Genomic DNA, 57,671 nt, shown 5'->3' on the forward strand with positions numbered 1-57,671 from the left:
GTATTCAGAATTATCGAGCTGAATTCCATAGCCAGCAGCCACTTCAAAGAAGGTCGCAAAACTCCAACCCACTTTTGGAGTGACTGTTTTTGGAGATAGAGAAAATTGTGTAAATATGAAATGATAACTATCAAAAGTGCTCCGATTCTCATCCGTAATATAATACGTATAGGTTAGTTCTGGAATAACAATTGTCTTTTTAGAAAGACACCCAATATTACTGCTCAGACCAATTGAAGAAAAGCTTTTGTCGAAAAAATACTTTCCACCAATTTTAAAAAAATTACTATTGAAATAAACATAACCCACATCAATCGCAGCATTTTTCTGAAATGATTGGGCATTCATATTTGAAAAAAATAGAAAAAAAACAAAGAGGATCAGTTTGCGCATAGCTTCTACTAAAATGATTAACCACTTCAAAAATAGATATAAAATTTTAAATTTTAAGGAAATTCAAATCGCATAAAATAAAAAACTAGTGGCTAAAAGTAGAATAAATTTTAAAAGCAATACCTTTTGAAGCGATATTAACTCAAATTTATAAAAAGGATTCAAATCCGTAGTACAAGGACTCAATATTTTAAAACCACAAAGAACCGAAAGAAAATTCCCTAAAAACATAAAACAAATCAAATCCTAAAGCGTACAATAAAAATAATTTTTTGATTCATAAAAAGGAAGCAAAACAACTCAATAAAAATCATTAAAAAACACTTTACAGGTGATTTTAAAACGTAACAAATGCCAATTAAATTAACAGTCGTTCAAACTATGAAGAAACATCATTTAGGACTGGATTAAAGAACTTATTCAGAAAGCCTTTTTTCTTTGCTTTTGTCTCATTCTTAATTGAATGCTTTCTGAATTCTGCAAGTTTTGCAGTTAATTCTTTGTTAAGACTTTTTAAGTTTTTCGTCATGATTTATATTATTATTTTTAATCAATAACCTTTTTTAAATCAAGTTATTGTATTACTTTTGCAGACCAAATTTCCAGGTCAATTAACCGAGTACAAAGGTATTAAAAATAAGTAAAATTAGTTGCTAATTATGAATAAAATAACAAAAGAAGAAATACTTGAAATTTTAAATACAGCCAACCTTGAAAACGTTTTATTATTTGATTCAGAAGGTAAATTAGTAGAGTCTAGCGGCTTTCAATATGACAAAAATTTCGCAGCAATGAATGGTGTTTTAGCAACTATGTGCACGGAAATGATTGCCGAATTAGAATATGGCGAATTGCAAAAGGTTATGATACAAGCGAGCACTGGACTTGTACTATTGAATAAAGTAAATAAAGACTACTACATTGCTTCATTTACAAAAGATATTTCAAAAATTGGAATATTAATGAAAACTGTAGACACTTTAATAAATAACATTACCCCACAAATTAATAAATAAAAAAATTATGTCAGACTTTTTAACGAATTTCGTAGAAGATTTAAAAGAAAATGTAGCAGGATTTATTGCAGTAGCAGTAACAGAAATTAAAACAGGAATGTCTTACAAAGCATTATCTGTAGACCCATCATTTGATGCAGAATTAGCAGCAGCTTACAACTTAGAAGTTGTAAAAGCAAAAATGTCAACAATCAAAGCATTAAACCTTAATGAAGAAGTTGAAGATATCATGATTACATTAACAAATCAAATCCACATAATCAGCGTATCTACAAGCGGTGAGTATTTCATTTACTTAGCTGTAGACAGTACTAAAGCTAATCTTGGATTAACAAGAGCTATCTTGAAAAAATACAGTAGAGAAATAGAGTCAAAACTATAAGAATCACCCTGTACATTCATTCAAAAGCCTTTGTTAATTCGAAGGCTTTTTTTTTCATATCTTTGCAAAAAATTAAAGCACAATGCCCAAAATAGGTAATATCATCCTGCCCGATTTTCCACTTTTATTAGCTCCGATGGAAGACGTAAGCGATCCTCCTTTTCGTCGTTTATGTAAATTACACGGTGCAGATTTGATGTATTCTGAATTTATTTCTTCTGAAGGATTGATTCGTGATGCCATGAAAAGCAAACAAAAATTAGACATCTTTGATTATGAACGACCGGTAGGAATTCAGATTTTTGGTGGCGATGAAGATGCGATGGAAATGTCCGCGCGAATTGTTGATGCAGTTCAACCTGATTTAGTTGATATTAATTTTGGTTGTCCTGTAAAAAAAGTCGTATGTAAAGGCGCTGGAGCTGGTGTTTTAAAAGATGTTGATTTGATGATTCGCTTGACAAAGGCAGTTATCAAAGGAACAAATCTTCCGGTAACAGTAAAAACACGTTTGGGTTGGGATGAAAGTTCTATAAATATTGATGAAGTAGCGGAGCGTTTACAAGATATCGGCGTGCAAGCGTTGACCGTTCATGCAAGAACGCGTGCGCAAATGTACAAAGGACATTCTGATTGGAGTCATATTGAACGCATCAAGAATAACCCAAGAATTACGATGCCTATTTTTGGAAATGGTGATATTGACTCTCCTGAAAAAGCATTGGAATATAAAAATAAATATGGCTTGGATGGTATGATGATTGGTCGCGCTGCAATTGGCTATCCGTGGATTTTTAATGAAATCAAGCACTATTTTGCAACAGGCGAAAAATTAGCTCCACCAAGCATGACAGATCGAATTGAAGCCGCTAGAAATCACTTAATCTGGAGCGTAGAATGGAAAAACGAACGCTTAGGAGTAGTCGAAATGCGCAGACATTATACCAATTACTTCAAAGGTATTCACAGTTTCAAAGAATACAAACAAAAATTAGTTACTACTGATGGCATTAATCAGTTGTTAGATGTATTTACAGAAATTGAGGACGTTTATAAAGATTATGTTTTTACTGAGTAACGCTCTTAAATTGAAACTTGTCACGCTTCTTTAATTACAGCATCTTTTGCATGTAGAACTGTTTTAGCCACTGATTTACAGAGTGAAAAAACATCTTTATACGTCGATAAAAAATTAAACAAAATGTAATCCTGAATTTATTTTAGAATCTTGAATTTAGATTCTGGAACGAATTCAGAATAACCAAGCACATCTTTTTTTTTAAGAATTATAAAGTTTACCCGTGATAAACTCTTGAGAAAATAATCTCTCCTTCTTTTATTTCTAATACTTCAGCAATTAAAAGATCTTCTTCGCCTTCAACTTGCCTAATGTATTCCATAAAAACACGATCTGTATTCGCAGTTAACGAGGTTACTTTATAATGCAGTGTAGGCAACCGATCAAATGCATCTTGCCACCAAACACGCATTGCTTGCTTACCAATGATTAATCCATCAGTTTCGGGTTGACGAATTTTTAATTTCGGACTAAAGTGTTGGGCTTCGTCATCGTACAAGGCTAATAATTTCTCTAAATCTTTAGCATTAAAAGCATCAAACCATCGAATAGCAATTTGTTGTAATTGATTAGGCATAAATTATAATTTCAAGGCATTAAAAAAGACACAAAGAAAAAATCGATGTGCCTATCTATTTTAAGAACTATTTTATTTTAAGAGTTTTTCAGATTGATAATTTCTTGTTCAGTCAAGAATCTCCAATCACCTCTTGGTAAGTTTTTCTTAGTTAAACCAGCAAATGTTACACGGTCTACTTTTAAAACGTCATATTTTAAATGTTCGAAAATCTTACGAACCACTTTCACATTTGATGTTTTCATTTTAACGCCAACTTCACTTTTTGGCTGATCGTCGATATAAGCAACTTCTTCTACGAATACTTTATAATCTTCAATCATCAATCCCGCTTGAATGCGTTCTAAGTCTTCGTATTTTAAATTTTTATCTAAGGTAACTTGATATACTTTTGAAGAACGTTGATTAGGAACCGTAAATTTTTGTACAATTTCAGTATCGTTTGTAAACAACAACAAACCTGTAGTCGTTTTATCCATTCTTCCTACTGGAAATAGATTCGATTTTGTAGCATTTCTAACTAAATCAACAACATTTGCAGCACCTTGAGCGTCATCACCTGCAGTTGAAAAGTTTTTAGGCTTGTTTAAAAGCACATATTCTTTCTTTTCTGGCGTAATATTCACACCATCAAATTGAACTGCATCCGTCAATTTCACACGGTAGCCCATTTCTGTAACGGGAACACCGTTAACTTTTACATTTCCACTTTGGATATAAATGTCCGCATCTCTACGGCTACACATTCCTGAATTAGAAATGTAGCGATTTAAACGCATTTCGTCTGGATTAGATGGTCTTTTTGGTGCTTTTGGAGCCTTTGGTGCTTCTTTTGGCGCTTCAGGTTTAGACGCAAATTTAGAAGGCGCTTTACGAATTGGCGCATTTCCTCTAGTATTACTATCCTTCTTGTAACCCCCTTGTCGTGCAGAACCTGGACGACTTTTATCATTTCCTTGACGTGACATAATTATAAACAAATTTTTGCAAAGATATAACTAATATGCAGAAATCAATTTTTTGCCGTGAATTAAAACAGCTGGTTCTATTAAAATAATGCAAAAAACCCCTGAAACTATAATAAATTTAAGTAAAAAGTGAAGCTTCAAGTAATCAGCCTTAGTAGTTGATTTCCATAATTTAACAACAAAAAACAACAGAGCAACTAAGCTCAAATAGAAATAAATATCCATATAACCAATGTCATATATGTCAACCAGAAAATACACAGGAATTAAAGTCGCAGAAGCCAGGATAGAAATGATAGTTTTAGCGCTTTTTTCGCCAAAAACAACTGGAATGGTTTTATAATCGGTAATTAAATCTCCTTCAATGTTTTCTAAATCTTTAATCAACTCACGAATGAAAATCAATAATAATAAAAAGAAAGCATGGACAAAGATTACGCTGTAGAAATTTTTATAATACATTAAAATCCCGAAGAATGGTAAAACGGCAAGAATTGAAGCAGTAATATTCCCTATAAGAAACATTTTTTTTAACTTGTGAGAATAAAACCAAATCAGGAAAATATAGGCCGAAAAGAATAAAACTGCACGCCACGAAACGAAAAACATCAACAGAGCCACCAATGCATTAATCGCAAAATATACTTTAAGCTTGGTTTCTTGACTTACTAAACGATCAATCATCGCCTTTCTTGGCCTATTGATTAAGTCTTTCTTAGCATCGTAAAAATTATTGATAATATAACCGGACGCAATCGTTAAAGTTGAAGCAATTACAATTAGAAAAAGGCGCCAATCGAGAATAATCTCCATAGCTCTTTTTTCGGGTGCTAAAATAAAAATAGCCGCTAAATATTGCGCTAAAGCAATTACCCAAATGTTATACCCTCTGATTACAGAGAAAAAACTGATGATTTTTTTTAGGAATATTTTGGATTTTCTAGTGAGCATTGTATTAAGTTACAGAAATCATTGGTTGAGATTAAGTTCTCTTTATTTTATCAGGATATTGTCGCGTATCAAAAACATCTGCTATTTTAATCAAACCATTTTTATTATCAATAGAATAAATGATTTTGTAATTTTTGAAGACCAAATAACGATATAACTCTTCTCTTTGCTTCAGTAATTCTTCTTCTTGCCCAATATCATTACTTTTCATTAACTTATTAGGCTCCGAGATTATACCTTTCAAAAGCTTACTAGCAATCCTTAAACCTGCTTTTTTACTATAGTAATTGAATATTTCATCTAATTGATCTTCAGCAAATTTAGACCAAACAATTCTCATCATCATTACTCGTACTTCGCTAAAAGCGTAGCGCTGTCTTCAAATCGGTTATTTTGAAAATCTAATTCTGATTGGTCAATGCGTTTATTGAACTGCTCCTCAGTCATTGAAGTACAAAAATGTAGCTCAGATTCTCGTTTTTCTTTATTCAAAATATTTTCAAGACGAGAAATTACTTCCTCACTTTGAAGTTTTAAAAATTCTTGTACAAATTCAATTTTTCGAGCCTCTAAATTCATCCTATTAGGTTTTAAATAAAAAACTAAAAATTATAAACTACTTCTAATTTATAGTCTTTTAAAGAATCTTTCGCTTTTTCTAAATCTTGAGTAAATCCTAAAATATAACCGCCACCGCCAGAACCACATAATTTTAAATAGTAGTCGTTAGTGTCGATTCCTTTTTGCCAAATTTGGTGAAATTGCTCAGGAATCATTGGTTTGAAATTACTCAAAACCACTTTAGATAGTTGTTTTGTATTTTCTAACAATGATTTTATATCGCCGTGTAAGAAATTTTCCACACAAGCATCGGTATATTTGATAAATTGCGATTTCAACATATTTCTAAAACCGTTATCTTTCAGGTTTTCCATAAAAATAGAAACCATTGGAGCAGTTTCGCCCACAATCCCTGAATCGATTAAGAAAACTGCACCTTTACCTTGTGTACTTTGCGTTGGAATTCCAGTTGCTTCAATATTATCGTGCGAGTTAATTAAAATTGGAATGCTTAAATAACTGTTCAATGGATCTAAACCAGAACTTTTTCCGTGGAAAAAAGATTCCATTTGCGAAAAGATCATCTTTAACTGCAACAACTTTTCACGCGTTAAATTTTCTAAAACTGTAATTTTATTATCCGCATATTTATCATAAATAGCAGCTACTAGAGCGCCACTACTTCCCACTCCATATCCTTGCGGAATACTTGAATCGAAATACATTCCATTGGCAACGTCACTTTTCAGCACATCTAAATTGAAGGTAACTAATTCTGATTGTTCTGATTGCAATTGCTCTAAATGCAACGCAAATCTTTTCAAACTTTCATTTGATTTCACCGCTATTTCTGATGGATTTCCGTCCATTTTCAAAGCGCCGTTGTAAAAGTTATAAGGAATTGAAAGTCCTTTCGAATCTTGGATAATTCCATATTCTCCGAAAAGTAATATTTTTGAGTAAAAAAGTGGTCCTTTCATAAATTTCAGTTTTCTTTTTCAGTAAACGATCAGTAAATATACAACTTAATTCAATTGCTTTGCACCGTCTCCAATTTGATCGCAAATATAGTGCCCTTTTTGGCAATAGTCAACCAATTCATCTTGAATAAATTGCAATACTTTTTCTTTGACATTTTCTGGATATAAAACGTGGACATTTGCACCAGCATCTAATGTAAAACAAACCGGAATATGAGTTTCCGTTCTGAATTTCCAAAGCCTATTGATAATTTCTAACGTGTTGGGCTTCATCAAAATAAAATACGGCATTGAAGTCATCATCATAGCATGCAAAGTCAAGGCTTCACTTTCAACGATTTTAATAAATTCGTCTACATTTCCTTTCGACAAAACACCTTTCATTTGCGATAAGTTTTCGTGCGCTTGCGCGAATCTTCGCTCCGAATAGGGGTGATTGTGCATTAAATCATGTCCAACCGTGCTCGAAACTTGTTTTTCGCCTTTATCAACTAATAAAATTGTGTCTTGAAAGTTTTTGAAGCTCGGATGAATGTCTGAAAATTCAACACCAAACAAATCAGAGCTATTATCGATTTCCGCGTGTTTACCCCAAACAACAACTTGCCCTTTTATACTTCTACATGCACTTCCACTTCCTAATCGTGCTAAAAACGAAGCTTTCGCGAAGAAATACTCTTCGGTCATTGCAGGATTAAGTGCTTTTTCTAAACTCATAATATTCATAGCCAAAGCAGCCATTCCAGAGGCAGATGATGCAATTCCCGAACTGTGTGGAAATGTATTTTGTGTGTCAATTTTAAAATGGTATTCCTTTAAAAAAGGACAATATTTCTCGATTCTTTCGAAGAATTTTTGAATTTTGGGTTTGAAATCTTCTTTAGGTTTTCCTTCAAATAACAAATCGAAAGAAAAAGAACTTACATCAGATTTTTTAGCAACTTCCAACTTAGTAATCGTTTTACAATTGTTTAACGTAAAGCTTATGGAAGGATTAGCAGGAATCTGATTTTCTTTTTTCCCCCAATATTTAACCAGCGCAATATTACTTGGCGCACTCCATTCAAATGAAGCCGTTTCTATAGTGTTGAATTGGCCAGCGATAAAATCTTTTTCAGAAAACATAACTTAAAATTTTAGCAAAAATACTCATTTTTACATAAGACTCAATGCAATTAATTAAGATTTTAAAATCAAGTATTTTTTTTCTAAATTTGCGTCCAATATCAAAATTTAACAAAAAAAATACTATGAAAAAAATTTTATTTTTTTTCCTCTGCTTATCTTATTTCTCCCATTCACAAAGTGTATGTGATCCAAACGGAGTTTCGACCGACCCAGCAAATCCAATCAACCCCCAAAACGCAAATTTTACAAACAATTTCAATTGGACCACAGCAGAGTCATTTTTAAACATAAACTCCACTTGCATGCCAAATGGCTTTACTTCGAATCCATTTATGTCAAACCAGACGGAATTATTATATTTAACTATTTCAAAAGACAATAAACCAGAGGACGGCTGGGAAATTATCGCTTATAATCTGGGATATGACAATAACAATATACTTTTAAACGTAAGGCCTGAACATTCATACTACATGTTATACAACAAGTTTACCGGTACCTTACGGATTTTGGCCAAATCATGTATGTACACCAACAACAACGTTGCTTTACTTACTCTGAAATTCGCTCCGGGATTCCAAACAAATCTACTAGACATGTCTAATGACGAAAAAACACTAGACATGCCTCACATATCTAACCCTTCTTTAAGCACATCTTTAAAACTTTTTAAAGATAATAATTTCTGGATGTACGCAGACTTTAAATTAAATTATGACCCATGCACTTGCTCCTTTGATGATTATTCTAGGTTATTACTATACACAGACCTAATCAGCAACTCATCCATTGAGTTAACCGGAAAGTTAACAAGAACAATAACTTCCATCACTGGCGGACTGGGAAGTACAAATGCTTCTGGTACATTCTGGAAATCTGCAACTGACGTAAATAACAAAATGATGACAGCTCATAAGGGAACGGTAGATTTCACGGAAACATATAAAAAAATTTACAAGGATTTAGACGATAGCGGTCAAACCATATATGCAATTAACCAACTTGGAAGTTACTTTAACAATAACGCTTTTATGAAGAGTGGATTAAAATCCCTACCATTTTTTAGTGGTGGTGTTAAATTCCTCACAGGCCTCTTTGGCGGTGGGGCGAGTGGCCAACAAACCATAAACTTATCACCCATGAGTGTTAATTCAGACGTTAAAATATCTGGAACCATTTCAACCGAATACCCTATACACAACGTAACCATAGGATTGCCAGGTTCTCAAAAACAAAATGCAATACAAGGAGTTGAAAATGGACAACCTCTATACACTGAAACCCTTGGTGTCTTTTCTTTAATTAATCAGCCAATTATGTATTTCAAGGAGATAATAACATCACAGGGTTATTTAAATAGAGAGAAAATTGACAAATACAATGGAACCGAATATTGGGAAAAGTACAATGAATATGATTTCGTAAAAAGACAATACAAACTTTCAGGAGAAACTTTGAAATTTGCAATCAATCCAGCAAGTAAATTAGAGTTACAAGATGCGGAAGTAATGTTAATTACAGAATATGAAAAACCATCATTTAAAATAAATGCCATGTACCCTAATAATCAAATACAAGGTTTAAACATGGACACTAGTAATGGATTACCAATAGAGGGCACTGACATGGGGCCAATCGTAGATACGGAGAACTATATTTTTCATAATAGTTTCAAAGCAATTGGCGCTAACAATTATAAAAATGACTATTCGTTTACATTTTTATATGATGTAATCAACAAACAAGGTCCCCAATATAATAAAAAACGAAGATTAAAATACAATAGTTTAGGTAATCTATCGAACAGATGGAAATGTTATGAAGGTGGTTCAGCAACAAATTGCAAGTGGACAAATAGTGCAACTAGGCCTTTTGCATATGTTCAGCCTAAAACAGACCCAACATCGCCATTCTATCACAACGTTAGTCCAAATGATTTTAAAAACAACGTTGTAGGAATGCCTTCTGGAATCACCCCTAGAGAGGAGTTTTTATCTCCTCGAATTAAGCAATTCAAATTAAAATTTATATTAAATCTTAAGCGCTTAGATAATCCTGATGCGCAAAACGTATTATATGTAGTAACTTACCCTGTGAAGCTTGTACGTGCAGAGCAGACATATAATATGGCGGGAACAAATTACACCTCTGACGCACTGGAATATGCTAATCAACCAAATTACGATCCTCAAGTGATAAGCAATAAATTTATACCTGCAACACAATCTGAACTGATTAATCTGTGCGCAAATTCTAATTACACTAGTGGAAGATCGAGTTTATCTGGACGAATAAATAATTTAAATGAGGAAAATAAGACTGAAAATAATAATTTAGTACTTTACCCTGTGCCAGTTGAAGACGTTTTACATTTCAATTTATTTAATTCAAAACTAAATAAAATCATTGACATGAACGGGAAAACAGTATTAGATCTAAGTAAAATTGAAATATTTGAAGATAGAGCGAGTGTTGACGTTTCAACTTTGGCAAAAGGAGTCTATATAATTTCGTTTACAAACGAGAATGGAGAATTAAGGCATCAAAAATTTGTGAAATAAATAATCAAAAACTCTTATTAATAAGCTACATTAGTACTAGATATTAATGTAGCTTATTATTTTAATTTTTGATAATTTTAGCTTAATTATATTCACAATAAATAAATTTAAAAGTATGAGCAAGTCTTTAAGAATTATATACTGTGTAGCAATCTGCTTAGTGGTTGGATACTTATCCAGCATCACTACACAATCGAGCATAAACACTTGGTATCCTACACTTATAAAGCCCAGTTTCAATCCGCCAAATTGGCTTTTTGCTCCCGTTTGGACGCTACTTTTCATTATGATGGGAATTGCCGCAGGAATGATTTGGAATCATTTAGAAAATCAAAGAGAATTAGTTAAGAAAGCTTTACTTTTCTTCACTGTTCAATTGCTTTTAAATGCACTTTGGTCTTATTTATTCTTCGGTTTAAATAATGTTTTATTGGCTTTAATTGAGATTGTATTGCTGTGGTTGGTCATCTATGAAACTTTCCATATTTTTAAGAAAATAGATAAAAAAGCAGCTTATTTATTTATTCCGTATTTAATTTGGGTGGGATTTGCAGCTGTTTTAAACGGAAGTATCTATTATTTGAATCGATAAAAATTCAAACAGCAATCTCAAATTCAAGTGCAAAAATCAAATAAAAAATTGGTTTTAGCCACAGATTCACGGATTAAAAAGCTCAATATTTAAGGGTGCGTTCTATGGCGAAATTGAATAAAACTTACTATTTGTCATGCTGAAATCGTTTCAGCATCTCATTAGTTTGGATGCTGAAACGATTTCAGCATGACAACGATTTCGCTACGCTTTTATTGTTTCGCAATACTTTCTGCTACGATAAATCCACCAGTCCAAGCGTTTTGAAAGTTAAATCCTCCTGTGATGGCGTCAATATTTAGAATTTCACCTGCAAAATAAAGGTTTGGTAATAATTTACTTTCCATCGTTTTAAAATTAACTTCTTTTAACTGAATTCCTCCAGCAGTCACAAATTCTTCTTTAAAAGTGCTTTTCCCATTTACCTGATATTCACCATTTGTCAATTGCTCCGTCAGTGCGTTCAATTGATTTTTGTTTAAATCAGCCCACTTAACTTCTTCGGTAATTCCAGCTGCTTTCACAAGGTTTTCCCAGAGACGTTTTGGCAATTCAAATTGTGGATATTTTAAAACCGACTTCTTAGCATTCTCTTCTTTACTTTCTTTTAAAGCTTCAATTGCTTCGTCAAATGAAGTTTCGTTTAACCAATTCACCATTATAGCGAAATGGTATTTTTTATCAGCTAATTCTCTTGCTCCCCACGCCGAAAGCCTTAAAATGCCAGGTCCGCTTAATCCCCAATGTGTAATTAACAATGGACCCGAAGCTTCTAATTTCGATTTTTTAACCTTAACAGTAGCTGGAGTCGAAATTCCCATTAATTCTTTAATTCGTACATCTTTCACGTTAAACGTAAAAAGCGAAGGAACCGGTTCTTCGATAGAATGTCCCAAATTTTGTAATAATTCCCAAATTTTCGGATTGCTTCCAGTAGCCATAACCAAGTTTTCGCATGTAAATACATCTTGAGTTGTTGTTACTTTCCAATGCGTTTCGGTTTTATATAATTCTTGCACACTGTGATTCGTTAAAACATCAATTTTCAACTTCTTTACAGCATCCATAAAACAATCGATTATGGTATCGGAAGAATCTGAAACAGGAAACATCCTCCCGTCTTCTTCAATTTTTAATTCAACTCCGTGTTTTTCAAACCATTCAATTGTATCGCCAGAGCTAAATTGGTTAAACGGTCCTTTTAATTCGCGTTCGCCTCTCGGATAAAACTTCACCAAATCATTAGGTACAAAACAAGCGTGGGTTACGTTACATCTTCCACCACCTGAAATTCGCACTTTTTCTAAAACTGTTTTTCCGCGTTCTAAGATGGCTACGTTCAGATTGGGATTGTTCTCCACAATATTAATCGCTGTGAAAAATCCGGCTGCACCGCCGCCTATTATAATGATGTCGTATTTTGAATTCAAGGTGATTTATTTTTTACAAAGATATACTTAATTATAAAACTATTTAAAACGGATCTGCACATCAAAAAGAAGAAACTTAAAAATGTTATTTATACTTTTGTCTGAACGCTATTTAAACGAATTACAAAATTGAAATCCGATAAAAAAACATATTCTTTCACGGAAGCACGCGCGAAGCTTGAATTCTACTGCGCTTACCAAGAACGCTGCTATAAGGAAGTTGAACAAAAACTATATGAGTTTCAACTAAGTACTTCAGAACGGGAACAAATTGTTATTTATTTAATTGAAAATAATTTTATTAATGAAGAGCGTTTTGCTCAAAGTTTTGTTCGTGGTAAACACAATTACAAATTTTGGGGTAAAAACCGCATTACAAACGAATTGAAATTCAGAAATATCTCTTCAAGAATCATCACCATATCATTAAAGGAGCTTCCTGAACCAACGTATATTGCTAATTTCCACACTTTGGCAGAGAAAAACTGGGAAACCATCAAAGAATCTAAAGGGCAAAAAAAGAACAAGAAATTCGTCGATTTCTTACTTCGTAAAGGCTATGAAACGCATTTAATTTACGATAAATTAAGGGAATTGGATAAATAAAAAAATCGAACAAGGATTATACCGATTTAAGTATTTGCATGATTTTTAAAACCTAGAAGTCAGATAAGCTTTGAAGAAGAAAATTAAAAAATCTCTTTGATACTATGATAAAAAATCAAGACATTATATAAAATTACTTTGTAAAACTTTCGAGAATGGTGTCTTATAATAAAATCGTACTTTTGCAAAAAAATAATTCATGTTAGAAAATAAAGACCAATCAAGAACCAGTATAGGAGAGTTAGGCGAATTTGGCCTAATTGACCACTTAACGAAACATTTTACTGTTACGCAAGCTTCTACTTTAAAAAGTATTGGTGACGATGCAGCGGTTTTGGATTTTGGAAGTAAAAAAGTAGTTATTTCTACCGATTTATTAATAGAAGGTGTTCATTTTGATTTGGCTTATATGCCTTTGAAACATTTGGGGTACAAGGCAGTAGTGGCCAATGTTTCTGACATTTGTGCGATGAATGCAACTCCGACTCAAATTACTGTTTCTATTGCAGTTTCTAATCGTTTTCCTCTGGAAGCATTAGAAGAATTATTTGCTGGAATTACGAGTGCTTCAAAATTCTATGGTGTGGATGTAATTGGTGGCGACACGACTTCTTCACAAAAAGGATTAATCATCAGTATCACAGCAATTGGTGAAGCAAATTTGGAAGATATCGTTTATAGAAATGGCGCTCAAGCTACTGATTTATTAGTAGTTTCCGGCGATATTGGTGCTGCTTATATGGGCTTGCAAATTTTAGAGCGTGAGAAACAGGTATTTCAGGTTAACCCAAACAATCAACCGGATTTAGAACCTTATACTTATTTAATCGAGCGTCAGCTAAAGCCTGAAGCACGAAGAGATTTGAAAGAATTATTCGAAAAGCTAGAATTAAAACCAACTTCAATGATTGATGTTTCGGACGGATTATCGTCTGAAGTTATGCATTTGTGTAAACAATCTGGTGTAGGATGTAATTTATATGAAGAGAAAATTCCGGTCGATCCACAATTAATTAATGTGTGCGAAGAATTTAATATTGATATTACAACAATCGCGCTAAGCGGAGGTGAAGATTATGAATTATTATTCACCATAAAAATGGAAGATTACGGAAAAATTAAAGCGAATCCAAACTTCACGGTAATCGGTCACATGACGCAAGAAAGTGAAGGAATGCACTTGGTGACGCGAGCAAATACAAAAATCCAATTGAAAGCTAGAGGTTGGAATGCATTGGAAGATTAGTATTCAGTTTTCAATATAAAAAAATCCCGAATTTCAAGAAATTCGGGATTTTTTATGTTTTGTACTTTTACTTCGTACTTTATTAAACAGTTCTCATTAACCAGTTTCTCATGGAAACTTCGGTATTGATTATGTTTCTTAATTCTGAAATTTTCACTCGATCTTGTTTCATCGAATCTCTATGACGAATCGTTACGGTTTCATCTTCTATTGTTTGATGATCCACAGTAATACAAAATGGTGTTCCAAGGGCGTCTTGTCTTCTGTATCTTCTTCCTATAGCATCTTTTTCATCATAAGCCACATTGAAATCCCAACGTAAATCTTCGATAATTTTATGTGCTATTTCTGGCAAACCTTCTTTTTTAAGCAATGGTAATACAGCAGCTTTTGTAGGTGCTAATACCGAAGGCAAACGTAAAACTGTTCTCGTTGATCCATCTTCTAATGTTTCTTCTTGCAAAGAATTTGAGAAAACCGCTAAGAACATTCGGTCTAAACCAATTGATGTTTCTACCACATAAGGTGTGTAGTTTGCATTGGTTTCTGTATCAAAATACTGTAATTTTTTACCAGAGAATTGCTCGTGCGCTTTTAGGTCAAAATCAGTTCTTGAATGAATTCCCTCTAATTCTTTAAATCCGAAAGGGAAATTAAATTCAATATCAGCAGCAGCATTTGCGTAATGTGCTAATTTTTCATGATCGTGAAAACGGTAATTTTGTCTTCCTAATCCTAATGATAGATGCCAATTTAAACGTGTTTCTTTCCAAAACTCGTAATATTTCATTTCTTCACCTGGTTTCACAAAGAATTGCATTTCCATTTGTTCAAATTCGCGCATACGGAAAATAAACTGTCTCGCCACGATTTCGTTTCTAAACGCTTTTCCTGTTTGTGCGATTCCGAAAGGAATTTTCATTCTTCCCGTTTTCTGCACGTTTAAGAAATTTACAAAAATACCTTGAGCTGTTTCAGGACGAAGGTATAAATCCATTGCGCTTTCAGCAGAAGCTCCAAGTTTCGTACCAAACATTAAGTTGAATTGTTTCACATCTGTCCAGTTTTTTGAACCTGAATCTGGACAAGCAATTTCTAACTCTTCAATTAATGCTTTTACATCAGCTAAGTTCTCTGTTTCTAAAGAACGCGCCATGCGCTGTAAAATGGTATTTTTCTGTTCTAAATACCCTTTAACTCGTTCATTTGTTGTTACAAATTCAGTTTCGTTAAAAGCCTCTCCAAATCGAGTTCTAGCTTTATCGATCTCTTTTTGTGCTTTCTGGTTTAATTTTTCGGCATAATCCTCAATTAAAACATCCGCACGATATCTTTTTTTAGAATCTTTATTATCAATTAATGGATCATTAAAAGCATCAACGTGTCCGGAAGCCTTCCAAGTAGTTGGATGCATCAAAATTGAAGCATCTAATCCTACAATATTTTCGTGCATTTGCACCATGGATTTCCACCAGTAGTCACGGATGTTTTTCTTTAACTCCACACCGTTTTGTGCGTAGTCATATACTGCGCTCAAACCATCGTAAATTTCGCTTGACGGAAAAATAAATCCGTACTCTTTTGCATGCGAAACTACATTCTTAAATATATCGTCTTGTTTTGCCATAATGCAAAAGTAAAAATACGAATGGAATAAAGAAAAGAAAATGTGCTTTTAAATGGAAATTATCTATAATCGAAGGTTGTAGTGCCAATTTTCAGGAAATCGCAGTAGATATTCACCACATAAGTCCCCTTAATTGTTGTATTTGCGTTTAAATCTACATAAACACATCCGTCAACGTCTTTATTATTGAAAAGAATATCAGAAACTGCGCTGAAAGCAAGTTCCGTTCCTGATCCATCGTTTAATGAAATGGTATCTTTAACAACAATTTGATTTCTTGGATTTACGGCCTGCACATAAATTTTTTTGATACCTTCTTGGATAAAGGAGTCACTTAGAAGCGTGTAACAAACTCTTAATTGCTGAATTTTTGACTGATCATTTTTACGAACGTCAGAAAATATTTTCACCCCTTTTACATTGATATTAACGGCGCTTAAACAATTAATTTTTCTTGAATTCTTTGTAGAAACATTTTTACTTTTCGACTTACTTTTGGGAGTAACGAGTACAAATTCAGGAACAATATCATCATTTAGCAAGCGCGCATCTGCATTTTGAACTAGCATCTCTTTAGTTCTATCCGATTCTTTCGAGATAGAATCGTATTTATGAAGTATTTCGTCAAGTTGAATTTCTAAAATTTCAATTTCTAATTCAGACTTTTGAATTTGATCATCGTACTCAGTAGATATTTTCAGAAAATAAAAAGTAACGGATACTAACAGCACTATTAAAACGACAATGCTAATTTTTGTAAGTTTATCTTTTTTTATAGCCATTATTATAATTATTTAACACAAACATAACTAAATGTATTAGCTTTACTCACATAAATCGACAAGATGCTTAAATATCTGACTAACTTACTTTTTCCATCATTATGTTACGGTTGCAATTCCCTTTTACTTAAGAATGAACAGGTAATTTGTGTAGAATGCAGACATAATCTGCCCCTCACACAACATCATTTGATTAGCGATAATTACATTACAAAGAAATTTTACGGCATATTACCCGTTGAATTTAACGCCGCGATGTTGTATTTTCATAAAGACGGAATAGCGCAACAATTAATTCATAATTTAAAATATAGAGGACATCAGGAAATTGGCACGTTCTTGGGACAGTGGCATGCGAAAGATTTGAAGGAAATTGGAACGAAGCATCAATTTTCTGAAATAATTCCGGTTCCATTACATAAAAAAAGACTTCGGGAAAGAGGATTTAACCAAATAACTACATATTGCACAGCACTTTCTGAAGAATTGCAAATTGACTACAACGAAAACTTATTATTTAGAAAAATATACTCCAAAACTCAAACCAAAAAAAATAGAGAAGCCAGAAGTGAAGTCAGTAATTCGTTGTTTGACGTTAACTTTTCTGAAAAAGACGCCGGGAAACACTTCTTGTTAGTAGATGACGTAATTACATCTGGAGCAACATTAGAAGCCTGCGCCAAAGCTTTATTGAAAATTCCAGATGCAAAAATTAGCATTATTACAATTGCTTACTCAGAATCATAAAAATTACTAAAAATTGTAGGCTTCCACCAATTATAGTTGTTATTTTTGTAACTTCTTTATTCTGATATGATGACAAAATTAAAATATACAATTGTTCTTATTGTTTCGCTATCGTTATTGACTAGTTGTGCTAAAAGAGGCACAATTACAGGTGGCGCAAAAGACACGATTGCACCAAAAATAACTGGAAGTTACCCTAAAAATTTCAGTACGGATTTCAAAGGTAAAGACATAAAAATTGATTTTAATGAATTGATTAAGGTAAAAGATATTTCTAAACAACTGATTATATCGCCACCTATGAAGAAACAACCTATAATTGTTCCTCAAGGAAGTGCAAGTAAATTCATCTCTATTAAAATAATAGACACGTTAAAAGAAAACACCACTTACAGTTTCAATTTTGGTCAAAGTATTTCAGACAACAACGAAAACAACCCTTATTCGCAATTCAAATATGTATTTTCAACCGGAAGTTACATTGATTCATTGACAGTTGTGGGAAAAATAAAAGATGCCGTTGCACAAAAGCCGGATAATTTTGTTTCTGTTCTACTTTATGACGCTGAAACATTTACAGATTCAACCGTTTACAAGGAAACTCCTTTATATATTACGAATACTTTAGACAGTTTGAAATATTTCTCATTAGAGAATCTAAAAGAAGGAAAGTACAGAATTATTGCCCTTAAAGACAAATCAGGAAATAATAAATTTGATCCTAAAAGTGATAAAATAGGATTTTTAGAAGAAGCAATCACTTTACCGACAACAACGATGTACGAATTAGAATTGTTCGCTGAAAAGCCGCAATTCAAAGCAGAACGACCTTATCAAGAAAGCAATAATAAATTATATTTAGGATTCGCTGGAAACGGCATAAAGACCGAAGTTACCGGAAAAAGCAATGGTAAAGAAGTTCCGTTACGCCTAACAAAATTTCCGGGAAAGGAGAAAGACAGTTTACAAATTTACTTTCCGTTAGCTGTAAAAGATTCGATTCAGATTGCAGTTAAAAACGGTGAGTATTACAAAGAATTTACAACGAAGTTAAAAGATTATAAAGAAGCTGACTCTTTATACATTTCTAATAAAACTGGAGGCATATTGTCCTTTAGAAATTCTTTCAAATTAGCAACAAAAACACCGTTAAATACAATTGATGAATCTAAAATATTTATTCGTAAAAAAGACTCTACTTTTGTGAAATACACTTCGAAATACGATGAATTCAACCAGGAAATTAATTTTGATTTTGTTAAAGAAGAAGATGAAAAATATGCCATAGAACTTTTACCAGGCGCAATAAAAGATTTTTACGAAAAGGAAAATGATTCTTTGAATTTCAAATTCAACACAAAGTTATTGTCAGATTACGGGAATCTCAAAGTAAATGTAGTAGGCGCAAAACGCTTTCCTATCATTTTAGAAGTCTTAGATGATAGTGGCGTAGTTCTTTACAAGAAAAGCTCCACTAAAGAAACGATTTTTGAATTTGAAACCATTGAACCAAAGTCTTACACGCTTCGCATTGTTTATGATGACAATGGAAATGAAGAATGGGATACTGGTAATTATTTGGCTAAACAGCAAGCGGAGGAAATCGTTTATTTCGCAAAGAAAATTGATGTTAGAGCCAATTGGGATGTCGATCAAGAATTTGGACTAGATTAGTTTAAAATCGTCCTTATCGTTTAAAAAGTTCATTTTGTGACGTGTTTTAGTTTGCTCAATTTTATCTAATTCACAAATAAAAACACCCAAATCGTTTTCACAATTTAAAGCTTCATTACCTAAAAAATCAATTATTTTAGAATGACCCGGGTATTCAAGTTGATTGAAATCTTCACCAATCCTATTAACGCCGATTGTGTAACTCATGTTCTCAATTGCACGGGCTTTTAAAAGCGCATCCCAAGCCGTTATCCGCACTTTTGGCCAATTTGCAACATAGATTAGCAAATCATAGTCCTCAGTGTTTCTAGCAAAGACAGGAAAGCGCAAGTCATAGCAGATTTGAAGACAAATATTCCAATTATTATAGTTAACAATTACTTTATTATTTCCTTTAGTATAGACTTTTTCTTCACCGGCTAAAGTAAACAAATGACGTTTGTCATAATAATCTATTTTGCCCGAAGGATGCACAAATACCATCCGGTTGTAGCAATTTCCATTTTCTTCGATTACTAAGCTTCCGGTAATAGCACAACTTTTCTGTTTAGCCAATCCCTTTAACCAACAAATCGTTTCGCCATTCATAGTTTCAGCTACCGATTCTGGATGCATCGTAAAACCTGAAGTAAACATTTCAGGAAGCACGAATAAATCAAAATGCGTTTCTTCATTCAAAAAATATTCTTCGATGAATTTACGATTGGTTTCAGGTTGCTCCCAAGCCAATTTGGTTTGAAAAAGGGCTACTTTCATTTATTCTGTTTTAATTGAATAATTCCAATCATTTACTGGATGTAAATTTGACACTAATGGAATAATTAAAACAGGAAGCCCTCCTACTAACAATATGGCGCCAGCAAGCGATCCAAGACCTCCTGTTCCAACTGTAGTAATACCTGCAATTACCATGACTGAACCATATACAATAAATACAGGGTTAGCAATTGTTCCAAAAAGAGATTTTCGCTTCATAGTTACCACGTCTTCTAATAAAACAATCTTTTCTTTAATCAGTATGCTGGATGAATCAATAACTGTAAATCTTCCATACAGTTTTTCTCCATCTGTAGTTTCAACCTTAATGCGCTTGTTCTCTTTAATCTCAATAGTACGATTTGAATTATTCTTTTGAATTACCAGCACATTACTTTGTGCAAAAGAAAAAACTGAAAAAGCGAAGAAGAAAAATATAAATAAATATTTCATACCGTTAATTTTAAAAGTAAAAATACATTTTTAATACACACCATAATAAATTTTATAAAAAAACGCATCCAAATAAATGAATGCGTTTCTATATAATAAAGTATCAGTCGATTACTTGATAGAAGCTTTTAAAAATTCTCTATTCAAACGAGCTATGCTTTCTAATGAAATTCCTTTAGGACATTCCACTTCACAAGCTCCTGTATTAGTACAATTTCCAAATCCTTCTTCATCCATTTGACGTACCATGTTCAATACACGTTGCGTTGCTTCAACTTTCCCTTGAGGCAATAATGCATACTGAGAAACTTTAGCGCCAACAAATAACATGGCTGATCCATTTTTACAAGAAGCTACACAAGCACCACAACCAATACAAGCTGCTGACATAAATGCTGTATCTGCATCGTCTTTAGGAATTGGAATAGAGTTCGCATCAATAGTATTACCAGATGTGTTTACTGAAACGAAACCTCCTGCTTGTTGAATTCTATCAAAAGCACTTCTATCTACAATTAAATCTTTAATGACTGGGAAAGCTGCACTTCTCCAAGGCTCAATAAAAATAGTATCACCGTCGTTAAACATTCTCATGTGTAACTGACATGTAGTGATTCCAGTGTCTGGTCCGTGAGGACGTCCATTGATATATAAAGAACAAGAACCACAAATCCCTTCACGACAGTCGTGATCAAATGCAACAGGTTCTTTCTTTTCGTTAATTAATTGCTCATTTAATTGGTCTAACATTTCCAAAAACGAACTTGCTGTAGAAACATTATCTAATGAATAAGTTTCTATGTTTCCTTTAGCTTTATCGTTTTTTTGACGCCAAACTTTCAGGGTGATATTTATATTTTTAGCTGCGCTCATAATTCTATTATTTGTAATTTCTAGCTGCAATTTTGATTTCTTCGTACTTCAATTCTTCTTTATGAAGTTCTGATCTGCTGATGTCTTCTCCTTTATATTCCCAAGCTCCAACAAATTTAAAGTTCTCGTCATCACGTAATGTTTCTCCTTCAGCATCTTGATACTCTTCACGGAAGTGACCTCCGCATGATTCGTTACGCTGTAAAGCATCCATTGCCATTAATTGACCTAGCTCTAGGTAATCTGCAACTCTTAATACTTTTTCCAATTCTTGATTCAACTCATCTGCCGTTCCTGGTACATAAACGTCAGCGTAGAAATCTTTCTTCAAAGCAGCGATTTCAGCAATAGCTTCATTCAATTGCGCTGCATTACGACCCATCCCTACTTTATTCCACATAATTAATCCTAATTTCTTGTGGAAATAATCAACTGATTTAGAACCTTTATTGTTTAAGAATTTACTAATTAAACCTTTAACTCTAGTTTCAGCTTCTTCAAATTCTGGAGAATCTGTTGAGATTTTCCCTGTACGAATTTCATCTGCTAAGTAGTTAGAAAGTGTATAAGGTAATACGAAATAACCATCTGCCAAACCTTGCATTAAAGCAGAAGCTCCTAAACGGTTTGCTCCGTGGTCAGAAAAGTTAGCTTCACCTGTTACGAAACAACCTGGAATAGTTGATTGTAAGTTATAATCTACCCAAACACCACCCATAGTGTAGTGAACTGCCGGATAAATTTTCATCGGAGTTTCATATGGATTTTCGTCAGTAATTTTTTGGTACATAGTAAACAAGTTACCATATTTTTCTTCTAACCACTGTTTTCCTAAAGCTGTAATTTCTTCAGCTGTTGGATTATGATTCCCTTTAGCGTAAGCTGTTTGACGTCCTTTAGTTTGAATCTCAGTAGAGAAATCTAAATAAACACCTTCATTGGTATTGTTAGCTTCAATTCCACGACCTTCATCACAAACTTCCTTTGCAGCTCTTGATGCAACATCACGAGGCACTAAGTTTCCAAAAGCAGGATATTTTCTTTCTAAATAATAATCTCTATTTTCTTCAGTGATTTGAGTTGGTTTTAATTTCCCTTCTCTAATTGCTTCTGCATCTTCTTTTTTCTTTGGCACCCAAATACGTCCTGAGTTACGTAACGATTCAGACATCAACGTTAATTTTGACTGATTAGTTCCGTGAACTGGAATACATGTAGGGTGAATTTGTACATAACAAGGGTTTGCGAAATACGCTCCTTGTTTGTGCACTTTCCATGAAGCTGTAACGTTACTTCCCATTGCATTAGTTGAAAGGAAATATACATTTCCGTAACCTCCAGAAGCAATAACAACTGCGTGAGCTGAATGTCTTTCGATTTCACCTGTAATTAAGTTACGAGCGATGATTCCACGTGCTTTTCCATCTACTTTTACCAAATCTAACATTTCATGACGGTTGAACATCTCAACACGACCTAATCCAATTTGTCTTGATAAAGCGGAGTAAGCTCCTAATAATAATTGTTGACCTGTTTGTCCAGCTGCATAAAAAGTACGTTGTACTTGTGTTCCACCAAACGAACGGTTGTCTAACATTCCTCCATATTCACGTGCAAAAGGAACTCCCTGCGCTACACATTGGTCAATAATATTACCCGATACTTCAGCTAAACGGTGAACGTTTGCTTCACGAGCGCGGTAATCTCCTCCTTTAATTGTATCGTAGAAAAGACGGTAAACACTGTCACCATCATTTTGATAATTTTTTGCTGCATTAATCCCACCTTGTGCTGCAATCGAGTGCGCACGACGCGGTGAATCTTGAAAACAAAATGATTTCACATTATACCCCATTTCTGCAAGAGAAGCGGCAGCAGAAGAACCTGCTAATCCAGTTCCTACAACAATAATATCGATTTTCGGTCTATTATTAGGAGCAACAAGATTTAAATGATCTTTATGATTGGTCCACTTGTCTTTAATTGGACCTTCTGGTATTTTAGAATCTAACTTCATAATACTATGTGTTGATTATTTTTTTAAATGTAAGAAAATTGGAATAATTGCAAATAACAATGGAACAAGTACTGCAAATGCTCTTCCGAAAAATTTGATGATAGGTGTAAATTTATTATTTATACCTAAAGATTGGAATGCACTTTGAAAACCATGCCATAAGTGAAACGCCATTGCAAGCATTGCTAAAACATAACCAATTGTAAAAATCAAACCATATTTTGCATCCTTAAAGAAATCTAAAGTCAATTTGTACAAATCTTTATAACCTTCAAAAACAACTTCTTTTGTCTTTTTGTTATATACTTTAGTTACATCTTGCATTTCTAAATCGTAAGATCCATTAGTTTGCTCCTTAATCTTCTGAAATTGCTCGCTGGTTAATTTTCCATTTTCATCCAATGGAAAGAAAGGCATTTGAGAATCTTTAATTCCAACTAACTGCGATTGCATAGTTCCAGATCCATTGTCCATAACCTTAGTAACGAGTGGCATTTTAGCATCGAAATGCATTTTTGCCCAAAAATTCACCATGTGTGTTGCAATAAAAACTAAAATGATAGTTCCTAAAACCGCCATGTTTCTTGAAGCTAAACTAGTTGAAGAACCATCGGTTTTAACATAACCTACCGGCCTAGCTTTTCTGTTTTGAATAGTCAATAAAATTCCATCAATTGCATGGAATAATAATGAAATGTAAGTAACATAAGATAATAATTTTACCGCTGGATTGGTAGTCATAAACAATGCATATTCATTAAACTGCATGCTAGTGCCGAAAATTAACTGTAAATTTCCTGCTAAGTGACCTGCCAAAAACAAGCATAAAAATAAACCTGTTAGAGCCATCCAATATTTTTTTACGATAGATGACTTCAAAAGTGCTGATTTTGCCATAATTTTATTTGATTGTAATATTTTTATAAAAATCAGAACAAAAATACGGCTATTTGAAATTAACCGCAACCCTTTCATGCTTATTTATAATGAATTTAAAATAATTTAACTTTCGTTGAACAGCAACCCTTTACAAAGTATAAAAGAAGTTGTAAAATTATTTTAGCAGAATAGTTATTTTGAATGCGTGGGAATCAATCCTCTTAAGCCCATATCCAAAACGTTTTCACCTATAGCAGGTTCAAATTTTCCATCAGTAGTTAATTCTTGCCATTCGAAACTCTTATTAATCGAAAGCGACAAAGTAACTACCACATCTTTGTTTTCATTTCCATTAATTACAAGGTTTTTAGAAAACTTTCCAGTAACCACGCAAGAACCAGCTGGAATTGGAGATGTAGAAGCGATGGGGTTAGGAACTGTTGTCAATCCTGTAGGAGCTTGCCCAGAAGTAGCAAATGGAAAATCATTTAAAGCAAAAGCCCAATAGCCTTGCGAACTATTTCCGTTTATTGGAAAAGAGTTACTTTCAATAAAATGTGTATTTATAAAAGTATTATAACCTACAAAACTAGCCAACCTAGCTTGATAGTCTGCACCATTATTGCGAACTGAAATGTTATAATCTTGATAAGACAATGAAACACGCACATATTCATAACTTCCTTGTGTTACTAGGCGCAAAGGAATTTTCAGAAAAGCTTCTCCCTCTTTAACAACAATGGATTGGTCAAAATCGATAGCCACTTCACCACCTTCAGTAGTTTCAGGAGCGTGATATAAAACCGTCCCATCACCCAATTGGGTATATGCGTTAGGCGCTAACTCGAAATAATGAGCACTTATTGCGTTGAAATTTGGAGATTGTGCTCCATTTTCAGAAGGTAAAATACTTGGTTGCCCTAAATTATCTAAACGTACCTGATCGGCATCAAACTTAAATTTGACAATCAAATAGCGTTCTTCTGACTTATCATCGACATCTTCACATGAGAAGAAAGAAAATAACGCAACGGCTAAAATAAATAAAGCAACAATTTTCTTCATTAGCAATGGTTTGTAAAAACGACTTTAATAGCTTTTGGTAACATCTTCATCTATAACGAGAATAAAGTCGGCTTTATTATAATCTGCAACATTTAATTTCGAAATATCCTTTTGCTCTACAGTGGCGATGCTAATGATTTTCACATCGGCATCTAATTTTTTTAGATACCAATTAATTCCTTCATAATTATCCGAATGATAGGTTCCATTATAATGCACAAAAACACTATTCTCTTTTCGGTTTTTGTTAATGAAATAAGCCATCGTAGCATCTTTAATCGCTTGTGCTTTTGGCATTTTATCACCCGCATGACCGCCTTGCATTCCCATCATACTTTTATAACCTGTTAAATTTATGTCAAATTCAATTGGAAGAGGGGCAATCCATGATTTCTCTAAATTAGAAAGCGAATCCAAAGTCACTAAATCTTTCTTAAATACCAAAGAAGCAAATCTACGTGGAATATTTGTTGCTATGAAATCGATTTTTTTCTCTTTGGCAAAATCAACCAGAGGTTTGTAATCGGTTTTATAATTACTCCATAATCTTGCAGTAGAATCTAACTTTTTATGATTAATTACACCACTTAAGTACTGATTTAATTGTTCTTGATTGTCAGCTTCTAGCATCTCAGCACCTAAAACCAATTGCTTCTTTTCGGCTAAATCCTTAGTCAATTCCAGTTGCAACCAATGTACAACAGAATTATCATGATGTTCACCGAACAAAACAACTTCCGATTTCTGTGACGCTTTCAACATTTTACTGTAAGAAGATTTCTTACCATTCTTATCAAAAACCTGATAGGATCTCTTGTCTTGGGAAAAACCCAAAATCATTATAAAAAGTAATCCAGTAGTTAATATTATTCTCATCCAATTATTTTTTTGGAGCAGTAACTTCAAATGATTTGCTTTCTGATTGTTTATCTTTCGATAGTACTAATTTATATTTTCCAACAGGCAAATAAATTTTGTTATCATTCGCTTCTTTCAAATTTATCGTTTTGTCTTTTTTATTCCATTTAGAAGCAACTTCTTTAGAAAGTGAATAATCATAAATAAATGAATTCAACCCTTTTTGAGCAGTCACTTTTTCAGAATACACAACGATTCCGGCTTCATTAGTTATAGTGTAATTTATTGGCCCAGCCGAATTCGAATAAAACCAAATTGTTTGCGAAGGCGCATTCACTTCGCCCCAAGCATATCCTTTATTCCCCCATCTTTCCGATTTTGTTCTGTTGTCGATGTCATATAAATGCACCGCTTTACTTACTACAACATCCGTAAGTTCTTGCACTTTCGAAAGCGAAATTTTATAAATCGAACGACCATGTGTTCCAACCACTAATTCTTTAGCTTTGGTTTGAATTACCATATCGTGAACCGCCACATTTGGCATTCCGTTTGAAAAATCTTGCCAAGACTCTCCTTTGTCTAATGAAATAAACAAACCGTTATCGGTACCAACATATAAAATATTTTCATTTGCTGCGTCTTCAACAATTACATTTACTGCATTTGTTAATCCATTTGCATTTGATCTCCAATTCGCTCCATAGTCTTCAGAAACAAATACAAAACTTACAAAAATATCATTTCTATACCCGTTTAATGTAACATAAACACGTTCTTTTTTATGAGATGAAGCTACAATTCGGGAAACCCAGAAATTCGGAGGTAAATTCGCCGAAATCAATTGCCAAGAAGCGCCACCATCTTTTGAAACGTGGATTTTTCCATCATCCGAACCTGCATAAAGCAATCCGAATTGGAATTTACTTTCAGAAATAGTCGAAATCGTTCCGAAAGCTACATTTCCTTCTTTTGCACCTTGCGTTAAATCGCCCGAAATTTTCTCCCAAGTTTCGCCCTGATTCATAGAACGATGCAAGAAATTAGAACCCATATATAAAATATCTTGGTTGTGCGAAGACAATAAAATAGGCGTTTGCCAATTGAATCTCAGTGGTTTTTCGTCTTTTAAAGATTTTGGTGTGATGTAATCAAATTTACCTTCTTTCTGATTGATTCGATAATAATTCCCAAATTGATACCCCGTAAAAACCACATTCGGATTGCGACTATCAATCTGCGTCTGCATTCCATCGCCACCCATTAATTCTTGATACGGATATTTACCATCTTGATGCCACGCAACATTGTGCGAGTAATTATTAGGGCCATACCAAACCCCATTGTCCTGCATTCCACCATAAACCTTATAGTTGTCTTGATAATCTACATTTACTGCATACAATTGGCCCAAAGCCTCACTATTGCATTTTATCCAATGCGCACCATTATCATAGGAAATATTCACACCGCCATCATTTCCGTTAATAATATGATTCGGATTTTCGGGATTTACCCAAGTTACGTGATGATCCGCGTGTACATTTTCTTTACTAATTATAGAAAATGTTTTTCCGCCATCTTCCGAAAACAATAACGGAACGCCACCAATATAAACACGATTTGGATTTTTTTCATCTACCGAAATATTCGCAAAATAATAACCATAAGTATAAAACATATCTTCGATATAATCCTGATTAGCTTTTTTCCAAGATTTTCCTCCGTCTTCGGATTTGTAAACTTCACAACCAATTACTTCCGTTTCAAATAAAGCAGTATTCGCATCGGAAAGGAATTCCAAAACCGCTTTTGGCTCCATATTATTGTCGGCAACCCAGTTTTTAATGTTTTCAGCTCGGTATTTATCTCTAAAACCTTTGGCTTTCAAAGCACGATTCAATTCTTTGTTTGAAATTTCCATAAAATCATCGCCCGGAGTCGATAACATTATATTTAGGCTGTTTTTTGAAGCACTTTTCGGACGTTTATTCTGATTGTCTAAAACTGCATAAATCGTGTTTTCATCAAACAAAGCCAAGCCAATTCTTCCAACACCATTATCCGCTGGGAAACCACTTCCTTTAGTAGTCATTAATTGCCAAGTTGTTCCACCATCTTCACTTTTATAAATGCCTGATTTTTCACCATTCCCTTCAAAATGCCACGCTTTTCTATCTTTTTGCCAAGCCGAAGCAAACATAATTTTCGGATTATTTTTCGAAACTACTAAATCGATAATTCCTGTATCTTCTGCTATAAACAAAGTTTGCTTCCAAGTATTTCCACCATCTTTCGATTTAAAAATCCCACGTTCTTTATTGGTCGAATATAAATGTCCAACCGAAGCCACTACTAATTCGTTATTGTTTTTTGGGTCGACCCAAATTCTTGCAATATGATGCGAATCTTTCAATCCTATATTTTCCCAAGACTTTCCTTTGTCTGAAGATTTTAGAACACCAACTCCAGCGTAAGAAGAACGAGAAGCATTGACTTCACCGGTTCCAACCCAAATTGTTCCCGAATTCCAATCTACTGTTACCGAACCGCAATTTACCGTTTCTGCAGAATCCATTACCGGAGTAAAAGAAGTTCCGTTGTTATTGGTATACCAAAGTCCGCCTGTTGCATACGCTACATAAAACTCCGTTGGGTTTTTCGGGTTAACCGCTAAATCTACCACACGACCGCTCATAATGGTTGGTCCAATATTTTTAGCCTCAACAGCATTGAAAAACGAATTTTGACCAATTGCCGATTGCACAATTAATAAAAACAAAAGGGTAAGTTGCTTCATCTTAATAAATTTTGCTGAAAATTAGCCAAAATAACACGCGCTAACAAAATTTCTATTGGATTTAACACCTTTTCATTTTTATCTTGTTAATTTTGATAAACATTTTTTAAACTCTTGGAACCATAATTCCTTTTCTTTAGGTTTAAAATCATTTTTAAAATAATACTTCATTATGAAATACCACCAAATTAATCGTGATTTGTTCATCAAAAACAGAGCAAAATTTACGGCACAAATGAAACCAAACAGCGTTGCCATTTTCAATTCTAACGACATTTATCCGGTTTCTGCAGATTCAAGTTTACCTTTTGCGCAACACAGAGATATCTTTTATTTATCTGGCGTAGACCAAGAAGAAAGTATTTTATTACTTTTTCCGGATGCACCTTATGACCATTTGAAACAGATTTTATTTTTAAAAGAAACGAACGAGCACATTGCCGTTTGGGAAGGTGAAAAATTAACGAAAGAAAGAGCTTTTGAAGTTTCGGGAATTAAATCCGTGATTTGGTTGCAAGATTTCCACAAGACTTTAAAGGAAATTATGGCATATTCCGATACGATGTATATCAATACCAACGAACATTATCGTGCATCAATAGAAACAGAAACTCGTGAAGCCCGTTTTGTAAAATGGTGGAAAGAGACTTATCCAGCGCATAAAGTAGAAAAATCGAATCCAATTTTACAAAGATTGCGTTCGATAAAAGAAAGCGAAGAATTGGAACTTATCCAAAAAGCGTGTGATATTACTGAAAAAGGATTTCGTAGAATTTTACAATTTGTGAAACCAAACGTGATGGAATATGAGATTGAAGCTGAATTTGCACACGAATTTTTAAGAAATCGTTCCCAAGGTTTTGCTTATACGCCAATTATCGCTTCCGGAAACAACGCAAACGTGTTGCATTATATCGAAAACAACCAACAATGTAAAGCTGGGGAATTGATATTATTAGACGTAGGAGCAGAATATGCGAATTACTCTAGTGATATGAGTAGAACTATTCCTGTTTCGGGACGTTTTACAGATAGACAAAAAGCGGTTTACAACGCGGTTTTAAGAGTGAAAAACGAAGCAAATAAAATGCTTATTCCAGGAAATAACTGGAAACAATATCACGTGGAAGTGGGTAAATTTATGACCTCTGAATTAATAGGTTTAGGTTTATTAGACAAAGCAGACGTTCAAAACGAAAATCCAGAATGGCCAGCGTATAAAAAATATTTTATGCACGGAACTTCGCATCATATGGGATTAGACACGCACGATTATGGTTTATTACACGAACCAATGAAAGCAAATATGGTTTTCACTATTGAACCGGGGATTTACATTCCGAAAGAAGGATTTGGAATACGTATTGAAGATGATGTGGTGATTCAAGAAAAAGGAGATCCTTTCAACTTAATGCGTAATATTCCAGTTGAAGTAGAAGAAATTGAAACGATAATGAATAGCTAAAATTTGTCAGTTGACAGTTTTCAGTTCTCAGTTAAAACGGTTTGTAGCAATGCAGGCCGTTTTTTTGTTCTCACTTTTGTCAAGCTGAACTCGTTTCAGCTTCTACTAGCGATTCGGAGAGAAGTTCAGAATCACAAGAATTACTTTAAAACTTGTCGGCTTTATGATTAAACTTTACCTTTGTGCTTCCCTAAAAAATTATGACCAAAACACATCTTTTCAAAAATAATAAAATCAGTTATTCCGACCAAGGAAAAGGTACGGCTGTAGTTTTATTGCACGGTTTTTTGGAAAATAAATCCATGTGGAATGCTTTTATTCCCGAACTTACTAAAAGAAATCGTGTTATTACGATTGATCTATTAGGTCACGGCGAAACGGAATGTTTGGGTTATGTCCACACGATGGAAGACCAAGCCGATATGGTTCATAGTGTTTTACAAGAATTGAAAATTAGAAAAGTGGTGCTGATTGGGCATTCGATGGGCGGTTATATTGCTTTGGCTTTCGCCGAATTGTATCCAGAGAATGTAAAAGGAATTGTGTTATTAAATTCCACTTCAAAAGCCGATAGCGAGGAACGAAAAATCAATCGCGATCGAGCAATTGTAGCGGTAAAACAGAATTATAGCAATTTCATTCGGTTGGCGATAGCTAATTTATTTAGTGAAGATAATCGCGAACGTTTAGCAGATGTCATCGAACAGGTAAAAAAAGAAGCTTTAAAAACACCACTTCAAGGTATTGTTGCTTCCTTGGAAGGAATGAAAATTCGTAACGATCGGGAAGTTATTTTGCATTTTGCCACTTATCCGATTCAGTTGGTTTTAGGGAAAAAAGATAGTGTGCTGATTTACGAAGACAATCTAGATCAAATTGAAGGAACAAATGTAAAACTCACTTCTTTTGAGGCGGGACATATGAGTCATATCGAAAATGAATTAGAATTGATGCAGGTTTTACTAAAGTTTTTGAGGAGAATTTAACCACAAAGACACTAAGAAAGCACAAAAGACACAAAGCTTTGTGAACTTCATAAGTTTAACAAAACTTATACTTTTTATAAAATGAGGTTACAACTTTGCATTGTATTGCTTAATCTCAATAATATCGGATGGTAAATTAAATCCACCAGAGGTAAGACTATCTAGGACACGTTTCATCACTTCTGTTCTAATTCCTGAATGATAGGTTTTAGAAGTTGACTCGAAAGTATCTAACCAAAACATCACTTTTAAATTGATTGTACTGGAGGCAAAAGTATCAATAGTTACCGTTGGTATTTTATGCGAATGGATTACTCCTTCCACCGTTTTCACTGCTTCTAAAATTACGTCGATAGCATTGTGAATATTACTATCATAATCCAATCCGATTACGAATTCATATCTTAAAAACCCATCTAAAGTGTAATTAAAAAGCGGGTTTTTAATAATTTGACCATTTGGTACAAAAACATCTTTTCCGTCTAACGTTTTTATGCGTGTATCACGAATAGACAAATCAACGACGTAACCTATAATTCCCGAAGTTTCTATCAAATCATTGATTCTGAAAGGACTTTTAAAAGCCAATAATATTCCGGCTAAGAAGTTTTCGCCAATATCTTTAAAGGCAAAACCTATCACAAAAGTCAAAACTCCTGCTCCTGCAAGTAAACTTGTTGTCAAATCTCGATATCCAAATACTCGTAAGGCAAAAACAATAGTAAATAACTGTACCGAAATACCAACTATTTGCGATATAAAAACCCTTCTTAAAGCATTTGGCGACTTGCTTAAAACTGTGTTTCTGATAAAGTCTTTTAATTTCCCTGAAATATAAAAACCAATGAATAAAACAGCAAATCCAGTTAATAATGGAATTATATTATGTTGAATGCTTGCAATAATTTCACTAAAAGTTTTTTGGATTTTTTCCATCTTTATTTACATTAGTTCTTGGACTATTCTTATCATTTATCAATTTACAAAAAAATAGCTAAAAACTATTAAACTTTCTCTTTAAACGGGATATCTGGATTAAATATTTCTAAAATAAGCTTAGAAAGTTCGGCTTTAAAATCTTCAAGAATTGGCTTTGATATTAGTAATTCCGAATCTTTTCCTTTACCTAATCCAAACGGAAGAAATCCGCCTTTCATGTTTTTAAACGAGATAATTCCGGCTGAAACATCTTTATTTTGCTTCAATTCGTGGTTTTCGAACATCAAAGCATAACATAACAATTGAATGATTTTTTCGTTTTTAATGTCGGAAGTTAAATCCGTGAAATCAACAATTTTCAAAGAATTACCATCGACTTTTCCTGTTTTATAATCTACGATTCTGATTTCGCCATTTCGTTCTTCGATCCTATCCACTTTTCCAGCTATTTTTATTGGAAATGGTAGCGAATCTATGGTGATTTCGGCATTCAAAGAAGCTTCCAATAACAATACTTTTATAGCATCGCCATCATCCGTAATAGATTTCTTTTCTAATTGAAGGAAATTGTAAACATTACGTTTCGCCACTTCAAAAGCCAATAAATTTTTCCCTTTGGTAATTTCTCCTTCTTTATATTCTTGTTTGAAATATTTTAAAATTACCGCTTCAATCCTGGTTTCCATTGCTTCCAAATGATGCAGAGCTAAAAATTGATTCAAATAAGGTTCGTACAATTCTTCCAACGCATTGTGAATAATAGTTCCCAAAGTATTTACTGCAATATTTTCTTCCACTTCATCAGCTTCATTAATTCGAAGAATACGTTGCATGTAAAACTGCAATGGATTACGGATATAATTGGTCAAGGAAGAAGGTGAAAAACCTTTATCTGTAGCTATTTCGTGCAAACGTTTTAAAATGGCGTCGTTTTTATCAATCGTAATGGGTTCGTGAGCTTTTTCAGGTAAAACAGCATTATATATTGTACTGTTTATCATGTGATTTTTTTGTGGTTCAATTTCTAATTGCGTAATAAATCGCGATTTTTCACCGGCATCGATTCCTTCATTATCCGTATTATAAAGCAACCAAACGTTTTTGGCCCTTAATAATAAATGATAGAAGTGATAACAATAAATCGCATCTTTTTCCTTGAAAGTCGGTAAACCTAATTCTTTTTTCACATCATAAGGAATGAAAGAATTTTGAGATTTTCCCGCTGGAAATTTGCCTTCATTTACCGAAGTAATAATAATATTTTCAAAATCCAAAACACGACTTTCTAAAACCCCCATTACTTGAAGTCCTGACAAAGGCTCGCCTTCGAAAGAAACTTCCGCTAAATCGATAATTTGCTTATAAATGGCGTGCAAAGAAGTCACCGAATCAATGTGATTGTATGTTTCGTGATAATTGGTTAATTTATTAATGATTTTGAATACCGAATACAAGAAAGCTTTAGTTACTTTCTCTTCGGAATCATCTGTGCTTAAAAATGATTTTATCAGCAGTAAAATTTCCTTCAAATTAGCTAGAACGTTCGTGATGGAATCGTCCCAACGCGTGAACAACAATTCAAAGAATTTATTATCGGAATTTGGATACTTTTCTTCGTGCAAACTGAATAATTTCTGATTTGAAAAGAAAGTAAAATTATTATTATTGATGATTTTCACCACTTCTTCCGCATTACAATAAGGTTCCACCAAAGGATGATTTAGTACATCTAAAACTTCTTTATAGTAAAAAGTATAACTCGCTTCGCTACGTTTTTTAGCATTAATGTGTAATTTAAACAATTTGCTAATTAGCAGTTGGGCCGGATTATTTTTACTTGGATAACCCATTGTAATATTCAATGCTTCCACTGATTCGGGCAAACCGTATAAAACCGGAAGCAATAAGTTTTCATCTCCTAAAACAACAGCTGTTTTTTCTAACTTTGGATTTTCAGCCTGAATTTTCTCGATGATAGTTCCAACGATTTTCGCTTGACCAATACTTTTTGGTGTCCCAATAATTTCAATGTTTTTGGTTTCACTGAAATGATTGACAATCCATTCAAAATCTTGATTTACGAACGGTTTCCACTCTTTTCTAAACCTGCGAATAAACAAACCTGCATCGTGATAAGAATCTTTTAAAAACACCTCATCGATGTCCCAGTATATTTTAGCTTTATTTTCATGAGCCAAATAGTTAAAAATTTTCACTTCCGCCTGATTTAAAGCATTGAAACCTGCGAAGTAAACTTGTGAAGTTAACGATTTGGTGAATTTTTCCAAATTTGCAACGGCTTCTCGGTAAATTAATCCTTGATAACCGATTCCTTTATCTTTTAAGTGCTTGTAAAAGGATTCATAGTATAAGGGTAATTTGGCCCAAAACTCCAAATGTGCATCAATTAATCTTGTAGTATTATGTGCTTCTAAATCCCAGCGTTTTAATGCTTCAATATCTTTTAAATATGAAAAAACGTGAGCAGGCCCAAGCAAATATCTATCGATCTCGTTAAAATCTTGAATTGCCGTTTTGGCCCAAGTTGAAAATTCTTCGAAAGATTGTTGTTTTATTTTTTCTGTAACCGACAAATAGACTTCGTAGAATTCAAACAACAATTCAACTGGATCCACGGAACGCAAACCAGCTATATCTTGAATAAAATCTTCAATGCTGCTAATATTAGGTGCAAAAGAAGTTCCTTCTAAGTGATTTTTAAGACTTTCTAAAAGAAAGACTTTTGCTCTTTTATTAGGTAAAACAATTAGGCAATTCGATAGTTCAACATCAGAATGCTGTAACAAAGTACTACTTAACTTGTCTAAAAAGGTCATTTGATTCATTTTATAAATATAAAAAAACGCCCCGACTAATCGGGGCGTTTCTAAATATATTTTTGAAAAGAAATTATTTGATTAATTTCACTTCAACTCTTCTGTTATTAGCTTTCCCTTTAGCAGTTTTGTTAGAGTCTATTGGCATAGATTCACCAAAACCTTTAGAAGTTAATCTTGAAGCTTCGATACCTTGCTCAATTAAATATTCTTTAACTGCACCAGATCTGTCTTCAGATAATTTTTGGTTCATTGCGTCAGCACCATCACTATCAGTATGACCTTCTAATGAGAATTCCGAATTTGGATATTCTTTAAAGATAGCAGTCATAGCTTGTAAAACTGGGTAAGTTTGTTTTTGGAAAGAAGATTTTCCAGAGTTAAACAAGATAGTTTTACCGTAATCGTTTAATTTTTTCATTGCTTCTTCTGAAACTTCAGGACATCCGTTGTTAGCAACAGTTCCTTTAACGTCTGGACATTTGTCATCTTTATCAGCAACACCGTCTCCGTCTCTATCTGGCCATGGACAACCACGGTTATCTTTAGCACCTGCAACAGTAGGACAATCGTCATCTTTATCAGCTACTCCATCTCCGTCAGTATCAGGACAACCTTTCATCATTTTTGTTCCTTTTTCATTAGGACAATCATCTTCAGCGTCAGTGATTCCATCACCGTCAGCATCTGGACAACCGTTTAATTCAGCTAAACCAGCAACATCTGGACAAGCATCTTCTGAATCTTGGATTCCGTCACCGTCAGTATCAGGACAACCATTGAATTCTTTTAAACCAGCAACTTCTGGACAAGCGTCATCTTTGTCAAAAATTCCATCACCGTCAGTATCTTTTCCACCAAATTTGAAAGTAATACCTGCAAAGTGTTGCATATGAGATACAACATCAGCGTTAGGAATTTTACCATCATCAAACGAATGTTTGTAAGTAGACTGTAAGTTAAAACCTACATTTTCAGTTAACCAAAATGTTAAACCTAGACCTCCATTTACAGTACCTGCAGAAGCATCACCAAAAAAAGTATAACCTCCACCAACTTGTGCAGAAGGATCAAACCACTTTGAACCGATCATTTCCATGAAGCTATATTTTACAGTAGCATCAATTCCGTAGTAAGATAAATCACCAGGATTAGTTACTATATAACCACGTGAATCATGACCTGCAGCAGTTGGATCAAAAACCACAAATTTATCAATTTTATTAACAGATCCCGTAAGACCAAAAGAAAAACCATCTCCTACATATCTAGAAACATTTAAATAAGATACAGAAGGAAGAATATTCCAATTATCTTTAACTGCATAAGGTTGCGAAAAAACACGATCAAGTGAATTATGTCCACCAGCAGCACCCGCTTTAGTGTCAACGGCATTAACCCCAAAAGAGATAGCCCAAGGATTATTACTGTCTTGTGCTTGAGAACTTATACCCAACACTATCATTACAGCAACAAAAATTTTTTTAAGATGTTTCATACTTAATATTTTTAATTACAATTTAGTTAATTATTTACAAAAGTACTAATTTTTTCCAAACAACAAAAAGTTTTGTTAAAAAAAACGTTCTTTTGTCCGATTTTACTTGATTATCGATAATTCCCTACCTACTTCTGTGAATGCAGCGATAGCTTTATCTAGCTGTTCTTGGTTGTGAGCTGCAGACAATTGCACTCTAATACGTGCTTTATCTCTAGGAACCACCGGAAAGAAAAATCCAATTACGTAAATTCCTTTTGCCAGTAATTTTTCAGACATAAGCTGTGCTAATTTGGCATCATATAACATTACAGGCACAATTGCAGAGTCTCCATCAATGAAATCTAACCCTGCTTTTCTCATTCCTGCTTTGAAATAATTAGTATTCCATTCTAACTTATCTCTAAGTGTCGTGTCTTTTTCTAATAATTCGAAAACTTTCAAAGACGCACCCACAATTGAAGGTGCTAAAGAATTTGAGAATAAATAAGGACGAGAACGTTGACGTAAAATTTCAATAATTTCTTTCTTTGCCGTTGTATAACCACCCATTGCTCCACCTAAAGCCTTTCCTAAAGTTCCTGTGATAATATCAACACGACCCATTACACCTTTAGCCTCCAATGTTCCTTTTCCTGTTGCACCAATAAAACCAGCAGCATGACACTCATCAACCATCACCAACGCATCATATTTATCCGCTAAATCGCAAATTTTATCTAATGGCGCCACTAATCCATCCATAGAAAACACTCCATCAGTAACAATTAACTTGAAACGATGACCAGCTTCTGTAGCTTTAATAAGTTGTTGTTCTAAGTCTTCCATATTAGAATTCTCATAACGGTAACGCGCTGCTTTACATAAACGAACTCCATCAATAATAGAAGCGTGATTTAAACTATCTGAAATAATACAGTCTTCTTCTCCTAATAAAGGTTCGAAAACTCCACCATTAGCATCAAATGCTGCAGCGTATAAAATAGTATCTTCCGTTCCGTAGAAATTCGCAATTGCTTTTTCTAAATTTTTGTGAATATCCTGCGTTCCACAAATAAAACGAACTGAAGACATTCCGAATCCGTGCGAATCCAAAGCATCTTTGGCAGCTTGAACTACTTCTGGATGAGATGATAATCCTAAATAATTGTTAGAACAGAAATTTAGAACTGTTTCTCCTGTTGAAACTGTAATTTCAGCTCCTTGAGGCGATGTAATTATACGTTCTTTTTTAAACAAACCATTTTCTTGAATGGTGTCTAATTCCTTTTGAAGGTGTTGTTGAATTTTTCCGTACATAATATATATTCGTTTGTTATTTCAAAAATTATCTCACAAAGTTACTACTTCTATTGCATCTCCTATATAGATTAACACTTTTTTTACCACTTCGTAATTCATCTCCTCTAAAGCCAATTGATATTCCTGCAATTGGATTTGATGTTTTTTGTGTTTTTCTCCTGTTTTATAATCTAATAAATAGGCTTTATTACCTTTTATCGTAACTCTATCAGGTTTACTGTTTTTCGTATCTTTTTTAATAATATTTTGTTCGTTGAACACTTTAGCATCCAAATCGAAAAATAAACTCAATTCTTCGTGATTTACAATTTGCTCAATTGTGTTTTTGAAAATCGGCATTTGAGAAAAAGTAATCAATCCTAATTCCGAAGCTTTTTTCAACGCTAAATCCACATCGTCTTTCGTATGAATAAACGCCATTATTTCGTGCAGAATATTCCCAAAGTTAATCGCATCTTGCTGAACGGTTCCCCACATTAAGGCTTCACGCTGTGCGATTTTTATGTTTTTCGGATCTAATTTATTTTTAACTATTCCGATTTGCTCATTTTTGCCTTCGTGTTCCTTATGAATTGAAATTCTTTTTGGGTCACCAAATTCATATTCGAGCTTTGAATCTTCAAACATTCCGAGATTTTGAAGAAATTCAATAAAATAGTACGATAAGTTTTTGGTAACCAATTCGCCTTTCTTCGTAGTAACTTTATTTGAAATCACATACAACTGTTCTTCGGCACGCGTCAAAGCCACATATAAAACATTAATGGTGTCTAAAGTTTCTTCCTGATTTTTAGTTTGGAAGATATTTCGTGCTTCTTCACCATAATTCTCCACTTCTTTTCGATTGTTGATTAATGCTTTTGGCAAATCAATATTCGAATCTTCTAGCGGAATCCAAAGTCTGTCTTTTATCTTTCGTGAAAAATCTTCTTCGACAAACGGAAAAATTACGATTGGAAACTCCAACCCTTTTGATTTATGAATCGTCATAATTCGGACCGCATTCGTTCCTTCCGGCGATGGAATACTTTTCTTAAATCCTATTTTATCCCAATATTCCAAGAAATCAGCGATACTCGATTGGACTTTTACATCTTTTTCCAACACCAAATCTAAGAAATACTGCAAATAAGAAGTATTTACCTTATCATTTAAAAAAGTCGCAATCAACACCTCAACGGCTTCATACAAAGATTTCTTCTTGCAATTTTTGAACGAAATTTCAATACCAATAGTTTTTAAAAACGCTTCTAAATCATTTACCTTTTTATCTTTGGTAAATAAAATAAAATCGTGCACCTCTAAATCGGTTTGCAAATACTTCGCGATGAAATACAAAAAGTGAATTTTCGATTGATCGTCTTTTGGATTTTTTAAATAGCGAAGCAACGCAATTAACAACTTCACTTCGGTAGCATTTTGAATCAATAAAGTTTCTGAAGATAAAATTGGAATACTGTTCTCAGTTAGAAAATTCGCCAACTTAATTCCCGGTGCTTTAGTTCGCGTAAGCAAAACCACATCTTTGTATTCAAAACCATTTTGTAAACATTTTTGAATCGTTTTCAACGTCTGATTCAAATAATATTTATCTTTTAAAGTAATCGAATCGTTATCCGAATCAAAACCTTCGACTTCCGTTTCATCTTCCGGAACTTCTATGAACGATAAATTCACATAACCGCCACTTTTCGAATTAATTTCCTGATGCGATAATTTTTCATACAAATTGTGATAATCTTCGTTTTGAAATTTATCTGACAATTGCTTGAAAAACGCATTATTAAACTGAATTACTTCGCTATAACTTCGGTAATTCGTACCTAAACGCAAGGTTTTTTTATCTTTATTCGAAAACGGATTATAGCTTTCATCTTCTTTAGCCAAATCAATAAATTGCTCTGCTTTTCCACCACGCCAACGATAAATGGCTTGTTTTGGATCGCCAACCAACATCAAAGTTCCTTTTTGACCATAATCATCTTGTCCCGCCAAAGCATTATCAATTAGCGGAATCAAATTTTGCCATTGCATTACCGATGTATCTTGAAATTCATCAATAAAATAATGACGGTATTTTTCACCCAAACGCTCATAAATAAATGGTGCAGGTTGATTTTGGATTTCGTCGTGAATAATTTTATTGAAATCGGAAATCGAAACTAAATTTTGTTCTTGCTGAATTTTCTTGAATTCTTGATAAATCGTGTTGATTAACGAAAGTGGATTTAGATTTTGCAGAAAAGCATCATACATAGCCGCTTTTCCTAACTTTTCATAAATCGCTTTAAGTTGGACTAAAATTTCATCAATTATAGACTCGATTAAAGCACCATCTTTTGCCGTTTTCAAGATTTTAATATCTTCCGGAACAAAATATTTCTTCTGTGTATCTTTCAGTTCGTTTTTTTCGATATTGTTTAGATGATCATTGAAATACTTTGGAAATGAACTCAAACTTGCTCCTTTTGAAACAATATATTCTTTTACCTTTTTTCCAGCTTCAGCTGAATCGCCTTTCAACTTCTTAATTTCTTCTTGTAACTTCTTTTTTATCAGACCAAAATCATCCAAACTCTTTTCAGACATTTCCTTGATTTCTTCGGCGTTATTTTCGTTTGTAATTAACTGAGCGACCTTTAATAATTCGGCAGAAATATCCCAGTTTTTATCATCATCCGTTCTGTCTTTTGAAAATTCAATCAGCAATTTCGTCAAATTCACATCATCACCCGCTTTTGAAATCACCAAATCAATCGCTTCTTGCAACAAAGAATCGGTATCTAACGAAACTTCAAAATTTGGCGGTAAATCTAAATCTTGCGCGAAGGTTCGAATTACCTTGTGTGTAAATTTATCAATCGTGGAAATATCAAAAGCAGCATAATTGTGAATGATGTTCTTGATAATTGCTTTCGATTTATCTTTAATTGTGGCGATGCTCAACTTCGTATCTTTGGAAACATCTTGAAGTAATTCCATAGCTTTATCAGATGTATTATCAATAGAAAACTGATACAAACTAGATACAATTCGGCTTTTCATTTCCTCTACTGCTTTATTGGTAAAAGTAATGGCTAAAATTTTTCGATACGCATCATCAGTACTCGCTAAAAAAAGGATTTTTAAATACTCTTTTGTTAGGGTATAAGTTTTTCCGGATCCCGCCGAAGCGTCGTAAATTGTAAAAGATGCTGTTTCCAAATGTTATTTTTGTCTTAACAATAGTATTATAAGAACTATCTATTTTTGATTCCGAAGTTTAATTTGTAAATTTGATAAAAATATTACTAATTTAAAAATTAAATATTATGTCTTTTAACTTACCACAATTACCTTACGCAAATGATGCGCTAGAACCACATATTGATGCAAAAACTATGGAAATTCACCATACAAAACATCATAATGCTTATGTTACAAATTTAAACAATGCTATTGCAGGAACAGATTTAGAAGGGAAATCTATTGAAGATATCTTAAAAAATCTTGACATGAACAATATGGCTGTTAGAAATAATGGTGGTGGACATTACAATCACAGTTTGTTCTGGGAAATTATGTCTCCAAACGGTGGTGGTTTACCAACAGGTGAATTAGCAACTGCAATTGACGCAGCTTTCGGTTCATTTGATGCTTTTAAAACTGAATTTTCGAAAGCAGGAGCAACTCGTTTTGGCTCTGGATGGGCATGGTTATGTTCAAAAGATGGAAAACTTGAAGTTTGTTCTACACCAAACCAAGACAATCCATTAATGCCTGGGATGAATTGCGGAACTGCAATTTTAGGAATGGATGTTTGGGAACATGCTTATTATTTACATTACCAAAATCGTCGTCCTGATTATATGGAAGCTTTTTTCAATGTAATAAATTGGGCTGAAGTTGCAAAACGTTACGCAGCTGCAAAATAATTTTACAGTTATAAATAGCAAAAGCCGAAGCATTTAATAATGCTTCGGCTTTTTTATGTTTTCAAATTTTTTCTAAATAAAAAAGGTGAAATTTCTTTCACCCTTTTTGCCCCAAATCTACCATAAAACTTAACCTACTAATTTTTCTGGTAGCGCTAAAGTAGCACAAGATTTTATGGTCACATAAAATACTTGTTGAATTGTAAATATAATCGATGAACTGCATCTTTGTAAAATATAAGACAAATTCCAGGAACATAAGTTTGAAAAAATGTCGTCTTTATAAAACAAAAAAAGAGTGAAATCTCTTTCACCCTTTTACCTCAAATCTACCATAAACTTAACCTACTAACTTTTCTGGTAGCACTAATATATATCGAGATTATAGTATTGTATAAAATAATTGTTGAATAGTCTAAATATTCGTTGAACTGTTATTTTTACCAAAATCACGGACACTTTTAAATGAATTGGTAAAAATCAGCCACTTTATAAAACAAAAAAAAAGGTGAAATCTCTTTCACCTTTTTGCCCCAAATCTACCATAAAACTTAACCTACTAATTTTTCTGGTAAGGCAAATGTATATCTAGATTATAGTATTACATAAAATAATTGTTGAATAGTCCAAATACTCGTTGAACTGTCATTTTCATGAAGATTACGCACGATTTTAAGAGGATATGTAAAAATCAGTCACTTTATAAAACAAAAAAAGGCGAAATCTCTTTCACCTTTTTGCCCCAAATCTACCATAAAACTTAACCTACTAATTTTTCTGGTAGCGCTAATATATATCGAGATAACAGTATTGCATAAAATAATTGTTGAATTGTCTAAATACTCGTTGAACTGTCACTTTTATGAAAATTACTCACACTTTCAAGTGAAATTATAAAAATCCGTTAATACATAAAACAAAAAAAAGGTGAAATCTCTTTCACCTTTTTGCCCCAAATCTACCATAAAACTTAACCTACTAATTTTTCTGGTAGCGCTAATATATATCGAGATTATAGTATTACATAAAATAATTGTTGAATGCTATCAAAATCCGACGAACTGCACTTTTTAATAAGCACGATCGTCTTTTCCTTCATAAAAATTCATAAAAGCTTTGTTAACTACTCGGTTTCCACCATCAGTTGGATAATCACCCGTAAAATACCAATCACCTAAGTTCTTAGGACAGGCTTTGTGTAAATTAGCTACTGTTTGAAAGATGATTTTAACTTCTGCCTTGGTTTCTTCTGGTTTTAACATTACTGCAATTTTATCAGAAATCTCTTGATCTGTGAAAGGCGCGTAAATTTCTTTTACATAATTCACAACATCAGCGTCTATATAATCTTCCTGTGCTTTTGATTTTTTGTACACGTCATCAACAATATGGTATAAGTTTCGGTCTTTTAAAAGCTCTAAAACAGCTCTAAAAGCAACCAACCCTTCTAACTTAGCCATATCAATTCCGTAACAATCTGGATAACGGATTTGTGGTGCTGAAGAAACTACTACAATCTTCTTAGGATTTAAGCGGTCCATCATTTTGATAATACTTTGTTTCAAGGTAGTTCCTCTTACAATACTATCATCAATAATTACTAAATTATCGGTTGGTTTAACAACACCGTAAGTTACATCATAAACGTGAGCTACTAAATCATCTCTACTACTATCTTCAGTAATAAAAGTTCTTAATTTAGCATCTTTAATGGCAATTTTCTCCGTTCTAATTTTAACTGAAAGTAATTCTTTCAATGATTCTAACGTCAAAACATCTCTATCCTTAATAATCGCTTTTGCTTTTCTTTTATTCAAGAAATCTTGAGCTGCTTCAGACATCCCGAAGAATGAAGTCTCAGCCGTATTTGGAATATAAGAGAAAACCGTATTATCAGTATCGTTATTAATTGCCTTCAAAATTGAAGGAAAGATTAATTTCCCTAATTCTTTACGTTCTTGATAAATTTCGGCATCACTTCCGCGCGAAAAATAAACACGTTCAAAAGAACAAGCTTTTTTAACTAGTGGTTCTCTAACTTTTTCAATAGTTACCTTTCCATCTTTCTTAATGATGATAGCACAACCTGGTTCTAATTCTTGTACTTTTTCAAACGGCACATTGAATACTGTTTGAATTACAGGACGCTCAGAAGTTACTACTACAATTTCATCATCTTCATAATAGTAAGCTGGACGAATTCCGGCAGGATCACGTAATACGAATGAATCTCCATGACCTAATAATCCAGCCATCGCGTAACCTCCGTCAAAATTTCTTGAAGCACGTTCTAAAATTCGTTGAATATTTAAACGTTCACCGATAATTGCTGATGCTTCTTGTTTCGAATAGCCTTCATTTTTACAATCTCTATACAAATGAGTTACTTCATCATCTAAGAAATGTCCGATTTTTTCCATTACGGTAACGGTATCAGCCATTTGTTTAGGATGTTGTCCTAAGTCAATTAAGTTTTGAAACAACTCTTTCACATTCGTCATATTGAAATTTCCCGCAATAATTAAATTACGATGCATCCAATTGTTTTGACGTAAGAAAGGATGAACACTTTCGATGCTGTTTTTACCAAAAGTTCCATAACGAACGTGACCTAAAAACAATTCTGCGATATACGGAATGTTTTTCTTTTGAAGTGCCACATCATCTTGATATTCTGGATGTGCTTTTAACTCACCAGCAATACGCTCATTGATTTGCGAAAAAATATCTTTGATCGCGTGCGTGTCGTTTGAACGAACTCTACTAATGTATCTTTCACCCGGATTTACATCTAATTTAATACTTGCTAATCCGGCTCCGTCTTGACCGCGGTTATGTTGTTTTTCTAGAAGCAAATACATTTTTTGTACGCCATAGAAAGCAGTTCCGTATTTTTCCTTATAGAATTCTAACGGTTTTTTTAATCTTAGTAATGCAATTCCACATTCGTGTTGTATAGCGTCACTCATAAGTTGTTGTGTTGTCTAGGTTGTTGTTTTATTTTATAGTTCAAACAAAAATGCCCCGAAAATTCGGGGCACGTTTTATTATTCTTCTAATTCGATTTCAAATTGTGTTAACGCTTTAAATTGTCTTAAACGCGCGTTCACTTCATTCTTCTCTAAGTTTTCCATTCGCTCTGTTCCAAATTTCTCCACACAGAAGGAAGCCAAGTTAGATCCATAAATAATGGCATTTTTCATATTCTCAAAAGAAATGTTTTCCGATTGTGTAATATATCCTGCAAAACCTCCTGCAAAAGTATCACCAGCACCTGTTGGATCAAAAACTTCTTCTAATGGCAGAGCGGGAGCAAAGAAAACTTCTTTTCCTTGGAATAATAACGCACCGTGTTCTCCTTTTTTAATTACAACATATTTTGGCCCCATAGCATGAATCTTAGCTGCAGCTTTCACCAAAGAGTACTCTCCAGATAGTTGACGCGCTTCTTCATCGTTAATAGTGATTACATCTACACGTTTAATTACGTCTAATAATTCAGGCAATGCACAATCCATCCAGAAGTTCATCGTATCTAATACAATTAATTTTGGTTTCGTTGTCATTTGGTCCAAAACACCCGATTGTACCATAGGATGTAAATTTCCTAACAAAACGATGTCTGAATTTTTATAAGCTTCAGGAACTATTGGATTGAAATCTGCTAAAACGTTTAATTCTGTAATTAAAGTATCACGAGAATTTAAATCGTTGTGGTATTTTCCACTCCAAAAGAATGTTTTTCCACCTTTAACTATTTCAATTCCTTCGATATTTACTTTTTTATTTTCTAATAAATTTAAATATTCTTTTGGAAAATCTTCTCCTACAACAGAAACTATTGCTGCATCCACATTAAAAAAGTTAGAAGCTAAACCAATATAAGTTGCAGCCCCACCTAAAATCTTGTCCGTTTTTCCGAAAGGAGTTTCAATAGCATCAAAAGCTACTGTTCCTACTATTAATAATTTGTTCATCAATATTGATTTGAAATAAGGGGCAAAGATAAAACTTTAGTTCCACACTTTAAAGTTTAGCACTTTAAAGTTTTTAGGTAAATTTGTAAAAGTTGCTATTAAAAAAATCCGACATTACTTATATTGAATACTATGAAAAATAAATTAATTTTCAGCTTACTGATTCTTTTTACAACCGTTATTTATTCTCAAAAAACAGTAATTGGCAAATGGAAAACCATTGACGATTCTACAAAGGAAGCAAAATCGATTGTTGAAATCTACAAGTTGAATAATGAATATTTCGGAAAAATTACAAAAATACTTAACGAAGCCGTCAAAGACAAAGTTTGTATTAAATGTAAAGGAGTTGACAAAAACAAACCAATTGAAGGTTTAGTAATTATAAAAAAACTAAGCAAAGACGATACAATGTATGTTGATGGCACCGTTACGGATCCAGAAAACGGAAAAACATATACTTGCAAAATTTGGTTGGACGAGAATAACAACGATGTGCTAAATGTTCGTGGTTATATCGGATTTTTCTACAGAACGCAGCAATGGAAAAGAATCAATTAGATCTAATATAGTTTGAGGGGTACTATTATGTATTCCATTAGTATTCTTACTGTTTATCTTTGCATTTTTCCTCTGATAACGAAATAAGTAATCAAAAGCATTAGAATAAGAAAAAAAATCGTAATATATTCTGTTGCATTGATCCTGCTTCCCACTTCAATATCATTCACATAAATAATTCTCACCTTACTAGACCCTTTATGTTGAACCAAGACCTTAGCTCCTATATCATATTCTGAATTTAAATCTGCTTCTGCCCTAAAAATAGAACTATCAATTGAAACATCATAAATTGTTGTGGTATAACTACTATCATTAAAGTCTTCTGACCTAATATTTACAATTTCACCTTTTTCTAAATTATTCCAATTTTTAAAAGTAAAAAATGTGTTACTGATGCAGTAATAAAATATAAGCAAATAAGTTGAAAACATCACAGCTGAAATAATGAAAATAAAAAGTTTATACAATATTTTACCAACCATAAAGCTATTTGTTTAATTAGAGGAATCTAAACCTTCATAGAAAACATCTCTCGAAAGTTTTTCTTGTTGCGAAGCCATAACTGCTAATTCATCACAACGTTCGTTTTGAGGATGACTGTTATGTCCTTTTACCCATTGAAAATTAACTTGATGTTGGCGGTATATTTTTAAAAACCGAATCCACAAATCGGGATTTTTCTTGGCTTTAAAATTTATTTTTTCCCACTGAAATACCCACCGTTTTTCAACAGCATCAACTACATATTTTGAATCGGAAACTACTAATACTTTAGTTTTTGGTTTTTTTAGCTTTTCCAAACCTACAATTACGGCCAGTAATTCCATTCTGTTATTTGTAGAAAGTCTAAAACCTTCAAAAAACTCTCTTTTATAAGGAGTTCCTACTAACTCCATAACTACTCCATAGCCTGATGGACCCGGATTTCCTTTGGCAGCGCCGTCTGTATAAATGTGTACTTCGTGTGGCAAAATAAGTTTTAGTTTTTTGAATTTAAAATATCAGCAATCACTTCAGGAAAATAGCGGTGTTCTAATATATGTATTTTAGAAGCAATTTCTTTTGCCGATTGACAATCTTCAATATTTACGGATTTTTGGAAAATAAATTCTCCTTCGTCATAATTTTCGTTCACGTAATGAATGGTAATTCCTGTTTCTTGCTCTTTATTATCCAAAACAGCTTGATGCACATTCATTCCATACATTCCTTTTCCGCCATATTTTGGTAAAAGTGCGGGATGAATATTGATCACATTTGGGAATTCTTTTAAGATGCTTTCGGGGAATTTAAGCAGAAATCCGGCTAACACTATTAAGTCCGGTTTAAAATTACGCAACTCTTGTAAGACAAAACCTTCATTTAATTGTATTCTGTTAAAAACCACTGCTGGAATTTCGTGATTTTTAGCTCTATCGAGTACTTTGGCATCTGATTTGTTAGTAAAGATCGCGACCACAGTTCCTTGGCTGTTATTTTTAAAATACCTTATAATTTCTTCGGCATTAGTCCCATTTCCGGAAGCAAAAAGCACAATATTTTTCATTTGATGTAGATTTCTTCCACAAAAAAAAGCATAAAAATTGGTAAAAAATAAAAAAAAGAAGCCTTTGTGAATAATTTTTTTTAAATTCGTGGTCACATTTAGTAACAAAAGGGTGGTTTTAAGATAAAGTTTTTTATTTTTGCCATCAAATTAAATTAAAAATTAAAGATTATGTCAGACATTGCATCAAGAGTAAAAGCGATTATCGTAGACAAATTAGGTGTTGACGAAAACGAAGTTGTAACAGAAGCTAGCTTCACTAACGATTTAGGAGCTGATTCATTAGACACTGTTGAGCTTATTATGGAGTTCGAAAAAGAATTTGACATTCAAATTCCGGACGACCAAGCTGAAAACATTGCTACTGTAGGTCAAGCTATCTCTTACATCGAGGAAGCTAAGAAATAATAAAAAAGCATCCACATCGATTTTCTTTGTGGATGCTATTATTTTTCGTTTTCTGTTTTTAAATCTTTTAGAAGATTTTGCAAACTTTGATTGTATTACAATCATAAAATAAAAAAATATGTAATACCCATTGTTTCTTTTAGTTATTATTAAAAGCACTGTGGGTTTTTTTATATAAATCGAAAATTAAAAACTATGCAATTAAAGCGCGTTGTGGTAACTGGTCTTGGAGCTTTGACTCCAATCGGTAATACTATTCAAGAATATTGGGAAGCGTTGATTAGCGGAAAAAGCGGTGCTGCTCCTATCACTTATTACGATACAGAAAAACATAAAACAAAATTTGCTTGTGAAGTTAAAAACTTCAACATTGAAGATTATATGGATCGTAAAGAATCTCGTAGACTAGATAAGTTTGCTCAGTATGCTATTGCAGCGAGTGACGAAGCTATCAAAGATGCGGGTATTACTAATGATAACGTAAACAAACACAGAGTTGGTGTTATCTGGGGAGCTGGTATTGGTGGTTTACAAACTTTCCAAGATGAAGTAATGTATTATGCAAAAGGAGATGGTACTCCAAAGTTTAATCCATTCTTTATTCCTAAAATGATTGCTGATATTGCTCCTGCTCATATTTCTATGAGAAATGGCTATATGGGTCCAAACTATACTACTGTTTCGGCTTGTGCTTCTTCTGCAAATGCTTTGATTGATGCGTACAACTACATCCGTTTAGGAACGTGTGACGTAATTATTTCTGGTGGTTCTGAAGCGGCTGTTACTATCGCAGGAATGGGTGGTTTCAACTCAATGCATGCTTTATCAACTAGAAACGAAAGTCCAGAAACAGCTTCAAGACCGTTTGACGCTACAAGAGATGGTTTCGTTTTAGGAGAAGGTTCTGGTGCATTAGTTTTAGAAGAATATGAACATGCAAAAGCACGTGGTGCTAAAATATATTGTGAAGTTGGTGGTGGTGGAATGTCTTCTGACGCTTACCATTTAACAGCGCCACATCCGGAAGGACTAGGTGTAATTGCCGTTATGGAAAACACTTTGCGTGATGCAGGAATGACTCCAGATCAGGTAGACCACATTAACACACACGGAACTTCAACACCTCTTGGTGATGTTGCCGAATTGAAAGCAATTAGTCACGTTTTTGGTGATCATGCAAAAAACATCAACATCAATTCAACAAAGTCGATGACAGGCCATTTACTTGGTGCTGCAGGTGCTATTGAAGCAATTGCTTCTATTTTAGCTATGAAATACGGAATTGTTCCTCCAACGATTAACCATACCGTTGTGGATGAAAATATTGACCCATCTTTAAACTTAACTTTAAACAAACCACAAAAAAGAGAAATCAAAGTTGCGATGAGCAATACTTTTGGTTTTGGTGGACATAATGCTTGTGTACTGTTTAAAAAATTAGAGGATTAGTTCGATGCGTCGTTTTTTAAGAAAAATATCAAGAAATTCCCGTTCTCCAGAAGACGGGATTTTTTTTGAAAAACTTGCCAAAATACTAGGCTTTGATCCTAAAGACCTAAAATATTATAGAAAAGCATTCACTCATCGCTCCTCTAATAAGCTAGATGAAAATGGAATTCCATTTAATTATGAGCGTTTAGAATTCTTAGGCGATGCCATGCTTGGAAGTGTCATAGCCGCTCACTTATATAATGAAGTTCCTGGTGGCGACGAAGGCTATTTGACTAAAATGCGTTCAAAAATTGTAAGTCGAGAGCATTTAAATGAATTAGGTAGAGATTTCAACCTAGTCGGCTTTGTCGAAAGTAAAGTTAATTCAAGTCAATTTGGTGAAAATATCCACGGTAATTTATTTGAAGCGTTCATTGGCGCAATATATTTAGACCGAGGTTATACTTATTGCGAGAAATTCCTTCGCACAAAAATCATTAAACAATATGTCGATATTGCCCAACTTGAAGGTAAGGTAATCAGCTACAAAAGTTTAATTATTGAATGGTGTCAAAAAGAAAAAATGCCATTTTCTTTTGATTTTGTGGAAGACAATGGAATTGAAGGACAAAAATATTTTGGAGTAAAACTTCATATTGATCACAAAGTAATATCAAAAGCAAGAGCTACTTCAAAGAAAAAAGCAGAAGAAAAAGCGTCTCAAAGAGCCTATTTTGCGCTACAAGAAAAAATTTCTAAGAAATAATTCGGAACTCTTCTCTTATTAAATTATCGTTAAGAACCTCTAAAAAACTCTTTTTAACAGTTTTTTAATGTTACCTTTGTATTCAAATTATACCCGATGATTACCCATAAAATTCCAATAAACGATTTTATTTCAGAGGATTATGAACTCATTGCAATACATTCTTCACTGGATGATTACAAATTAGCCTACACTATCAACGCTGCTTTGGACATTCGCCTAAAGAAAAATGATTCCAACTTAGAAATTGAAATTGAAGAAGGAAAAAGTGCTTTTAGCAACTATGTTTTTGATGATGAAGAAAACGACGTTGTATGGACCCTGATAGAAAACAAAACTACAATTTTAACATCAAAAAATAAGACTTCTCAACTTTTTGACGCTGTAGATATTACTGTTTTCCTATTACCTGAATTCAGAAAAGCCGATTATCTATTAAAAATAGAAAATATTGATTCCTACTTCAACGAGGAGGAAATCATAGGGAAAATTTTGGCTATAAAAAATATAACTACAGCTTATGCTTTAGACCCAACGAACTTAAAATCAAAAAATAATTTAATTTTTTAATAAAAATGTTAACGAATAAAAAAACTAAGATTGTCGCTACACTAGGCCCTGCATGTAGCACAAAAGAAGTAATAAAGAAAATGATTGATGCGGGAGTAAATGTTTTTAGAATTAACTTCTCTCATGCTGAATATACCGATGTAAAAGAACGCATTGAGATGATTAGAGAGCTTAACGAAGAGTTTGGTTATACAACTTCTATTTTAGGCGACTTACAAGGCCCAAAGCTTCGTGTGGGCGTAATGAAAGAAGATGTCGTTGTAAATAAAGGTGACAAAATCACTTTTACTACTGCAGAAGACATTTTAGGTACGGCTTCAAAAGTTTATATGAACTACAAAGAATTTCCTAAAGATGTAAATCCAGGAGAGCGTATTTTATTAGACGATGGAAAATTAATTTTCGAAGTTACAAAAACAGATAAAAATACAGAAGTTGAAGCAATTGTGATTCAAGGCGGACCACTTCGCTCTAAAAAAGGTGTTAACCTTCCAAACACAGCCGTTTCATTACCAGCTTTAACGCCAAAAGATATAAAAGACGCGATTTTTGCGATAGAAAATAAAGTAGATTGGATTGCTTTATCTTTTGTTAGAACTTCTAAAGATTTAGAAGAACTTCAGGATTTAATCGCAGAACATTCGGATCATAAAATTCCAATTATTGCAAAAATAGAAAAACCAGAAGCGGTTGCTAATATTGATAAAATTGTAGCTTTTTGTGATGGTTTAATGGTAGCCCGTGGTGATTTAGGTGTTGAAGTACCCGCTGAGGAAGTACCCCTGATTCAGAAAAAACTGATACACAGAGCAAAAACAGCAAGAATTCCAGTAATTGTAGCAACACAAATGATGGAAACTATGATTACAAGCTTAACACCAACGCGTGCTGAAGTGAATGACGTAGCGAATTCCGTTATGGATGGAGCAGATGCAGTAATGTTATCTGGAGAAACTTCTGTTGGTAATTATCCTGTTGAAGTTATTGAAACGATGACAAGAATAATTGAAAGCGTTGAAGATTCACCTCTTATTAAAATGCCTTTAACCCAACCAATGATTAAAAACAAACGTTATATTACTAAAACGATTTGTTATCATGCTGCTTTAATGGCTGACACAATTAATGCCAAAGCGATTACAACCTTAACGAATTCAGGATATACGGCATTTCAAATTTCGGCTTGGCGTCCAAAATCACATATATTAGTATTTACTTCTAACAAGAGAATTCTAACACAATTGAACCTTTTATGGGGTGTTAGAGCCTATTTCTATGATAAATTAGTAAGTACAGATGATACGATCGAAGATATAAATACCATTTGTGCAAATAAAAATTACGTTACAAAGGGTGATATGATAGTTAATTTAGCTGCAATGCCAGTTGTAGAAAAAGGAATGGTAAATACACTTCGTGTTTCTGAAATTGAGTAAATGAAAGAATTTAAAATATAGTAAAGCTGTCTGAAAAGGCAGCTTTTTTTTATTAAAATTCAAACTTCAGCTGGATCGAAATGCTTTTTTGAGGCAATTTCAAATGTGGCTTTTCTTCATTATTCAAATTATGCACTGAAATCCCTAATAAACGAACAGAATTACGCAAGCGTTCTTGATACAATAAATCATTTGCAACATCTGCTATAATTGTTTTATCGCTTACAAAATAGGGCAAAGTCTTACTTCGAGTTTGAAGCGTGAAATCTGAATATTTAAGCTTTAACGTAATAGTTTTTCCTGAAATTTTACTACTCTTGAGTCGTTTTTCCAATTCGTTAGCAATATTCAATATACGTTCTTCTAGGTAAATCTCTGATGATAAATTTTCGTTAAACGTCCGCTCTGCACCAACAGATTTAACTTTCCGATTTGGTTTCACTTCACTGTTATGAATGCCTCTAGAAATCTCATAGTAATGCAATCCACTATTGCCGAAATTTTGTTCTAAATATTCTTTCGATTTTTGTCTTAAATCAAATCCTGAAAAAATTCCTAATTGGTACATTTTTTCAGCGGTCACTTTACCAACTCCGTAAAATTTCTTGACATCTAACTTTTCTAAAAAACCTTCAATATCATCTGGATTTACCGTTTTTTGACCGTTTGGCTTATTAAAATCAGATGCGATTTTCGCCACAAATTTGTTAGCGGAAATTCCGGCTGAAGCGGTTAATCCAACTTCATCAAAAATACGTTTTCTAATTTCTTGAGCAATTAATGTTGCGCTTGGGTTTCCCTTTTTGTTTTCGGTTACGTCCAAATATGCTTCATCAAGCGAAAGCGGTTCTACCAAATCAGTATACTCAAAAAATATCTTTCGAATCTGTTTTGAAATTTCTTTATACCGATCAAAACGCGGTGGCACAAAAATTAAATCGGGACATAATTTCTTAGCTTGAATGCTACTTAGCGCACTTCTAACTCCAAATTTTCGCGCTTCATAACTTGCAGCCGCAACAACTCCTCTTAATTCACTTCCGCCAACAGCTAAAGGCTTTCCGATGAATTCGGGATTGTCTAATTGTTCTACCGATGCATAAAACGCATCCATATCGATATGAATTATTTTACGGTAGTTTTCGCTCATAAGTTATTCGGTGGGAAAAAAGAAACTCATTGGTTTTTTAAAAAATCGTTGTTTTATGGATGTAATAATTGGTCGCAATTCGCTCAATGGTATATTTCTAGAACGGAATGCTAAGCCTAATGACAAGCTGAAACTTACTATGAAGTTCACTAATCCAATCATTCCAACACCGAATATCCCCCAAAAGAACAAACTATTTTCTACATGAAATTTCGCACCATATAAAGCTAGTGCTAAATTTCCACTGGCAAAAGTAATATGTCGTATATCTAAATTTAGTCCTAAAAATATTCCAATCGAAGCAGTACTTCCTAGGAATACTCCAAACCAAAAATTTGAAACTAATCCAGCCCATTTCTGATTGTACCAGCTTGCAAATCGTTTTGTCTTATCTTTTCCGAAGGTCATTTTCAACCAGGGATGTTCTTCAATTCTATATTTCACATCAAAATGCTTGTCTCTGTTTGAAATACTTCCGGAGATAATTCCAGATAAAAACAAGAAAAAACCAGCAATAGCAGCATGAAAAAGTAATAATGAACCAATTGGATTTAAATCGACAAGAAATTTATGCCAATTCGTCAATGCAATATTATTTCCAAAAATAGTATCGATTGCCCATATTCCAACTAATGCAACTGGAAATGCCATTACGACGTTTCCTACGAAGGCGATAAACTGCGAACGAAATAATCGGGCAAATAAAATGGCGAAAGCTTTATGTTTTTCATTATCGTTACCTTTATTCTTCAATCCCACTTCAAGTGCAGTAATCAAAGCAGCCGCAGTCATTGCCGGCTGCTTTGTAGCTAACGTAAATCCTAGCAAATAAATAACGATAAAACCAAAGGAATAATTCAAACTATAGAAAAAAGCGTGACCAAAATCACTAGTTTCCATTTTCGAAAGTAATAGTTTAATGATACATAAAAAGCCAACTACTAAACCGCCGCCTAAAGCAGTGTATAGCATTTTAAAGTATTCCGTTTTACTTTCAGTAATATAATGTTCACCTGTTTTTGCAGAATGTTGCGTAATTTCGTAGGATAATAACTGCGTGCTTTCGCTGACTAATTTTCTAACATTAGTCTTTTGACAATTGTATATAATTAGTTTCAACCCCAATTCAATTGACTTTGCTCTTTTATCATCGGGCTTATCAACTATTAAAATAGGTAACAAAACACCTATTCGATGCAATTGTTGTTTAATACGAAGCAAGTTTTGATTCACACGAAGTGAAATTCCGTATTTAGAAGAGTTTTGAAACGCTTTCGCGATAAAGTCATTGCATTGCTTATACAAAACTAATAACTGACGGTAATTGATGTCTTCCGATGTAATAAAACACTCCGTATCTTTTGAAGTAATGGTGGTTTGAATGGCGTCTAATTCTTTTTCGAAAGCTTCAAATGGACTTTCAAATTTATCATATTCTGGCACCATTTTTAAAACTTCGGTTTCCAACGCTTTTCCACTGCTTCTTTGTGACAGCAGATTCATAGCTTGCAAAACTTCATGCATTGGAGAATTTACTTCTGTATCGGTGTAAATTGTTTCAAAACCTATTATTTCAAATAGTTCATCTAATTGATCCATCGGTATTTTCTCTATCCAGATGGGATCAGAAATTAAATAAAAGATTTGATTCAGCACATATTGTAAAGATTCTTTTGGCGCTTGAAATGGTAAAAACTTTGCAAAAATTCGCTTTTTAACTTCGTAAAAGAAATCGGTGTCTTGCAAAATTCCGGCATCCGTGAGAATACTATCAAAACTTCTTTTATCTAACAGTAAATGAAGATATTTAACAAAATGCTCTTTCTCGCTTGGGTTTTGAATAAAAAAATATAAGACATTTCTAATAGAAACTGATTTAACTTCCTTAGGTTTTTTAGGTCTGATTGTATTTACTAATGCAACTAATATATCAATAGCATCTTCATCTTCTCGCCACAGTTGTAAATCGTTAAAATTTCTTTTACAGATTTCTTCAAATGACTCCAAATTTGTCCTTTTAAATATACTCATTTTTTTTATTTTCAAAACGTTGTAAATATACGAAGAGAAACATTTTTTACGTACTTTAGTTACCTAAATAAATATTAAATTTTGGAAGAGATAGAACGTAAATTTTTAGTTACAAATACTGATTTTATTGACGAGAGTAATGTTCAAAATCGTATTGTACAAGGCTACCTAAATTCCAATCCTTCTCGAACAGTTAGAGTAAGAATAAAAGGCGAAAAAGGTTTCTTGACGATTAAAGGAAAAGGAAATAATTCTGGCACTACTAGATTTGAATGGGAGAAAGAAATCCCGGTATCCGAAGCTGAATTACTACTGCAATTGTGCGAAAAAGGAATTATTGATAAAATTCGATACGAAATTCCACTTGGGAAACACACGTTTGAAGTTGATGTTTTTTCGGGTGAAAATCAAGGATTAATCATGGCCGAAGTAGAACTCTCAAATGAACATGAATCATTTGAAAAGCCTCAGTGGTTAGGAAAGGAAGTTACTGGAGATAAAAAATACTATAATTCCTATTTAAGTGAACACTCATTTAAAACTTGGAAGTAATTATTGTATCACTTCAAGATTTACACGCAATAAGCCACGACCACTGTTGTGAGAAATATCTAAAAAAGGTGTTTTAGCAATATCAATTTCTCTGTTTTTAGTAAATGGACCTCTATCCGTAATGGTCACGATGACACTTTTGTTGTTGACAATATTTGTTACTTTTACCTTCGTACCAAACTTTAGAGTTTTGTGCGCGGCCGTGTAGTTTTTGTTGTTAAAAATCTTACCGCTAGCCGTTCTTCTACCATTTAATTTGTCCGAATAATGAGAGGCTTCCACATTACTTTTAAAAATACGAGTCTCTAAAGTAGCAATTGAATCCGTAATCTTAATAGAATCTATTGCGGTCGTTGCATCCAAAATAATTATATTCTTTTTCTTTACCGTATCAGATAAAAAAGCTTTTCTCTCAAAACTCAAATGATTTTTGTGAGAAAAGCTTAATAACATTGTAATAAGCAAAGCAAACGATAGTATTATGACATTTTTCTTCATGTTTTGTTCTTTGTTAATCTTATTACCAAATTTTGTACCAAATATTAATTCAACCAGCTACTCCAAGGTAAACGTAATAAAATTAATAGAAGACCTAATGTATAGAATATGGCGATTTTCTTGAATTTACCATTATTACTTTCTTCTTTTTTATGTTTTGACCAACCGATCGTAATTAACGCTAATGCGATAATATTAATTAACGGATGCTCTAACATAGTCAATCTTAATGCTGGGTTTTTCATAGCACCTTCAATTCCGAAAGCTTGAAAACCTTTTTCAGACACAAAATAAACAATCAAACCTACCAACAATTGAATGTGGCAAATGATCAATGTAAACAAAGACAATCTTAAATCTTTGTCTTTAAAGAACTTTTTAGATGTTAAGCCTACAATTGCATTAATTGAAGCTAAAACTAACAGTATTAATGCGGCATAAGCCAAATACGAGTGTACATTAAGTAGTGCCTGATTCATAGTTTTAATTTATTAGTGATTTACAAATATAAGAAATAAAAAACCTCTTAATCAAAAAAATGAGTAAGAGGTTTTTGTATTAGTATTCTAATTGTGATTAGAAATTATAACGAATCGTAAAATTCCAAGTTCTACCGAAACCTAAGTACACTCTATTTGATTTATCTAAACCATCATAAACTTGTGTATTTTGATATGTTTGATAAGCAGCCACGTTTGGTTGCCCAGCATTTGGATCTCCAACTGGCAATACGAAATCAGCTTGTGTTTTAGTATGAATGTTTGTTCTAGATTCAGCAATATATAACTCGTCTAAAACGTT

At 33.4% G+C, this 57,671-nt stretch carries 54 protein-coding genes (2 of these 54 only partly in view); 19 read left to right on the forward strand and 35 right to left on the reverse strand.

The window, feature by feature from the left end:
- On the reverse strand, positions 1 to 348 hold the 5' portion of the coding sequence (locus ACFSX9_RS06475) for a hypothetical protein (protein ID WP_379805843.1). Its footprint begins 66 nt before the window's first position; the window shows 348 of its 414 coding nt (coding positions 1-348); the start codon lies at positions 346 to 348; the stop codon falls past the left edge of the window.
- Between the two features lie 424 nt (positions 349 to 772).
- Positions 773 to 922, reverse strand: a complete 150-nt coding sequence (locus ACFSX9_RS06480) for a hypothetical protein (RefSeq protein ID WP_379805845.1) — start codon at positions 920 to 922, stop codon at positions 773 to 775.
- Positions 923 to 1,052: 130 nt separating this feature from the next.
- Between ACFSX9_RS06480 and ACFSX9_RS06485 the strand changes: the two genes are divergently transcribed.
- The 3 genes from ACFSX9_RS06485 (at position 1,053) to dusB (ending at position 2,869) form a co-directional block, all read left to right on the forward strand.
- Entirely contained in the window at positions 1,053 to 1,409 is a 357-nt protein-coding gene (locus tag ACFSX9_RS06485) for a roadblock/LC7 domain-containing protein (RefSeq protein WP_379805847.1), read from the forward strand.
- Between the two features lie 7 nt (positions 1,410 to 1,416).
- Positions 1,417 to 1,791, forward strand: a complete 375-nt coding sequence (locus ACFSX9_RS06490) for a hypothetical protein (protein WP_379805849.1) — start codon at positions 1,417 to 1,419, stop codon at positions 1,789 to 1,791.
- A gap of 82 nt (positions 1,792 to 1,873) precedes the next feature.
- Entirely contained in the window at positions 1,874 to 2,869 is a 996-nt protein-coding gene (dusB, locus tag ACFSX9_RS06495) for a tRNA dihydrouridine synthase DusB (protein ID WP_379805851.1), read from the forward strand.
- A gap of 217 nt (positions 2,870 to 3,086) precedes the next feature.
- Here dusB and ACFSX9_RS06500 read toward each other — a convergent pair whose 3' ends face one another.
- From ACFSX9_RS06500 to ACFSX9_RS06530, 7 genes are all read right to left on the reverse strand, one after another.
- Positions 3,087 to 3,446 (reverse strand): nuclear transport factor 2 family protein, encoded by a 360-nt coding sequence (locus tag ACFSX9_RS06500; protein ID WP_379805853.1) that lies wholly within the window; start codon positions 3,444 to 3,446, stop codon positions 3,087 to 3,089.
- 77 nt (positions 3,447 to 3,523) lie between these two features.
- Positions 3,524 to 4,414, reverse strand: coding sequence for a pseudouridine synthase (locus tag ACFSX9_RS06505; protein ID WP_379805855.1), 891 nt, complete (start codon positions 4,412 to 4,414; stop codon positions 3,524 to 3,526).
- 30 nt (positions 4,415 to 4,444) lie between these two features.
- A complete protein-coding gene (locus ACFSX9_RS06510; protein ID WP_379805857.1) occupies positions 4,445 to 5,365 on the reverse strand; it encodes a geranylgeranylglycerol-phosphate geranylgeranyltransferase in 921 nt (306 codons plus the stop codon).
- Positions 5,366 to 5,396: 31 nt separating this feature from the next.
- Complete coding sequence (locus ACFSX9_RS06515) at positions 5,397 to 5,711, reverse strand: type II toxin-antitoxin system RelE/ParE family toxin (RefSeq protein ID WP_379805859.1); 315 nt, start codon at positions 5,709 to 5,711, stop codon at positions 5,397 to 5,399.
- A complete protein-coding gene (locus ACFSX9_RS06520) occupies positions 5,711 to 5,944 on the reverse strand; it encodes a hypothetical protein (RefSeq protein ID WP_379805861.1) in 234 nt (77 codons plus the stop codon). The genes ACFSX9_RS06515 and ACFSX9_RS06520 overlap by 1 nt, the downstream gene beginning before the upstream one ends.
- Positions 5,945 to 5,967: 23 nt before the next feature.
- Entirely contained in the window at positions 5,968 to 6,906 is a 939-nt protein-coding gene (locus ACFSX9_RS06525) for a mevalonate kinase family protein (protein ID WP_379805863.1), read from the reverse strand.
- Between the two features lie 45 nt (positions 6,907 to 6,951).
- Positions 6,952 to 8,031: a diphosphomevalonate/mevalonate 3,5-bisphosphate decarboxylase family protein gene (locus ACFSX9_RS06530; RefSeq protein WP_379805865.1), complete on the reverse strand. Its 1,080-nt coding sequence runs from the start codon at positions 8,029 to 8,031 to the stop codon at positions 6,952 to 6,954.
- Between the two features lie 125 nt (positions 8,032 to 8,156).
- On the opposite strand from ACFSX9_RS06530, the gene ACFSX9_RS06535 reads away from it, so the two are divergent.
- Together ACFSX9_RS06535 and ACFSX9_RS06540 are read left to right on the forward strand one after the other, a co-directional pair.
- Positions 8,157 to 10,595: a T9SS type A sorting domain-containing protein gene (locus ACFSX9_RS06535; protein WP_379805867.1), complete on the forward strand. Its 2,439-nt coding sequence runs from the start codon at positions 8,157 to 8,159 to the stop codon at positions 10,593 to 10,595.
- Between the two features lie 115 nt (positions 10,596 to 10,710).
- Positions 10,711 to 11,187 (forward strand): TspO/MBR family protein, encoded by a 477-nt coding sequence (locus ACFSX9_RS06540; RefSeq protein ID WP_379805869.1) that lies wholly within the window; start codon positions 10,711 to 10,713, stop codon positions 11,185 to 11,187.
- A 212-nt stretch (positions 11,188 to 11,399) separates the two neighbouring features.
- On the opposite strand, the gene ACFSX9_RS06545 is transcribed toward ACFSX9_RS06540, so the two are convergent.
- Positions 11,400 to 12,617 (reverse strand): BaiN/RdsA family NAD(P)/FAD-dependent oxidoreductase, encoded by a 1,218-nt coding sequence (locus ACFSX9_RS06545; protein ID WP_379805871.1) that lies wholly within the window; start codon positions 12,615 to 12,617, stop codon positions 11,400 to 11,402.
- 129 nt (positions 12,618 to 12,746) lie between these two features.
- Here ACFSX9_RS06545 and ACFSX9_RS06550 point away from each other — a divergent pair, with 129 nt between their 5' ends.
- On the forward strand, positions 12,747 to 13,223 hold the full coding sequence (locus ACFSX9_RS06550; protein ID WP_379805873.1) for a regulatory protein RecX: 477 nt from the start codon (positions 12,747 to 12,749) through the stop codon (positions 13,221 to 13,223).
- Positions 13,224 to 13,422: 199 nt separating this feature from the next.
- Positions 13,423 to 14,469, forward strand: coding sequence for a thiamine-phosphate kinase (thiL, locus tag ACFSX9_RS06555; protein ID WP_379805875.1), 1,047 nt, complete (start codon positions 13,423 to 13,425; stop codon positions 14,467 to 14,469).
- Positions 14,470 to 14,551: 82 nt separating this feature from the next.
- Here the strand turns inward: thiL and ACFSX9_RS06560 are convergent, their stop codons facing one another.
- Positions 14,552 to 16,096, reverse strand: a complete 1,545-nt coding sequence (locus tag ACFSX9_RS06560) for a glycine--tRNA ligase (protein ID WP_379805877.1) — start codon at positions 16,094 to 16,096, stop codon at positions 14,552 to 14,554.
- Between the two features lie 59 nt (positions 16,097 to 16,155).
- Positions 16,156 to 16,878, reverse strand: a complete 723-nt coding sequence (locus ACFSX9_RS06565) for a hypothetical protein (protein ID WP_379805879.1) — start codon at positions 16,876 to 16,878, stop codon at positions 16,156 to 16,158.
- A 189-nt stretch (positions 16,879 to 17,067) separates the two neighbouring features.
- Here ACFSX9_RS06565 and ACFSX9_RS06570 point away from each other — a divergent pair, with 189 nt between their 5' ends.
- Positions 17,068 to 17,625, forward strand: coding sequence for a ComF family protein (locus ACFSX9_RS06570; protein ID WP_379805881.1), 558 nt, complete (start codon positions 17,068 to 17,070; stop codon positions 17,623 to 17,625).
- A 66-nt stretch (positions 17,626 to 17,691) separates the two neighbouring features.
- The gene (locus tag ACFSX9_RS06575; protein ID WP_379805883.1) at positions 17,692 to 19,299 is read left to right on the forward strand and encodes an Ig-like domain-containing protein; all 1,608 of its coding nucleotides are present in this window, start codon (positions 17,692 to 17,694) and stop codon (positions 19,297 to 19,299) included.
- Here ACFSX9_RS06575 and ACFSX9_RS06580 read toward each other — a convergent pair.
- From ACFSX9_RS06580 to ACFSX9_RS06615, 8 genes are all read right to left on the reverse strand, one after another.
- Positions 19,291 to 20,055, reverse strand: a complete 765-nt coding sequence (locus ACFSX9_RS06580; protein WP_379805885.1) for a nitrilase family protein — start codon at positions 20,053 to 20,055, stop codon at positions 19,291 to 19,293. The genes ACFSX9_RS06575 and ACFSX9_RS06580 overlap by 9 nt on opposite strands.
- A complete protein-coding gene (locus tag ACFSX9_RS06585) occupies positions 20,056 to 20,508 on the reverse strand; it encodes a hypothetical protein (RefSeq protein WP_379805887.1) in 453 nt (150 codons plus the stop codon).
- 111 nt (positions 20,509 to 20,619) lie between these two features.
- On the reverse strand, positions 20,620 to 21,381 hold the full coding sequence (locus ACFSX9_RS06590) for a succinate dehydrogenase/fumarate reductase iron-sulfur subunit (RefSeq protein ID WP_379805889.1): 762 nt from the start codon (positions 21,379 to 21,381) through the stop codon (positions 20,620 to 20,622).
- A gap of 7 nt (positions 21,382 to 21,388) precedes the next feature.
- Positions 21,389 to 23,398 (reverse strand): fumarate reductase/succinate dehydrogenase flavoprotein subunit, encoded by a 2,010-nt coding sequence (locus ACFSX9_RS06595; protein ID WP_379805891.1) that lies wholly within the window; start codon positions 23,396 to 23,398, stop codon positions 21,389 to 21,391.
- A gap of 15 nt (positions 23,399 to 23,413) precedes the next feature.
- The gene (locus ACFSX9_RS06600; RefSeq protein ID WP_379805893.1) at positions 23,414 to 24,295 is read right to left on the reverse strand and encodes a succinate dehydrogenase cytochrome b subunit; all 882 of its coding nucleotides are present in this window, start codon (positions 24,293 to 24,295) and stop codon (positions 23,414 to 23,416) included.
- A gap of 174 nt (positions 24,296 to 24,469) precedes the next feature.
- Entirely contained in the window at positions 24,470 to 25,342 is an 873-nt protein-coding gene (locus ACFSX9_RS06605; RefSeq protein ID WP_379805895.1) for a hypothetical protein, read from the reverse strand.
- Positions 25,343 to 25,366: 24 nt separating this feature from the next.
- On the reverse strand, positions 25,367 to 26,218 hold the full coding sequence (locus tag ACFSX9_RS06610) for a ChaN family lipoprotein (RefSeq protein ID WP_379805897.1): 852 nt from the start codon (positions 26,216 to 26,218) through the stop codon (positions 25,367 to 25,369).
- A gap of 4 nt (positions 26,219 to 26,222) precedes the next feature.
- Positions 26,223 to 29,000, reverse strand: coding sequence for a VPS10 domain-containing protein (locus ACFSX9_RS06615; RefSeq protein ID WP_379805899.1), 2,778 nt, complete (start codon positions 28,998 to 29,000; stop codon positions 26,223 to 26,225).
- Positions 29,001 to 29,172: 172 nt separating this feature from the next.
- On the opposite strand from ACFSX9_RS06615, the gene ACFSX9_RS06620 reads away from it, so the two are divergent.
- Together ACFSX9_RS06620 and ACFSX9_RS06625 are read left to right on the forward strand one after the other, a co-directional pair.
- Positions 29,173 to 30,465, forward strand: coding sequence for an aminopeptidase P family protein (locus ACFSX9_RS06620; RefSeq protein ID WP_379805901.1), 1,293 nt, complete (start codon positions 29,173 to 29,175; stop codon positions 30,463 to 30,465).
- A gap of 200 nt (positions 30,466 to 30,665) precedes the next feature.
- Positions 30,666 to 31,451, forward strand: coding sequence for an alpha/beta fold hydrolase (locus ACFSX9_RS06625; RefSeq protein WP_379805903.1), 786 nt, complete (start codon positions 30,666 to 30,668; stop codon positions 31,449 to 31,451).
- Positions 31,452 to 31,538: 87 nt separating this feature from the next.
- On the opposite strand, the gene ACFSX9_RS06630 is transcribed toward ACFSX9_RS06625, so the two are convergent.
- From ACFSX9_RS06630 to ACFSX9_RS06650, 5 genes are all read right to left on the reverse strand, one after another.
- The gene (locus ACFSX9_RS06630; RefSeq protein ID WP_379805905.1) at positions 31,539 to 32,387 is read right to left on the reverse strand and encodes a mechanosensitive ion channel family protein; all 849 of its coding nucleotides are present in this window, start codon (positions 32,385 to 32,387) and stop codon (positions 31,539 to 31,541) included.
- Positions 32,388 to 32,455: 68 nt separating this feature from the next.
- Complete coding sequence (locus ACFSX9_RS06635) at positions 32,456 to 35,236, reverse strand: PD-(D/E)XK nuclease family protein (protein ID WP_379805907.1); 2,781 nt, start codon at positions 35,234 to 35,236, stop codon at positions 32,456 to 32,458.
- A 64-nt stretch (positions 35,237 to 35,300) separates the two neighbouring features.
- Positions 35,301 to 36,725, reverse strand: coding sequence for an OmpA family protein (locus tag ACFSX9_RS06640; protein ID WP_379805909.1), 1,425 nt, complete (start codon positions 36,723 to 36,725; stop codon positions 35,301 to 35,303).
- Between the two features lie 102 nt (positions 36,726 to 36,827).
- Positions 36,828 to 38,024 carry a glycine C-acetyltransferase gene (kbl, locus tag ACFSX9_RS06645; protein WP_379805911.1) on the reverse strand — a complete coding sequence of 399 codons (1,197 nt, stop codon included), beginning with the start codon at positions 38,022 to 38,024 and terminating at the stop codon, positions 36,828 to 36,830.
- Between the two features lie 33 nt (positions 38,025 to 38,057).
- Complete coding sequence (locus tag ACFSX9_RS06650; protein ID WP_379805913.1) at positions 38,058 to 41,231, reverse strand: UvrD-helicase domain-containing protein; 3,174 nt, start codon at positions 41,229 to 41,231, stop codon at positions 38,058 to 38,060.
- Positions 41,232 to 41,338: 107 nt separating this feature from the next.
- On the opposite strand from ACFSX9_RS06650, the gene ACFSX9_RS06655 reads away from it, so the two are divergent.
- The gene (locus ACFSX9_RS06655; protein ID WP_379805915.1) at positions 41,339 to 41,941 is read left to right on the forward strand and encodes a superoxide dismutase; all 603 of its coding nucleotides are present in this window, start codon (positions 41,339 to 41,341) and stop codon (positions 41,939 to 41,941) included.
- A gap of 1,070 nt (positions 41,942 to 43,011) precedes the next feature.
- Here the strand turns inward: ACFSX9_RS06655 and ACFSX9_RS06660 are convergent.
- Complete coding sequence (locus tag ACFSX9_RS06660; protein ID WP_379805917.1) at positions 43,012 to 44,910, reverse strand: amidophosphoribosyltransferase; 1,899 nt, start codon at positions 44,908 to 44,910, stop codon at positions 43,012 to 43,014.
- Positions 44,911 to 44,988: 78 nt separating this feature from the next.
- Positions 44,989 to 45,918: a PfkB family carbohydrate kinase gene (locus ACFSX9_RS06665; RefSeq protein WP_379805919.1), complete on the reverse strand. Its 930-nt coding sequence runs from the start codon at positions 45,916 to 45,918 to the stop codon at positions 44,989 to 44,991.
- Positions 45,919 to 46,050: 132 nt separating this feature from the next.
- Here ACFSX9_RS06665 and ACFSX9_RS06670 point away from each other — a divergent pair, with 132 nt between their 5' ends.
- Positions 46,051 to 46,479, forward strand: a complete 429-nt coding sequence (locus ACFSX9_RS06670; RefSeq protein ID WP_379805921.1) for a DUF2147 domain-containing protein — start codon at positions 46,051 to 46,053, stop codon at positions 46,477 to 46,479.
- Between the two features lie 53 nt (positions 46,480 to 46,532).
- Here ACFSX9_RS06670 and ACFSX9_RS06675 read toward each other — a convergent pair whose 3' ends face one another.
- Genes ACFSX9_RS06675 through purN form a run of 3 tightly spaced genes read right to left on the reverse strand, consistent with a single transcriptional unit; the run spans position 46,533 to position 48,028 of the window.
- Positions 46,533 to 46,964 (reverse strand): hypothetical protein, encoded by a 432-nt coding sequence (locus ACFSX9_RS06675; RefSeq protein ID WP_379805923.1) that lies wholly within the window; start codon positions 46,962 to 46,964, stop codon positions 46,533 to 46,535.
- Between the two features lie 12 nt (positions 46,965 to 46,976).
- Positions 46,977 to 47,453 carry a ribonuclease HI gene (gene rnhA / locus ACFSX9_RS06680; protein ID WP_379805925.1) on the reverse strand — a complete coding sequence of 159 codons (477 nt, stop codon included), beginning with the start codon at positions 47,451 to 47,453 and terminating at the stop codon, positions 46,977 to 46,979.
- A gap of 8 nt (positions 47,454 to 47,461) precedes the next feature.
- A complete protein-coding gene (gene purN, locus ACFSX9_RS06685; protein WP_379805927.1) occupies positions 47,462 to 48,028 on the reverse strand; it encodes a phosphoribosylglycinamide formyltransferase in 567 nt (188 codons plus the stop codon).
- A gap of 171 nt (positions 48,029 to 48,199) precedes the next feature.
- On the opposite strand from purN, the gene ACFSX9_RS06690 reads away from it, so the two are divergent.
- The 5 genes from ACFSX9_RS06690 to pyk all read left to right on the forward strand — a co-directional run bounded on the left by ACFSX9_RS06690 (position 48,200) and on the right by pyk (position 52,639).
- A complete protein-coding gene (locus ACFSX9_RS06690; protein ID WP_007137004.1) occupies positions 48,200 to 48,436 on the forward strand; it encodes an acyl carrier protein in 237 nt (78 codons plus the stop codon).
- A 195-nt stretch (positions 48,437 to 48,631) separates the two neighbouring features.
- Entirely contained in the window at positions 48,632 to 49,885 is a 1,254-nt protein-coding gene (gene fabF / locus ACFSX9_RS06695; protein WP_379805929.1) for a beta-ketoacyl-ACP synthase II, read from the forward strand.
- A 4-nt stretch (positions 49,886 to 49,889) separates the two neighbouring features.
- Positions 49,890 to 50,633 carry a ribonuclease III gene (rnc, locus tag ACFSX9_RS06700; RefSeq protein WP_379805931.1) on the forward strand — a complete coding sequence of 248 codons (744 nt, stop codon included), beginning with the start codon at positions 49,890 to 49,892 and terminating at the stop codon, positions 50,631 to 50,633.
- 96 nt (positions 50,634 to 50,729) lie between these two features.
- Positions 50,730 to 51,203, forward strand: a complete 474-nt coding sequence (locus ACFSX9_RS06705; protein ID WP_379805933.1) for an IPExxxVDY family protein — start codon at positions 50,730 to 50,732, stop codon at positions 51,201 to 51,203.
- A 5-nt stretch (positions 51,204 to 51,208) separates the two neighbouring features.
- Positions 51,209 to 52,639 carry a pyruvate kinase gene (pyk, locus tag ACFSX9_RS06710; protein WP_379805935.1) on the forward strand — a complete coding sequence of 477 codons (1,431 nt, stop codon included), beginning with the start codon at positions 51,209 to 51,211 and terminating at the stop codon, positions 52,637 to 52,639.
- 52 nt (positions 52,640 to 52,691) lie between these two features.
- Here the strand turns inward: pyk and dinB are convergent, their stop codons facing one another.
- Together dinB and ACFSX9_RS06720 are read right to left on the reverse strand one after the other, a co-directional pair.
- Positions 52,692 to 53,789, reverse strand: a complete 1,098-nt coding sequence (gene dinB / locus ACFSX9_RS06715; protein WP_379805937.1) for a DNA polymerase IV — start codon at positions 53,787 to 53,789, stop codon at positions 52,692 to 52,694.
- A gap of 3 nt (positions 53,790 to 53,792) precedes the next feature.
- Positions 53,793 to 55,820, reverse strand: a complete 2,028-nt coding sequence (locus ACFSX9_RS06720; protein WP_379805939.1) for a site-specific recombinase — start codon at positions 55,818 to 55,820, stop codon at positions 53,793 to 53,795.
- A gap of 81 nt (positions 55,821 to 55,901) precedes the next feature.
- On the opposite strand from ACFSX9_RS06720, the gene ACFSX9_RS06725 reads away from it, so the two are divergent.
- Positions 55,902 to 56,372 (forward strand): CYTH domain-containing protein, encoded by a 471-nt coding sequence (locus tag ACFSX9_RS06725; RefSeq protein ID WP_379805941.1) that lies wholly within the window; start codon positions 55,902 to 55,904, stop codon positions 56,370 to 56,372.
- Here the strand turns inward: ACFSX9_RS06725 and ACFSX9_RS06730 are convergent, their stop codons facing one another.
- The 3 genes from ACFSX9_RS06730 to ACFSX9_RS06740 all read right to left on the reverse strand — a co-directional run.
- Entirely contained in the window at positions 56,373 to 56,870 is a 498-nt protein-coding gene (locus tag ACFSX9_RS06730) for a septal ring lytic transglycosylase RlpA family protein (RefSeq protein WP_379805943.1), read from the reverse strand.
- Between the two features lie 44 nt (positions 56,871 to 56,914).
- Positions 56,915 to 57,349, reverse strand: coding sequence for a hypothetical protein (locus ACFSX9_RS06735; protein ID WP_379805945.1), 435 nt, complete (start codon positions 57,347 to 57,349; stop codon positions 56,915 to 56,917).
- A 97-nt stretch (positions 57,350 to 57,446) separates the two neighbouring features.
- A protein-coding gene (locus ACFSX9_RS06740) for a TonB-dependent receptor (RefSeq protein WP_379805947.1) crosses the window boundary here: on the reverse strand, positions 57,447 to 57,671 show its 3' end. It continues 2,628 nt past the right edge of the window; only the last 225 of its 2,853 coding nucleotides appear in the window; the start codon falls outside the window, past its right edge; its stop codon occupies positions 57,447 to 57,449.

It is taken from the genome of Flavobacterium ardleyense, assembly GCF_042686085.1.
Classification (GTDB): Bacteria; Bacteroidota; Bacteroidia; order Flavobacteriales; family Flavobacteriaceae; genus Flavobacterium; species Flavobacterium ardleyense.

Bases quoted from the DNA above. Each gene is read 5' to 3' on its own strand.
- ACFSX9_RS06575 (WP_379805883.1), top strand. From the start codon at position 17,692: ATGATGACAAAATTAAAATATACAATTGTTCTTATTGTTTCGCTATCG.
- ACFSX9_RS06525 (WP_379805863.1), bottom strand. From the start codon at position 6,906: ATGAAAGGACCACTTTTTTACTCAAAAATATTACTTTTCGGAGAATAT.
- ACFSX9_RS06665 (WP_379805919.1), bottom strand. From the start codon at position 45,918: ATGAACAAATTATTAATAGTAGGAACAGTAGCTTTTGATGCTATTGAA.
- ACFSX9_RS06625 (WP_379805903.1), top strand. From the start codon at position 30,666: ATGACCAAAACACATCTTTTCAAAAATAATAAAATCAGTTATTCCGAC.
- kbl (WP_379805911.1), bottom strand. From the start codon at position 38,024: ATGTACGGAAAAATTCAACAACACCTTCAAAAGGAATTAGACACCATT.
- ACFSX9_RS06585 (WP_379805887.1), bottom strand. From the start codon at position 20,508: ATGAAATATTTATTTATATTTTTCTTCTTCGCTTTTTCAGTTTTTTCT.
- ACFSX9_RS06520 (WP_379805861.1), bottom strand. From the start codon at position 5,944: ATGAATTTAGAGGCTCGAAAAATTGAATTTGTACAAGAATTTTTAAAA.
- ACFSX9_RS06690 (WP_007137004.1), top strand. From the start codon at position 48,200: ATGTCAGACATTGCATCAAGAGTAAAAGCGATTATCGTAGACAAATTA.
- ACFSX9_RS06515 (WP_379805859.1), bottom strand. From the start codon at position 5,711: ATGATGATGAGAATTGTTTGGTCTAAATTTGCTGAAGATCAATTAGAT.
- dinB (WP_379805937.1), bottom strand. From the start codon at position 53,789: ATGAGCGAAAACTACCGTAAAATAATTCATATCGATATGGATGCGTTT.
- ACFSX9_RS06720 (WP_379805939.1), bottom strand. From the start codon at position 55,820: ATGAGTATATTTAAAAGGACAAATTTGGAGTCATTTGAAGAAATCTGT.
- ACFSX9_RS06500 (WP_379805853.1), bottom strand. From the start codon at position 3,446: ATGCCTAATCAATTACAACAAATTGCTATTCGATGGTTTGATGCTTTT.
- ACFSX9_RS06505 (WP_379805855.1), bottom strand. From the start codon at position 4,414: ATGTCACGTCAAGGAAATGATAAAAGTCGTCCAGGTTCTGCACGACAA.
- ACFSX9_RS06595 (WP_379805891.1), bottom strand. From the start codon at position 23,398: ATGAAGTTAGATTCTAAAATACCAGAAGGTCCAATTAAAGACAAGTGG.
- ACFSX9_RS06660 (WP_379805917.1), bottom strand. From the start codon at position 44,910: ATGAGTGACGCTATACAACACGAATGTGGAATTGCATTACTAAGATTA.
- ACFSX9_RS06655 (WP_379805915.1), top strand. From the start codon at position 41,339: ATGTCTTTTAACTTACCACAATTACCTTACGCAAATGATGCGCTAGAA.
- ACFSX9_RS06565 (WP_379805879.1), bottom strand. From the start codon at position 16,878: ATGGCTATAAAAAAAGATAAACTTACAAAAATTAGCATTGTCGTTTTA.
- ACFSX9_RS06735 (WP_379805945.1), bottom strand. From the start codon at position 57,349: ATGAATCAGGCACTACTTAATGTACACTCGTATTTGGCTTATGCCGCA.
- ACFSX9_RS06530 (WP_379805865.1), bottom strand. From the start codon at position 8,031: ATGTTTTCTGAAAAAGATTTTATCGCTGGCCAATTCAACACTATAGAA.
- ACFSX9_RS06730 (WP_379805943.1), bottom strand. From the start codon at position 56,870: ATGAAGAAAAATGTCATAATACTATCGTTTGCTTTGCTTATTACAATG.
- ACFSX9_RS06490 (WP_379805849.1), top strand. From the start codon at position 1,417: ATGTCAGACTTTTTAACGAATTTCGTAGAAGATTTAAAAGAAAATGTA.
- ACFSX9_RS06615 (WP_379805899.1), bottom strand. From the start codon at position 29,000: ATGAAGCAACTTACCCTTTTGTTTTTATTAATTGTGCAATCGGCAATT.
- ACFSX9_RS06510 (WP_379805857.1), bottom strand. From the start codon at position 5,365: ATGCTCACTAGAAAATCCAAAATATTCCTAAAAAAAATCATCAGTTTT.
- ACFSX9_RS06705 (WP_379805933.1), top strand. From the start codon at position 50,730: ATGATTACCCATAAAATTCCAATAAACGATTTTATTTCAGAGGATTAT.
- ACFSX9_RS06675 (WP_379805923.1), bottom strand. From the start codon at position 46,964: ATGGTTGGTAAAATATTGTATAAACTTTTTATTTTCATTATTTCAGCT.
- ACFSX9_RS06535 (WP_379805867.1), top strand. From the start codon at position 8,157: ATGAAAAAAATTTTATTTTTTTTCCTCTGCTTATCTTATTTCTCCCAT.
- ACFSX9_RS06635 (WP_379805907.1), bottom strand. From the start codon at position 35,236: ATGAATCAAATGACCTTTTTAGACAAGTTAAGTAGTACTTTGTTACAG.
- ACFSX9_RS06605 (WP_379805895.1), bottom strand. From the start codon at position 25,342: ATGAAGAAAATTGTTGCTTTATTTATTTTAGCCGTTGCGTTATTTTCT.
- ACFSX9_RS06540 (WP_379805869.1), top strand. From the start codon at position 10,711: ATGAGCAAGTCTTTAAGAATTATATACTGTGTAGCAATCTGCTTAGTG.
- ACFSX9_RS06670 (WP_379805921.1), top strand. From the start codon at position 46,051: ATGAAAAATAAATTAATTTTCAGCTTACTGATTCTTTTTACAACCGTT.
- ACFSX9_RS06620 (WP_379805901.1), top strand. From the start codon at position 29,173: ATGAAATACCACCAAATTAATCGTGATTTGTTCATCAAAAACAGAGCA.
- ACFSX9_RS06630 (WP_379805905.1), bottom strand. From the start codon at position 32,387: ATGGAAAAAATCCAAAAAACTTTTAGTGAAATTATTGCAAGCATTCAA.
- ACFSX9_RS06590 (WP_379805889.1), bottom strand. From the start codon at position 21,381: ATGAGCGCAGCTAAAAATATAAATATCACCCTGAAAGTTTGGCGTCAA.
- rnc (WP_379805931.1), top strand. From the start codon at position 49,890: ATGCGTCGTTTTTTAAGAAAAATATCAAGAAATTCCCGTTCTCCAGAA.
- ACFSX9_RS06580 (WP_379805885.1), bottom strand. From the start codon at position 20,055: ATGAAAGTAGCCCTTTTTCAAACCAAATTGGCTTGGGAGCAACCTGAA.
- ACFSX9_RS06610 (WP_379805897.1), bottom strand. From the start codon at position 26,218: ATGAGAATAATATTAACTACTGGATTACTTTTTATAATGATTTTGGGT.
- ACFSX9_RS06640 (WP_379805909.1), bottom strand. From the start codon at position 36,725: ATGAAACATCTTAAAAAAATTTTTGTTGCTGTAATGATAGTGTTGGGT.
- purN (WP_379805927.1), bottom strand. From the start codon at position 48,028: ATGAAAAATATTGTGCTTTTTGCTTCCGGAAATGGGACTAATGCCGAA.
- ACFSX9_RS06600 (WP_379805893.1), bottom strand. From the start codon at position 24,295: ATGGCAAAATCAGCACTTTTGAAGTCATCTATCGTAAAAAAATATTGG.
- ACFSX9_RS06485 (WP_379805847.1), top strand. From the start codon at position 1,053: ATGAATAAAATAACAAAAGAAGAAATACTTGAAATTTTAAATACAGCC.
- fabF (WP_379805929.1), top strand. From the start codon at position 48,632: ATGCAATTAAAGCGCGTTGTGGTAACTGGTCTTGGAGCTTTGACTCCA.
- ACFSX9_RS06480 (WP_379805845.1), bottom strand. From the start codon at position 922: ATGACGAAAAACTTAAAAAGTCTTAACAAAGAATTAACTGCAAAACTT.
- ACFSX9_RS06560 (WP_379805877.1), bottom strand. From the start codon at position 16,096: ATGGCAAAACAAGACGATATATTTAAGAATGTAGTTTCGCATGCAAAA.
- dusB (WP_379805851.1), top strand. From the start codon at position 1,874: ATGCCCAAAATAGGTAATATCATCCTGCCCGATTTTCCACTTTTATTA.
- thiL (WP_379805875.1), top strand. From the start codon at position 13,423: ATGTTAGAAAATAAAGACCAATCAAGAACCAGTATAGGAGAGTTAGGC.
- pyk (WP_379805935.1), top strand. From the start codon at position 51,209: ATGTTAACGAATAAAAAAACTAAGATTGTCGCTACACTAGGCCCTGCA.